This window comes from Bartonella sp. B10, assembly GCF_053794435.1.
Window position 1 is genome coordinate 922743 of record NZ_CP200030.1, and the last position, 57671, is coordinate 980413.

The window sequence follows — 57671 nt, forward strand, 5'->3', positions numbered from 1 at the left end:
ATCTTTTTATGAGTGTGGCGCATCGTTCAAATGTTTGCAAAGCATTGTTTGCATGTGTTGTTGTAATTGATCCAGGGTGGCCAGTGTTAAGCGAGTTGAGATATTCCCATGCTTCATTACCACGCAACTCAGCAAGAAAGATACGATCAGGTGATTGACGCATACATGCATCTAAACATTCATCGGCTGAAACACGACCTGCACCGTCACCATAAAGCATGTGTACATGGTTAGGATGATTTGGTAAAAAGAGTTCATGAACATCTTCAATTGTGATAATGCGCTCGTCTACAGGCACTTTTTCGATTAAAGAGCGAGCAAATGTAGTTTTACCTGATCCTGTTTTACCTGCTATAATAATGTTGCGCTTATAAAGAACGCACTTTTCCAAAAATTCAGTAATTGACCCATCCCGTTTCAATTGTAGTAGCTGAACTTCGAAAGGCTCCAATCGTGTAAAATCTTGCTTTGATAACAGTTCGTTTGCTTCCTTTTCTGAAGGTTTATTAAAACTAACATCAGTAAAATTATCAAAGGAACCTTCATCGTCGAGTTCTTCTAGCGTTTTAACCATAAGGGAATGTTTACGAATCATAAAAGATAATGCACCATCGATGATAGCTGGTGCTTGCACAATAGTGCCACGCTGTCCTCCTGGTAACAGTACATAATTTATACTTTTAGGAGCCATACCGTTATAAACAATAATAGCTGTAATCAGTGTCTGCAAAAAAGGGGATGTTAACTCTGGAACACTGTGCATTTGCCAACCCTCAAAGCTTTTTGTCCACACTTCATAGGGGCGGCATATTGATAATTCAGTAATTTTTGGGTCTTCTAAGAAACGATCAAGTGGTTGCAGAAGTTGTGCAACTGCTTGATCTTTCTGCACCCGATTAGCGTGTAACGAGGCTGTAGACATTACTAAAATCCAGATCGCGAGCAATAAAAATGTTTATTCTCTCACCTTGGTGTTTATAAAGTGTTGGCATAATGTTAACTGAATTTTGAAGGGTTTCCATAATGATAGATTCAGCATTTTGTGCATTTGGAGATTGTGTTTTATCTTTGGTTGTATAGCCTACCTTGTTTTTTAACCATTCTCCAAAATCACTGACTATGCTGACCATAATGGCACCGCTAAAGCGCTCCCAAAAATGTTTATCAACCCAACCACCGACACCAGATTCTCCCAATGGACCAGTGCTAGGTGAATCAAGGTTGATAATAACACCAGAAGGTGTTTCAACACGCGACCACTGCACAAAAACACGTGCTTGTCCTTGTTGTAAACCACTTTGGTAAAAACCAACAACTTTAGATCCACGATCTAACAAAACAACTCGGCCGCTTGTAGAATAGACATTCCGTGTTAAATAACATGTCGTCATTCCTGGTTGTGTTGTGATAATCTTTGTTTCTAGTGTACAATCTATTTGCGTTCCTTGCGTGATTAATAGGTCACGATTACGGAGCTGAGTTGCGTATGACTGACCTAACCTCACAGGTTGTAGTTTATCAAACAATACGCCACTACTGACATCGTCACTAGATGTGTTATTTTTGGCATAATCTTCAGAACTATCGCTGCTGCCACTGTTATTAAAACCTGAATTTAACATACGCTTACGTGCTAACTCTTCCGAATCTCTAATCAAGTGGGGAGGAATTGTTGTTTGAAGAAGTTCAGTCCAAGACGGTGAAGCGTCTTGTGTTTGCTCCTCTGTTTGAGTTGGTTGTTTTAGTTCTTCCACGACCTTTGGTTCTTCTTGGATTCGTGGAGTATAACTTGGTATAATCTGTTGCACTATTTGCTGAGGTTTTTCTTCTTTTACGTCCACAGCATTACGCATTTTCAAAGCTTTCCAAGAAAGTATAACCGGTACCGCTACAACTATAACAAGTCCTACAATTAATAACGCACGTGCACCAGGAATAGTTGGTCGGTGTTCTAGCCCTAATTCAGAGCTGCCATAAGCACCTTCAATATGCTTTTCTTCGACACAGTCTAGTTTTGCACCTGTGTTGACTTCGTCTCCTTTCTTATTGTCAAACATCATTTGCCTCCTTTATTGATACGATGAACCACTGAGGATACGGTTTTGGTTGTGTTGGGTATACCATTAGGATCATAAGCTTCGTTGAAGATAGCCAAAGCACGTTTACCTAATCGTACGAGCCATTTAGGGTTTACCTTATGAACAGCAATAATATCATTAGAGTCGCCTAAGACAGTACGAGGTATTAAGCTCTCATTACCCTCAGCATCTACTACGTAAATTGACGGCATATCTACGTTGGCAGAAAATTTAAAGTAGGTAATACGTCCATTATCCCAAGCATTTATTGGAGCAATGTCTTGGTTTCCGCTCATGGTATAATTTAAGTTATAACCGCTCACTCCTTGATGAAAACCTTGTTCAATCCGACCAACAAGTTGATTCTCTTCTAATTTTTGGGACTCTGTATCAGGATAGTGGAAAGCTAATTCATAAGTAGCTCCAGCGCGATCATTGCGAAACTGTAGTCGAAATTTATAACTACGTTTATCAGTAATGACAATAAGGTTGGTATTGGCAAGTTCTGCTTTAGGTTTAATAAAGATATGCCGTCCCTTATGGGCGAAAGCATAGGCATCAGAATCACCAAAAGCATGGGTAATATATCGCTCGCCTTCCTCAAGGATGATATGTGTTGCTACACCAAGAACGGTCTCAATCTGAACAACATCAGCTACATTGTAGGTTACGTAACGAATACGATGATCATACTGTGAACTTGATGGGGTTCTGAGTGCTTGTACAGGCATTGTATAAAATGAGGAAAGTGAGGAGAGTAGGGCAACAAGTGCAAGTTTCTTCATAATAATCAATTCCTCAATTATTCAATAGTATTTCTGGGTCGGATCGATAACTGGTAACTTGGAATCCAAGGGGATTAAGTAATCGATCGGATGATTTCATTGGTGCACCAACATAAGTATATCCAATCGTTGCAATATGGTGTTGTTTTTGTTCAATCGCGCCGTTGCTATTATGTTGTTGTGTCGTAAAGCGTACAGTTGCTTGACCAAGACCATTTGGTTGAATTGAGCGCACTTTGACTACAATACGTGCCTTGTCGGAAAGTACTTGATCACGAGCATTTTCACCTTCATAAATTTTGTAAAATTCCTGTTGAACTGTTGGTGCACTTAAAAGAGCTGCTGTGTCATAGCTCAATTGAATAGTGTCATAATCATAGGTTTCACGGTTGAGTACATATTGATTAAGCCAGTATTTATCTACAACTTCGCCATAGCTAGTTTCATGCTCGCGCATAACAGAAATAACATCGACTGCCCCAGTTGCATTATCAACACGAAGTACTAAAGGAGTTGGGGCTGGCTGGGAAAAACCAACTACTCCACACATCATGCCAAGCAGCCCTAAAATGCCAACGGCACCTGCTACCCACCATGCTGTCTTGCGTGATTTTATAAATTCGTTAATTAATTCACGTTCTAAGCCTCGGCTTTCTTCATAATAACTATTGAGTCGTTCGGCTTTCACTGGTTTAGCTTCTTTTTTTCTCATATTGCTCCTCGCTGAATTTCGGCAGGGATTGTTTTGTTAACAGGCACTCGATTCCAATTATTTGGTTGTTTTAATTTTGGAGCCGCTACGCAAGCTGATAAAAGACCTGTAATCAAAATTATAAAAATAATTGATTTCACTTTATTACTCCTCTTTATTCTATTATTAAATAGAATCCTATCACTTTTTTATCATTATTTCAATTTTGATTAGAAAATATATCGCTTACAATTGTTTTTATTTTCTTGATTTTATCTTAAATTTACAAAAATCTTCAATAAAAGTATAAATATACCCTATCATGCTACCGATTTTGCTATTTAATCATTTACGGGAAGAGTGACTTCTTCCTGTACTTATTCCCCATATATGCCCAAATGTAATACCTTTTGACAAAGCATTCGCGATGCTTGATAGTTTTAGCAACAGTATAATGGAGATAATGGATAAGATGAGTGCACCACCAAGCACATAACCAACATTATGATTACCATCAAAAATCTGCATCATATCATCCATGTAATTTGCAAAGATATTCATCATCAAACTACACACGATAGAGATGAGCAAAATGAGAATTATATAATTTACTAATTGAGCCACCCATTGCTCAAAAAAGCGATAGGTAGGTTGCCAAAGCAAGGCAACGATGAAGAATGGTCCGAGTCCTACGAGAAGCACAAGTGCGATTTTTGCTATTAAAATGAACGCTCCACCGATGGCGACTAGAAAACTTGTTGCAAGCAAGATCAGGATACCAAATAATCCATAAAGAAGCCCCTCAGAATTCAAGAAAGCAGCTTCTTCAAAAGCTAAGCTTGCACATCCGAATCCCTTCTCAGCCACTTTATCAATTAAGGAATGTAATTGAGTTCCTGTTAGTGTTTGTGATGTTTGTGATTTTCCTGTCAGTGCACTTAGTAACTCATTAGGCATTGATATTATGAAATCGGTAATTTCTGCTTGATAAAGACCCGTAGTCATCGCTATTGAAGTGATAATGCTCATGCGCAGGCATCGGTTAATGAACTCTGCGATTGGCATGTCGATTGCACCACGAATGATGAGCCACCCATAGGCGATAAATGCGATGGTTAAACAGACAGATACGATGGGCGTAATTGTCGTTATCAAATTTGATGAAATATCCGTGACATATGTCTTCGTTAGATCGTCAATTTTCTTGAAAAGTTGTGTGAACATTTCGAAGTTCATGGCATTCCTCTCTAACGAATTCTAATCTTGCCACCATCTGGGATGATGTTGATGCATGTCGTGCATTCCATTGTATTATTTGCATTTACACAGTTTTCTACTGTGTTTTTATCTTGGGTGTTCTCAGCTATTCTCATCAAGATTGCTTGGAAATATATCAAACCATCTGTGCGTCCCTTTAAATCTTCAGGACGCCATCGAATATTGTGTATCTCTTTTCATTTTTATGAGAAGAAAGAAAAATAGCCTCATTGAAAATATCAATTAAGAGACATTTTATTATGATTTTGTATACCGTATAGTTGGCATTTTCATATCTAATCCTCCAGGTAAACTGTCATTGTTAAGTCTGAGAATAAGCTTATTACGTTGACGCTGTAACCGGTCGATAAGGGCTTGTTCTGCATTGCGTAAATGAGCAATCGTTTGCAATTTTATTGTTTCATTTTGAATTATTGCTAATTGAGCTTGAATACGTGTTTGCACTGCAATAATATCCTTCAGTTCTGTTGCCTTATGGATTTCGTTTAATAATTCTGAAATTTGATTAAAATGATTTTCTGTTTCTTGGAAAATAGATAGGCTCACAGCTTTATCTATGGTTGCCGCATATTGGCGGCGTTGATCAATAGCTTTGCGTGAGGAACTCGTAGAACGTCGGCGAAACTTCTGTTCGTCAGATAAAGCTTTTCTAAAAAAATCAGGAACTGAATCTGCAACCTTTGCTTGCTTTTCTCGATAATTTGTAGGCTCACCGTCATCATCAATATCGTAATCATAAATGGATTGCGGAGCTTTAAGCAAAAGATTATTTTTATCTTTTTGTACTATTTTACTTGTTGGACTGTTTGTTACAGATTTATGTATCTCTGCAACTTGTCTTTGCATTCTTAAAATAGAAGGATCAGGTTGTGTAGATTTTGATCTGTTCCATGCCGATCCTCTCTGATTTATCGATCCGCTTGGCAGTATATCATTTGGATCTAGACTGTTCGAGAGTGTATATCCTATATTTTGATATCTTATGCTTTGATTACTTGTACTATATTCGTACGGTTTCAGATTCTTTTCTCCCACTTGTTTTTGAAACATGAGATTAATTACCCCAGCATTTGCATTTGCACATACCAGCACTACATTTAACATTCCTAAAATTACAGTCATTGTTATTGTAGTAATCAGCTTTCTCATTATTTTTCTCCTTTTAGTTTTCACATATTGTGGAAGGATTGGTAATTATATTGCTGAATTAGCGCTGACTTTATCAGCTCGCCGATGAATTCACGTATCAAATTTTAGCTTTCACTGGTTTAGCTTCTTTTTTTCTCATATTGCTCCTCGCTGAATTTCGGCAGGGATTGTTTTGTTAACAGGCACTCGATTCCAATTATTTGGTTGTTTTAATTTTGGAGCCGCTACGCAAGCTGATAAAAGACCTGTAATCAAAATTATAAAAATAATTGATTTCACTTTATTACTCCTCTTTATTCTATTATTAAATAGAATCCTATCACTTTTTTATCATTATTTCAATTTTGATTAGAAAATATATCGCTTACAATTGTTTTTATTTTCTTGATTTTATCTTAAATTTACAAAAATCTTCAATAAAAGTATAAATATACCCCATCATGCTACCGATTTTGCTATTTAATCATTTACGGGAAGAGTGACTTCTTCCTGTACTTATTCCCCATATATGCCCAAATGTAATACCTTTTGACAAAGCATTCGCGATGCTTGATAGTTTTAGCAACAGTATAATGGAGATAATGGATAAGATGAGTGCACCACCAAGCACATAACCAACATTATGATTACCATCAAAAATCTGCATCATATCATCCATGTAATTTGCAAAGATATTCATCATCAAACTACACACGATAGAGATGAGCAAAATGAGAATTATATAATTTACTAATTGAGCCACCCATTGCTCAAAAAAGCGATAGGTAGGTTGCCAAAGCAAGGCAACGATGAAGAATGGTCCGAGTCCTACGAGAAGCACAAGTGCGATTTTTGCTATTAAAATGAACGCTCCACCGATGGCGACTAGAAAACTTGTTGCAAGCAAGATCAGGATACCAAATAATCCATAAAGAAGCCCCTCAGAATTCAAGAAAGCAGCTTCTTCAAAAGCTAAGCTTGCACATCCGAATCCCTTCTCAGCCACTTTATCAATTAAGGAATGTAATTGAGTTCCTGTTAGTGTTTGTGATGTTTGTGATTTTCCTGTCAGTGCACTTAGTAACTCATTAGGCATTGATATTATGAAATCGGTAATTTCTGCTTGATAAAGACCCGTAGTCATCGCTATTGAAGTGATAATGCTCATGCGCAGGCATCGGTTAATGAACTCTGCGATTGGCATGTCGATTGCACCACGAATGATGAGCCACCCATAGGCGATAAATGCGATGGTTAAACAGACAGATACGATGGGCGTAATTGTCGTTATCAAATTTGATGAAATATCCGTGACATATGTCTTCGTTAGATCGTCAATTTTCTTGAAAAGTTGTGTGAACATTTCGAAGTTCATGGCATTCCTCTCTAACGAATTCTAATCTTGCCACCATCTGGGATGATGTTGATGCATGTCGTGCATTCCATTGTATTATTTGCATTTACACAGTTTTCTACTGTGTTTTTATCTTGGGTGTTCTCAGCTATTCTCATCAAGATTGCTTGGAAATATATCAAACCATCTGTGCGTCCCTTTAAATCTTCAGGACGCCATCGAATATTGTGTATCTCTTTTCATTTTTATGAGAAGAAAGAATAAGAAAAATCAGTGAAATCATCAGTCAGGAAATGTTTCATCGTATAGATCGTATAGTTGGCATTTTCGTATTTTTATTATTAAGAATTTTCATATTACGTTTATGTTTTTGTTGACTTATGAGCGTATGTTCCGCATTACGTAGATGCCCAATCATTTGCAATTTTGTGGCTTCGTTCTGTATCAGAGCTAATTCGCCTTTGATACGCGCCTGCAATTCAGCAATACTTTTTAGATCTTTTGTTTTATCGATTTCTTCTAGTAGTTCTGCAAGTTGTTTAAAACGATTTTCTGTTTCTTGGAGAGTTTGCAAACTGATTGCTTTATCGACGATAGCTGCATGTTGGCTGCGTTGACTGATGGAATCACGCGTTCCTTTAGCAGAATCAGAAATTTCTTCTTCACGTCGAACACTTCCTAACAATGTTGATATATCAGAATTATTAGCTTGGTTATAAATCTCTTGTGGATTTTTGAGAAAAAAACTACCGTGATTTGTCCGCAGGGCACCAAATTTTCTGTTTTCTGTTATAGATTTATATATTTTTTCATCTTGTTCAAATTGTTTCTTCTTTATTTCAAGCTGTTGTTTCATTAAATTAAGAATTTGCTCATAATCCTGCGATGGAGTAGATTTTTTTGGAGTATGTGATTTTGGTTGTGATCTTTTATTGAAGTTCCCAAAAAGCCAATTGGAAGACATAACTGATTTGTCCAAATCTGTCGCACCAGCTCCAAACCAAGACCCTGCTGTTACTAGGCTTGATGTTCCAAGAACCACTGCTATCGCTACTGAAACAATTTGCTTTTTCATATTGTTCTCCTTTCAGTTTTTACGTGTTGTAAAAAAATTGGTAACCATACGGCTGGATCGTCACCGACTTCAGCGATAATAGTTTCTACCAACTCCGCATTATCGGGCGTGCCCGATAACACCAAGAGTTCATCACTAAAGTCGCGCTCGATAATTTTTCCATCAACTTTTACTTGAAATTTGCCTAAATTTAATTCTGCAAGCGCAGACTGATCCCCCTGTTTTATGAGGAATTGGCGGCTAAATTCCCCAAGTCCCTTGACAAGTTCGAATTCAGCATCTGTTAATTTGAATCCTTCTGTATAGTCTTCATAATTTGCCTTGGGATTGGCCAGAAAAATATAAGTTGCACATTGCTGAATAAGTGTTTTGGCAATATTACTCTCCAATGCGTCACCAGGTTCTTGTGTAGCAAAAACAAAAATACCATTTTGTTTCCGAATAGTCTTTTGTTTGTTTTTTGCTAAATCTTCAAAATACGGATCTTGCAAAGATTTCCAAAATTCATCGAAAATGTACATGAATCTTTGCCCACTAATCATCCCTTCAGTGCGATAAAGCAAATACATCATTACTGGAGTACGGGTTTCTGGATTATCCAAAAATTCAGTAATATCAAAGCCATAAATTTGATGTGTTGATAAATCAAGCGCATCAGTTAAATTATCAAATAACCACCCATAATCACCACCTTCACACCATTTTACTAAACGAGCGTGAACAGTCGGATGCGCATCATAATCACTTAACCGTGGATTTGGTAAAAATTGCACCAGAAAAGACAAACGACGGAGCGACCTATCAATGTTATCGCTCATAATCGCTGTAACGGCTTGGTTAATTTCCTCTTCATCACGGTGTGTAACTTCACCACCTGCTTCCGCCAATTTTTTAACAAATTGTTTAAGAAAAATTAGATTATCTTGTGTAGGTGGAAGCTGAAATGGATTAAAACCACTTGGTCGTCCTGTTTTAAACGGTAAATACCGCCCACCCATTGCTCTAATAGCAATTTCCATACCGCGATCTTTATCAAAAACAACAGTTGTCGGTTTAAATTTTTGCGCTTGTGCCAACAAAAAACCAAGCAAGACAGTTTTACCAGAACCAGATTGTCCGATAAGTGCGGTATTACCGAGTAGTCTTTTATCAGTTGCATCTTCTTCAAGCTTAGAGGCATGAAAATTAAAATAAAGTGGCGTTTTACTTGTTGTTTTAAGAATTGTAACCGCTGGTCCCCACGGATTACCGGTTGGTTTTCCTGACATAAAATTATGAAAAGATGAAAATGACAAAAAATTGAGTGACGTAATTGGAGCAGGGCGTGGACGCCATTTCCAATTTCCTGGCAGCTGTGCCCAATAACCAGCTTCTATAGCGAGATCTACAGGTCTTGGTAATACTGCGGCATCTAACATAGCTGCACTTGCCTTTGCCATATAATCACGAACCTGTTGGATTGTATCGCCGTAAACAGTTAATGTGCAATGATGCTCACCCATGACAAAATGGCCACTTATAAGTTGATTTAGAGCTTCATCAATCTGTGCAATTTGGCTTGTTGCCACATCGCGGGCATCAATAAGATTACGTTGATGCCGTTGTAAATAATCTTTAGCAGCATGTCGTGAAAGTATAGAGAAACTCTGTGTTAGCACAAATTCAAAATCGCTTTCTAACAAAGCATTTAATTGGCCTGGTCTGGTTGTAGCATCATACTCTTTAATTTCCATCATACCAAACCGGCGGATTCCGGTAGTTGTGCGTAACTCACCAAGGGCTCCCCATTTTGAAAAGAAAGGACGATTGATGGACATATAGTCAGCAAAACGATCTTGACAGATCGGCATAGGCCGATATTCACCATTGACAAGCATTCCAAGAAATTCAAGGGCAGAAGAATAAGCATGACCATTTTTTTCATAAGCACCGAGTAATTCAGCACCATAATGTCTCAACGATTGACCTAAAGTACGGTTGATATCATTAAGAGTCTTTATACACGACTCTTGCCGCATCTTTTTTTGATCGAGTGTTTCGCGCTCATGTTGAGAAAAAAATGACATAATTTTGTCAGCTATCGGTTGAAAAATGATCGTCAAATATAGATCATTAACCATTAAATTATAACCAGCAAAACTTTGTCGATATTTTTCATCGAGCTGGTAACAAAACATTTTATCAAATGTTGAATCGGGATATTCATAAACGCGACGGCGCACAATATGTGTCCATAATGACAAATTAGCTGATGCAACACCACGTAAGGCATTATTTAGTTCTTTGATCCACTGAAAAATATCTTCTTCTGAAGCGCTTTGATGTGAACGTCCATCAAGCTTCCAAACTGACAAATACTCTGCATTTTTGGTAGAGATAATTGTGTCTGTCACGTGATGCGAATAAGGTAGAAACAGACTCACCGGCGTTTCTGATGCGAGCAGTTTGCTGCTTTCAACAGCCTTCATGCTTATCTCCTTTTGCGATAATTAGAGGGACTATAACTTGATGCACCCCAAAAGCTTTTGTTGCGGTTACGAAATTTGGTATCAATCCATAACCCCCAGATACGAAACGCTTTATCATCATTTTTGGTAATTTGTACCATGATAAACCATAATGGTGGGGCGATAAGCCACAAGAAGATATTTATTGTCATGGCCACAATGGCTACACCTATAACCATAACCATGAGCGCCATCATCGGTACACCAAAAATTGTTGGTACGCGAGTGGCTCCCTTGAATAAAGGAAATTCTTCATGTTTTTGTGATTTCATAAATTGATCCGATTAGCTAATGTGGAATAATATATGACTAATATAGAATGCTACACCAGCGATAATAATGCTGAGTGCCCATCGTGCGAATGTAGCTTTTGCAATAAGACGAAATATATAGATAATTAATAGAAATACAAAAATGACAGCAGCAGCTAGAGGAACAATCGTACTGAGTCCATATTGCATACAGATTAAAATATCCATGTCTTTTGTTTTTGTTTGCGCATACACAGATTGAGTTACTAAGAATATAATTGCAGTTGCAAAAGCAGTACCAATCTTACTATCAGCTCTTGCTTGCAAAGCACTTGATTGTTTCATGTTTTTCATCCTCATTATAATTGAAGTTGTCATAAACGATATTTCCTTTTGCAGTATAAGTTTTGCAGCATAAGTTAAAACATCGCTAATGGATCAAAAACTGTCGAACAAGAGTATCTTTTTTGAATAGCGAAAAATACTTCGTGCTATCATTTTCATTATTTTCTCAAGCCTTAAACAATAGCTCACTGAGTGCTGTTGCTGATCCAGCTACTATAACACCAATTGACCACCGTACGAATGTACCTTTTTCGATAAAACGACCTGCATAACCTATCGCTAGACCCAGCAGTATGACAGCAGCAGCGATAGGGAAAATTTCTTTCAGGTCGCTTTGCACCGTTTTCAAAGCTGTTTCAGCATTTTTCAATTTTGTAACTTGAGCACATACAGGATGAGACATAAAAAACACAACAACCGTTACAATAGCTGTAATAAACTTGTCACTAATCTTTGATTGGAAAGTGTTAAATTTGTTCATTTTCATTATCCTAATTAAGATTCAAACTGTTTTTGGCAGTATTTATATTCATAAAATTGCTAAAATAGATTTTTTGAATAACAAGAATACTTTGTATTATGCAGCTTATTGATGTATCTAAGCAGCCTTAAACAACAGTTCACTGAGTGCGGTTGCTGATCCAGCTACTATAACACCAACTGACCACCGTATGAATGTACCTTTTTCGATAAAACGACCTGCATAACCTATTGCTAGACCCAGCAGTATGACAGCAGCAGCGATAGGGAAAATTTCTTTCAGGTCGCTTTGCACTGTGTCCAAAGCTGTTTTAGCATTAGTTAATTTTTGAACTTGAGCATATACAGGACGAGCCATAAAAAACATAGCAACCGTTACAGCAGCTGCAATAACTCCGTTGTTGACCTTTGATTTGAGAGTATTAAATTTCTTCATTTTAATTATCCCGATTAAAATTAAAATTGTTTTAATAGTATTTTTATACCCGTGAAGTTACCAAAATAGATTTTTGAAATAATAGAATACTTTGGTATTACATAGCTTTATTATGTCTTTAAGTAGCCTTAAACAACAGTTCACTGAGTGCGGTTGCTGATCCAGCCACTATAACACCAATTGACCACCGTACGAATGTACCTTTTTCGATAAAACGACCTGCATAACCTATTGCTAGACCCAGCAGTATGACAGCAGCAGCGATAGGGAAAATTTCTTTCAGGTCGCTTTGCACTGTGTCCAAAGCTGTTTTAGCATTAGTTAATTTTTGAACTTGAGCATATACAGGACGAGCCATAAAAAACATAGCAACCGTTACAGCAGCTGCAATAACTCCGTTGTTGACCTTTGATTTGAGAGTATTAAATTTCTTCATTTTAATTATCCCGATTAAAATTAAAATTGTTTTAATAGTATTTTTATACCCGTGAAGTTACCAAAATAGATTTTTGAAATAATAGAATACTTTGGTATTACGTAGCTTTATTATGTATTTAAGTAGCCTTAAACAATAAATCACTGAGTGCGGTTGCTGATCCAGCCACTATGACACCAATTGACCACCGTACGAATGTACCTTTTTCGATAAAACGACCTGCATAACCTATTGCTAGACCCAGCAGTATGACAGCAGCAGCGATAGGGAAAATTTCTTTCAGGTCGCTTTGCACCGTTTTCAAAGCTGTTTCAGCATTTTTCAATTTTTGAATTTGAGCATACACAGGATGAGTCATAAAAAACGCAGCTGCTGTTGCGGTAACCCCAATAATTTTCCCATTAATATTTTGAAAGATATTTGATTTTTTCATGTTGTTCGTCCTGATTAAGATTAAAATTGCCACAAATAACCCCCCGCTCACGAAGAAATTTAAAAAGATATTTAGGATCAGCCCAAGTCCTCAATTTTCCTCTCTGCGTAAGAAGCGTGTATTTGTTTGTTTGGCCAGTCACTGGATTATCTGCAATAAACGTAAAGTACCATTCTCTTTCTGAGCGCATTACAATTGTAACTTCACGTGCTACTTTTTGACTAAATGCCATATCAACACTGCTTTGTTCTATCATTTTCATTATTTTTGACCCTCAATTTAAAATAGATTTCGTTCAATCTATCAATTAGAGCCTTAATATTCTCTTATCTACCTTGCATTATGATATCCTATCAAAATTATAGATCTAATTTATAAAGTAGTAACCGTTATTCTTGCGATTTTTCAGATGAAGAACGATATTTTGCTGTAAAAGCATCATGCACACCACTTGCTTCATTGGTAAATGCATCTTCTAGCTCTTCTCGAGAAGTGACAGAACCAGATTTCATTTTAACAAGTTTTTTGGGTTCTCCAGTGTTAAGTTTTACAAACTCCTGTTCTTCATCTCCTATAGACGCGAGAGCAGGAACTTCAACCCCAACATATGAAGCAATTTTTTGCATAGCAAAGCCACGCTCACCATTTCCTACGCTGTAACAGTTCAACGCATCTTTCAAGGCAGATTGTTCAGAGTCGTACTCCAATTTTGCGCGTTCATAGCAGTGAGTTAAAATAATTTGGATAGCCTCGAGATTTTTGCAGGGGTTAAACAAATCCGAAAGAGACATACCAAGCCACTCAAGATTTTTGACACTTATTTGTCCCAAACCTATGTTTAAATTATGACCATCATGCCTAAGTTGCTCAGCTGTTGTTATTGCCTCTTCAAACGAGGATGGTTGAGGCGATATCTTCTGATGATTGTTGATACTCACTGCATACACATCACCCCGCGACTCTTTCATAACAACAGCTGAAAGTGTTATCGGGTGAATGGCTGGAGCACATGCAGTAGCAAGCATCATAAAATCTGAAATAATCATTGACAACGCACTCCATGATAGAAAATGCGACTCACGTGAGAAAAGGTTTCTTGCAGATCTTCCGATAACCGCCATATTATAGAATGAGAGATTCGTAGAGTGAGATTTTTTAATCCAAAATATTGCCTGCTATTACAATCGATTCCACTGTTTTGAAAAAGATGCATAATACGCGCTAATAAACATCTAACTTCGCAGATAGAGAGCATAAAGCCAAGTACACCACGGTTACAACCACCGCTGATATTACGCATATTCATTTCCAAAAAAGATGATGCACATCCAAGCAAAGGTTTCTTTTCTTCACCAATCGAAGCCGATCGCGTAAAGTGACTCTTCGCCAATTTCTCTTGTTCCGCATATGGTTGATATAAAATAGGAATCGATCGTTGAACAGCATACCCGTTCTTGCTAAAACGAATCGCTACATTGTTATGCACATAGGGCTTGTTCTTTGCTGAGTATTGCCATAGTTTATAAATTAGCAATTTATAACCACTTTCAGCCGCTTGTTCACGATAATTAGAAAGGCGTAATGGAGATCCAACAACCCTATTTTCAATTTCAGCAATTAAGCTGAAAAAGAATATGGCAGTCATATCCGAGACACAAATAAGGAATTTTTTGTAGTCCAAAACATATCTCCATGAAAGCAATATATTTATCGTATTTCTAATTTCGATAACAAATAGGCAGAAATTGTCTATAATTGTGTTTAAAATATGACAAAACATAATTCTTTTTTGCAAGGGGAGTAATTAAGGTGAATGATCTCAAAAATATGAATTTCGATGAGCTACAAGAAATGCGTGCTCAAATTGATATCGAATTAAAGAAACGGCAAGCAAAGGAAAAGCAAAATGCGCGGCGAAAAATCCTTGAAATCGCTAATATGCACGGAATTGATATTGCTGATCTTGTGAGAAAAGAGCGCCATTATAGAAATCCTAATAACCAATGGGAATTATGGAATGGTCGTGGGCGCAAACCTAAATGGATTAAAGAATGGTTGGAGAGTGGTTATTCACTTGAAGAACTAGAAATAACATAGCATGTATGCGCTATTCACAATAATGTTAGGACATTAATCCTACATCAGCAATATGCATTTGCAACATATAGTTATGTATTAAAATGCTGAGCCTATATGTTAAGATGCTTGGGTAGGTAAATTTTACAGCGTACAGCGCAAGCCAATCCGTTTCTACAGCTCCTTATAACAGGTCAGTCAAAAATGAAAGGTCGTTTCAAACAAAAGAAAAATTAGGCAATTTTATGTCTTTTATTTGTCCTCATTTATCATTTGTTAGATACAGAAACTCATTAAGTTCTGCGGTAATGACCGTAGCATGGGCAACTTTACATCTATATCATAACAGATTTTACTAAAATCTTATAATGAATTAATGAGATTGTTTCTTATTCTTTCTCTATCATGTCGTTGAAGAATACGACACTATATCTGGGCATTTGTTGAGTATGCTCTTGGGTGATATGCAATTAAACAATGAAATTTTTTTATTTATTTCAAGTTATGAAAAAAATCTTATGAGAAAGATATAAAATCGGGTAGTTGATTTTTATGGCTTCATTTTAAGCAGGAGCGTTGGTTTACTGCTGTTTTGCTTAAAGCGGCAGTCCGTGTAAAAGGCGTGGAGCATTAGGGGTAAGCCCAGCAGCTTCTTGGATGAAATATTGTTTCATTTTTGGCATGTGGTTAACGATTCCAAGTCCGACATCACGAAGCATTCGCAACAAGAGGTTATCATTAGAAAATAGTTGATTAAGCCAATCATTACTCAGAGCCATTCGTACCATTTCAAAACGTCTCCAGCTTTGGTAGCGTTCTAGGGCAATAAGAGATCCAATATCAAGACCGAGCCGTGCTGTTTCTACAATAACTTCGGCGAGAGCGGCGCTATCTCGTAAACCTAAATTAAGTCCTTGTCCTGCAATGGGATGAATTGTGTGTGCGGAATCGCCAATAAGAGCAAAACGGGGTTTAATGAATTGGCGTGTTAAAGAAAGAGTTAAAGGAAAAGCTTGACGTTCGCCATTCCACGATATTTTTCCAAATCTATGACCTATACGTTTTTCGATTTCTGTTTCAAAAATAAATGCATCAGCTTTTAGATAATATTGAGCAGTTTTATGGTGCTCATTCCATACAATAGCTGATCGATTTCCTTTAAGCGGAAGAAAAGCGAAGGGGCCAGCGGGTAAAAAATGTTGTATTGCTTGACCTTGATGGGGTTTTTCATGCTCAATTGTGCAGATTATTGCTGTTTGTTTATAGGAATGAGAAAAGTTTTTAAGACCCGCTTTTTCACGCAATTTGGAATGTACTCCGTCTGCTGCAATCAACAATCTAGTTTTCCAGATTTCTTCATTACTTAAGGTAACAGTTGTATGCTGATCTTTTTGGTAAAAATCAAAGGCACGTGTATTTTCAATGAAAGTAATGCCTAGATCTTTTACACGTTTTTTTAAGGCACCTATAAGATTTTTATATTCAACCATAGCAGCGAAAGGCTCATTAGGAGTAACATCTCCTTCAAAGGTTAAAAAAACTGGTTTAACAGGATCATTTGCACAGGCATCAGTGATTATCATAGAATGAATGGGTTGGGCATGAGGTTCTATATGTTCCCAACATTGCAATTGCTTAAACATACGAATAGAAGCAGCAGCAAGGGCGATTGCTCGTATATTGGGGACAAAGGTATTTTCTTGAGGGGCTGCATCAACGATATTAATTTTTATATAAGGAGCAGCTTGCTTAACCGCTATTGCAAGTGTTAGACCAATAGCTGCACCACCTACGATGAGAATATCACAGTGTTTTGTATCTTGATGGAGCTTTATGTCTTCATTTGGATCAGTATACACAATCCTTCTTTCTACTTTTACACAGTTTATGAGCTATTAAATAAAATGGATACTTTCCTTTAATATCATTTTTTGCATAACATTAAAGGAAATTGTTATAGTTATGATGGTTAAAACTGTATTAATATTTCTGAGTTATGATTTTTCAGCTCTTTTGTGCAAAATGCATAAGGTTTTTTGTTTGTGGTTGATGGATGAACTAAAGTTTTACTCCGTATGATTTATTAAAAATGCCAAATTCTCAAAGTTTTCGACTTATTGAAATGTTTTTACGTCAGATTGGTGTCTTCATCGGTCTTGGGCTTTTTGGCTTTATGATTTTTTGTGTTTTTGCTTTGGCAACTTGGAATGTTTCCGATCCATCGTTAACTCAGGCAAATATGAATGAAATTACAAATTTTATGGGGTGGTCAGGCGCAGTTTTTTCAGATTTTGCCATGCAGTTTTTTGGTTTGGCAAGTATTGGTGTTTTACTACCACCATTATTTTGGTCATTCCTTTTGCTAGCACAGAAGGATATTCACAATTTGATTTTTCGCCTTTTTTTATGGGCGGTGTCGACAATTTGTTTTTTAGTGTCTTTTGCTCTTATGACACCTATTAGCTCTTTTACATACTGGCCCCTGCCAATTGGTCTTGGAGGTGTTTTAGGTGACAAAATTTTAAACGCTGCTCATTTAATTTTTCCTGTCCTTCACTCTTCTTTTCAGAAAGTGTTGTTAGGAGTTGCTTCCACATTTTTAGGTCTTTTACTGGCTGTTTTTGCCGGTAATGTGGTGTGGAGACGTCAGAGATATGAAAGAAAGGTTAAAAACACTAGGAAGGTCGAAATTGTAGACTCAGATTTTGATATGTCAGAAGATGCGGAAGATTCTGAGGATAAAGTGCGGCATGGTTTTTTTGTCACAGCTATAGGTGCAGTTTTGCATTTTCTTTATTTTTTACAAGCACGGATTTTTCGTTTTTTTTCGTTCAATAATCATCTTAAGAAATCAGGCTGGTCGTTTGACCGAATTGAACCAGTTTTTTTTGATGAAGAAATACAATGTGATAGGCATAAAAATAAAGCTCCCGTTTCTCTCGTTAAAAACAGTGTTTTTAAACCTTTAATGGTTTCTTCAAAAGATGGTTTCCTTCTTCCCCTTTTAGACTATCTTTCGATTGCTCCGCCGGTAACAAGGGATGCTAAACTTTCTCCTTCGGCTCTAAAAGCAAATTCTCATGAACTTGAAAATGTTTTGTTGGATTTTGGGGTTAAAGGAAAAATTATTGATGCACGCCCTGGTCCAGTAGTGACTTTGTATGAATTTGAGCCAGCTGCTGGTATTAAATCGTCCCGCATCATTGGTTTATCAGATGATATTGCCCGTTCTATGCGTGCGATTTCAGCACGGGTTGCTGTAGTTCCAGGACGGAATGTTATTGGAATAGAATTGCCCAATGCAACACGTGAGATGGTTTATTTACGTGAAATTTTGCAAGCACAAGAGTTTGCGAATAGCAAAGCAAAATTGGGGCTTGCTTTAGGGAAGACAATAGGTGGTGAAACGGTTATTGCGGATTTAGCAAAAATGCCGCATCTTTTAGTGGCAGGTACAACAGGATCTGGTAAATCTGTCGCTATTAATACCATGATTTTGTCGCTTCTTTATCGGATGACACCTGAGCAATGTCGTTTAATCATGGTTGATCCGAAAATGCTTGAACTCTCAGTTTATGATGGTATTCCACATTTGTTAACACCAGTTGTAACAGATCCTAAAAAAGCAGTGATTGTTCTGAAGTGGGCTGTGCGTGAAATGGAAGATCGTTACAGCAAAATGTCAAAGGTTGGTGTTCGTAACGTAGATGGGTTTAATGCACGTCTAAAAGAGGCTGAAAGTAAGGGTGAAACTATGACGCGTACAGTTCAAGTTGGATTTGATCACGAGACTGGTAAACCCCTTTACGAAACCGAGATACTCAATTTAAGCCCAATGCCGTATATTGTTGTTATTATTGATGAAATGGCGGATTTGATGATGGTTGCTGGTAAAGATATTGAGGGAGCTGTTCAACGCTTAGCACAAATGGCACGTGCTGCTGGTATTCATGTTATTATGGCCACGCAACGTCCTTCAGTGGATGTAATTACGGGGACTATTAAAGCCAATTTTCCCACACGTATTTCTTTTTCTGTTAGTTCAAAAATTGATAGTAGAACAATTCTTGGCGAGCAGGGAGCTGAGCAATTGTTAGGACAGGGAGATATGCTCTTCATGATGGGAGGAAGTCGTATACAGCGTGTCCATGGGCCTTTTGTTGCGGATGATGAAGTGGAGCAGGTTGTAGCGCATCTCAAATCTCAGGCACGTCCTGAATATTTGGAAACTATTACGCAAGAAACTGCAGAAAATAGTATTGATGTTTCCTTGAATTCTTCTTCTGCAGATGATCCCTATAGTCAAGCTGTTGCTGTTGTTCTTCGTGATCGTAAGGTTTCAACCTCTTATATTCAACGCCGTTTAGGCATCGGCTATAACCGCGCCGCCTCATTGATTGAGCGAATGGAAGAAGAAGGTATTATTAGCTCAGCCAATCACGTAGGTAAACGAGAAATTTTAATACCTTCTGAAGAAGAACCTTTTAAAGGTTAAAGTATTTTTATGGCTTTTTCAAACATTATTCTTAATTAAATGGTATTGAGCTATTATTTACTTCCTATGTTTAGTGTTAATCGTACTGCTTTGGAGCATTTTTATGAAAACGTCTCTTTTACCACAAAAAAGCATACTAGGGTTTTCTGTATTCATTATCTTTTGGTGCTTAGCTTTTCCTGCTTTTTCACAATCAGCTAATCAAGTGGCAAAAGCGCAGAATGTAGCTAACCATTTTGCAGCGATTAAAACGATGACAGGCGATTTTATTCAGTTTAGTCCAAAGGGAGCCATGACTGAGGGAACATTTTATTTGGAACGTCCAGGAAAGATTCGTTTTATTTACAAAAAAATACCTTTACAAATTATAGCAGATGGTAAATTTGTTGGAGTTAATAATCGTGCTTTAAATACTTGGAGTTATTCACAGCTCTTGTATACGCCGATGAAATTTTTGTTAGACGATAGAGTTGACTTATCATCAGGACGTTTATTATCATTCCGCGAAGATCCAGGAGCGGTTACTATAGTTCTGCAGGATCAAAGTCTTGGTAAGGGGCAAATAAAGATGATATTTGATTCCAGAAATTATGCTTTGCGACAGTGGACGATTATTGATCAACAAAATTTGGAAACCACTGTTCAAATCCTAAATGTACGGACAGGTGTTAGATTTGCTGATGGAGTGTTTACACTGCCAAGTAAGAATATTTCTTCCTCACGTCACCGTACTTAAAACAAATGTTTTTTCGCATTGCTACTTGGAATATCAATTCTGTTCGTTTGCGTCTTTCGCAGGTTTTTCAGTATCTGAATATATTTGCGGTGGATGTTTTATGTTTACAAGAGACAAAATGTCCAGATGATTTATTCCCACGAGAGGCTTTTGAAGCCGCTGGCTATCAATATATCGCACTGAGTGGGCAAAAATCTTACAATGGGGTGGCGATTATTTCTCGTTTGCCTTTTAAGAGTGTTGAAAAACGTTTCTTTTGTCAAAAAGAAGATTGTCGTTACATTTCTGTTGTTATTGAAGTTTATGGCAGAGGAATACGGATTCATAATTTTTATGTTCCCGCTGGAGGTGATGTACCTGATGCTGACGTAAATGAAAAATTTCGTCATAAACTTGATTTTTTAGAAGAAATGTCTTCTATTAAAGCTGATCAGGGAGACGGTCTATCTTCTCTTTTGGTTGGTGATTTGAATATTGCTCCTTTAGCCGATGATGTGTGGTCTCATCATCAATTGTTGAAGGTCGTAAGTCATACGCCAATTGAAACAGAAAGTTTACAATCTATATGCCGTCAAAGTGGGTGGGTGGATTTGATGCGTATACATTTTCCTATTCCTGCCAAGCTTTATACATGGTGGAGCTATCGTGCACGCGATTGGGCGCTTTCTAATCGCGGTCGTCGGCTTGATCATATCTGGGCCTCGCCAGATCTTCTTCCTTTTATCTCAGATCTTTCCATTTTTCGTGATTCACGGGGGTGGGATCAACCTTCAGATCATGTTCCTGTAAAAACAGTATTTGATTTTTCAAGATAAGTTTGAAATATTTACTCTGAAAGTAAAATATTAATAGAATTTACTCTGAAAGTAAAATATTAATAAATTGATTCTGAAAACATGCGGGAAGTTTAATGCAAATCAGAAATTTTAAGTGGGTAACTTCGAGGGTTTTATTTAGTAGTGCTTTTTTCTGTTGTTTTGTGTTGTCAGGATGTATGGTTGGTCCTGATTATCGCAAAACATCTTTTAATGTTCCGCAAGTTTGGGGGCAACAGTCTAAGCAGATGTCGAAGCATCCGGTTGTTCTTGCTGGATGGTGGCGAAGTCTCAATGATCCAATTTTAAATATGTTAATTGATCATGCGATTGCTGGAAATAATAATGTTGCTGTTGCAAAAGCACGTGTTCGTGAAGCGCGTGCTAGTTTGGGTCAAACTATTGGATCTCTTTTACCGAGTATGTCCAGTTCAATTTCGAAAATCCGCAGTTCTGGACAATCTGATACGTCATTAAGTCAATATCGTAGTGGTTTTGATGCTAGCTGGGAGCTTGATTTTTTTGGTGGGCATAAACGTGCTGTTGAGGCAGCTCGTTACGGTCTTGATGCTGCTGTTGAAGATATGTATGCCACAATGGTCACATTGCTAGGAGATGTGGCAACAAATTATGTTCAAATGCGCGGTTGGCAACAAAAATTGTTGCTTGTGCAGAAAGTTGCTTCCTTACAGCGTAAGACATTTGAGTTGGTACGTGCTAAATTAATAGCTGGAGATGCTTCAGAGCTTGATGTTTCAAACGCACAAGCGCAAATGGCAAATACAGAGGCAGATATATCACAGACAGAAGCTAATGTGGCAATGAGCATCCATCGCCTTTCTGTTTTAACTGGTTATGTGCCTACCGCTTTGAAGGATCTTTTGCAACAGAATGCTAAGCAAGTGCAGATTCCGCAACCGAAATGGCCGATATCGGCAGGAATTCCGGCCGATATTTTGTTAACACGCCCAGATTTACGACGTGCGGAACGCCAATATGCACGAGCTACGGCACTTATTGGTCAACGTGAAGCAGAGCTTTATCCATCACTTACTTTAACAGGTAATATTTCAACAACAGCAATGTCGATCGGCCAATTATGGAAAAATTCAACGATTGGATGGTCTTTTGGACCCAGCATTCGTTTACCGTTTTTTAATGGAGGACAAGGTGTAGCATCAGTTGCTGTTGCTCGTGCACAGCGTGATCAAGCTTTTATCAGTTATCGGGCTGCCGTATTGGAAGCTCTTGAAGATGTAGAAAATGCGCTTGTTAGATTAATCAAGGAACATCAGCACCTAGAAAAGCTTATAGTTGCTGACGCAGCTTATCTACGTTCATTAGAAATTTCACGACGTCTTTTTAACAATGGAAATACTAGTTTTTTTGAATTATTAAATGCTGATCGTTCTTATTATTCTTCACAATTAGCGCTTCAAGACAGTCGTGTTTCTTTGGTTACTAGATATATTGCGTTGATGAAAGCGTTGGGCGGTGGCTGGGATGGTTCGATTGATGTATCACGTTCAGAAGTGGTTGATGGTGTTACCCATTCACGTATAAAGGTAGGGAAATGAAAAGAAGTTTAATTAAAAATGCTATTATGAAACGCAAAAAACTTTTCCTATTTTTAACTGGTATGCTCGTTGTCGTTTTATTTTTGTGGCTCCGTTCTCTTATTTTTGGAACGTCTATGCCAACTTACATGACAGCAGTTGTGAAGCGTGGTGATATTGAGGAAAGCGTTTTAGCGTATGGTCTTTTGCGTCCCTATCGGTTGGTTGCGGTAGGTGCACGTACGACAGGTCGCGTAGTGTCGATGCCTGTTTTTCCAGGAAGTGTTGTGAAAGAAGGAGATCTCTTAGCAGAAATTGACTCTACAGATCAGGAAAATGATCTGAAAAGAAAAAAAGCAGCATTATCTCATTATCATGCAAGCTTGAAGGAACAAGAGGCTTATCTTGCACTTGCACAGAAAAATTTAGAACGTCAAAAAAAAATGATTGAAGTACATGCTGTTTCACGAGCTAATCTTGATGAATCTATAGCACAAGTAAAAATACGTGAAGCGCAGATTATTCAGCTTCGAGAGCAAATTTCTCAAGCACAAATTGACGTGGATAGTGCAGAAGTCAATTTAAGTTATACGCGAATAACTGCTCCTTCAGCGGGAACAGTTTTAGCAACAGTTGTTGAAGAAGGACAGAATGTGAATGCAGTTCAATCTGTACCAACAATTGTTATTTTAGGCGATTTATCGAAAATGACTATAAAAGCACAAATTTCAGAAGCAGATATTCTTAAAGTTCATTCTGGACAACCTATTTATTTAACGGTTTTAGGAAATTCACAGCGTCGATATGAAGGAACTTTGGAAAGGATAGAGCCGGCACCTGAATCGATACGTACTGATGTGAGCATTAATCCTGGTATGATAGGCAATTCTAATTCTTTAACGTCGTCAGCAGTTTATTATAATGGAATTGTACATATTGATAATAAGGATAATTTTTTGCGGACTTATATGACTGCCCAAGTTCATATTATACTTGGTCGTGCTCAGAATGTTTTATTGGTGCCAAGTGATGCTTTACGCGATGAGACAAAAGAGCGTAAAGCGTGGGTTTCTATTTTGGATAAGCGCAATAATGTTGTTGCGAAAGAGGTAACTGTTGGTCTTAATAATAAGGTAATGGCAGAGATTGTGTCAGGCTTAAATGAGGGTGATGTGGTGATTACTGGTGTGCATGATGGGACGATGCCAGAGTCTTCTGATATATATAGTGAAGACGAGATCTAATCCATGAAAACAGAGCAAGCAGATGATGTCCTCATTTTGGAGAATATTGTACGAAAATTTCCTGCAGGTGACATATTCGTTACTGTCTTGAAAAACATCAATCTCACCATTAAACGTGGTGAAATGGTGGCTATTGTAGGAACTTCCGGTTCAGGAAAATCCACATTGATGAATATTTTAGGATGCCTTGATAAACCAAATTCTGGTCGTTATCTGGTTTCAGGTAAAGAAACAGCCACTCTTTCTGCTGATGAATTGTCAGCTTTACGGCGCAATCATTTTGGATTTATTTTCCAACGTTATCATTTATTAAATGAATTGACAGCTCTTGGCAATGTTGAAATTCCAGCTATTTATGCAGGGTGTGACGTAGCAACAAGAAAAAAACGTGCACAGGATCTTCTAATACGCTTAGGTCTGAGAGATCGGATGAATTATCGTCCAAACCAGCTTTCAGGTGGTCAGCAGCAGCGTGTGTCTATTGCTCGTGCTTTAATGAATAATGCTGAAATCATTCTTGCGGATGAACCAACTGGTGCATTAGACACACAGAGTGGTCAAGAAGTATTATGTATTTTGGATGAGCTTCATCAAGAAGGGCACACCATTATTATTGTAACCCACGATATGCAAGTTGCTAAAAGAGCTGATCGTATTATTGAAATCAGAGATGGAGAAATTATTGCCGATACTGTATCGAAGGTTGCAAAAATAAAGGATGAAAGTCTTTCTCCTTATAAGAAGCAGAATCTAAAAGATCAGAAAGCAGTAGGTTTTTTTCGTTCTTTTATTGAACGTTTTCGTGAAGCGTTTATGATGGCTTTGTTAGCAATGAATGCGCATCGGATGCGGACTTTTTTAACAATGCTTGGCGTGATTATCGGTATTGGAGCTATTATTTCTATGGTTGCTCTAGGTAATGGTACACGGGAAACAATCTTAGAAAATTTTAAGAGCTTGGGGTCTAATACATTGACAATTTTGCCTGGGAAAAGCTTTTCTGATCCACAATCAGAGAAGATTACCAGTTTAGTTGAAGCAGATGCAGAAGCCCTCTCTAAGTTGTCTTATGTTTCTGGCGTAACACCTCAGATTTCAGCAAATTCGATGATACGTTCTGGCTCAGTTGAGGCTAATTCTGTGATTATAGGAGTAGGAGAACAATATTTTCAGACACAGGGGCTGAGTGTTATTGAAGGACGGTTATTTGATAAAAAAAGTGTACAAGATCGGGAAGTGGATTTAGTGATTGAAAAAGAAGCAATTGCTGTTCTTTTTCCTCATAGTCGTGAAAGTCCTATTGGTAAAATCGTACATGTTGGTAAAGTGCCAGCGCGCATTGTTGGTGTTGTAGCTTCCCAAAATAGTGGAGGTGTATCCAGTACGTTACAGGTTTATTTGCCCTACACAGCACTGCAAACGCGTTTTCTTGGAACAACACAGGTTCGTGCCATTACGGTTAAGATTGCTGATGATGTTGATTCACAGTTAGCAGAAACTATGGTTAAGCGTTTTTTAATTATGCGGCATGGTGAAAAAGATTTCTTCATTAGAAATTCAGAATTTTTTCGTGATCGGATCATGGAAAGTACAAATGTTTTAACACTTTTAGTATCTTCAATTGCAGCTATTTCGTTAATTGTTGGAGGTATTGGGGTAATGAACATTATGCTGGTTACTGTTTCTGAACGGATTAATGAAATCGGTGTGCGTATGGCGGTTGGCGCGCGCCAGAGTGATATTTTGCAACAATTTTTAATTGAAGCGATTTTAGTTTGTGTAATTGGTGGTGGTTTTGGAATCCTGTTTGGATTTTCTGTTGGTGGTTTGTTTTTGCTGTTTCAGGCACCTATCCACTTGTCTTATACAATTGAGTCGATCATCATAGCTCTTACTTTTTCTACTATAATCGGTGTTTGTTTTGGTTTTTCACCAGCACGGCAAGCTTCACGTCTTGATCCTGTTGTTGCTCTTTCGCGCGATTAAGCATCGTGATGTGCAAGAAGAATTGTGACTGTAACGATTGTAACACTTACTAGTGCGTTAATGAGAAAGTTTACTCATTAAGAAGATGATACTATTTTGATTGGTTTGTTGTATCTTTTTTATAGATAGGCAATGCAATTTATATCAGGTACTTAGTATCTTAGTTTATGTATACAGTGCTAATGGGATGTTTGCAGTAACAAAACAATCAGTTCGTGAAGTGGGGTAAATAGATATTTTTCTGTTTGCTTGATAAATGGTTCATGCCAAAATTTGTATTAAAAACAGTAGTTCTTATTTTGAGTAGTGGCTTTATTTTTAATAAAACAAATTTTATGGGAGCAATTTATTGCAAAGAAAAGAGAGCAAAATCACAATCAATCTGTGCTATAACGTGCAAGATATTAGGTGATTATTATTGTGCAAGATTTCATGTTTCTGTAGCTTAAAACAAACCGTGATTGTAGTCTACGCATTCAAATCTTGTTAAAAAAGGTACACAATTTAATACAATAATCAAAAGGCAGTTCTGACGTGTACCCCAATAGTTTTGATATATTCAAGTGCAAGAATGCGTATTTGGTTCATTTGTTGTATCGTGCTTTCTTTGCCAGTTTTTTTTACGGGATAAGCAATAAAATTTACATCAGGCATTAAGTGCTTAAGTTCGCGCAAGGAGCGCCACATGTGATAATCATGGGTGACAACATAAATGTTTTGATAATTATGTTTTTTGATCCAAGCAGCACTTTCTTCGGCATTTCCTTTTGTGTTGGTTGCTTTATGTCCAATGTCAACGCAACAAGCGAAGAGATTGGGGTTAATATAGGTGATACGTGTGAATCTATCGATATTAGTTGTTGTATTTACTCCGCTGATTAATAGCCGTGAACCAAGCTTTTGTTGCAATAGCTTTAGTCCTGTCTCTACTCGATTTTCTCCACCTGTTAGAACAATAATCGCATCTGCTTTTTGTAAAGGATTTGGTGGTTTGAGTTGCTCAGTTTTTTCAGAAAAAATAATGAAACTAATGCAAAAAAAGATAGCTATCATTAAAAGAGAAAGTACTGTTGGAGGTAAATAACGAAACAAGTACTGAAAATACTGTATATTGCATGTAGTACTCTTTGGAACGGAACGCTTTAGATTATCATGTATTGATGATTTTGAGTTGCGTGAGTTATTGATCATAAAATTAAAATAAGCCGTTTTCGCTTTGATCCATTTTTTTTAGTTGCGCCAAAATAGTGATTCTGTTTGTAAACATAGTAAGAAAAGAAACAAAAATAATCAGGCTGATGATTTTGCCATATGGAATAGAATAAAATGAAAAATGCCCAAACAAAGCGGTTATTTGGCTAGCTTCTATTTTACCTAGGTTATAGTCTGTCCAGAAAGAAAAAGCACCAAACAGGAATATGCTTGTAGCACTACCATATAATGCACCACGTAGTGCAGTTTTAAAGAAATGCCAGTCAAATTGTCTAGCAATGAACATGGTTTCCGTTCCAAGGAAATATAATACGTTAATAATATGAGCATTCTCTACCAGAGCATTGCGTGTGGCAAAGATAATTGTGAGGATGAGAGAACCTAAAACTAGTACTAAAATTGAAATACCAATAAAAACAGTTGTCTGTGCCATTGTTGCAAAACGGTTTACCCAATTACGGTGATCATCAAACTGTCCTCCTGGGATTTGTGTTTTGATGGCTTGGTTGATTGCACGAAAGTTAATCTTTTCATTCTCTTTCAGAGTTACGATTATGAGTCGGGGAAGTGGTAATTCATTTAAGGTTAGGCCTGTTCCTAGCCATGGTTCGAGTAATTTTTCAGTGGCTTTTTGGTCAACAATTTTAGCGTCTTGTACTCCTTGAAATGTTTTAACCAATTTCACTGCATCGCGGAGAGATTTTTCGATATCAATATTTTCAACAGGACGTATTTGAATCGTTGCTTCATAGCTAATTTGATTGCTCCAATTATTGGCAGCATGCTTTACTAAATCAACACTGATTAGTGCTAGGCTTGAGAGAAATGTCATAATAGCAATTACTGCAACTAATGCTCGTCCAGAAATATTATCACTGGGAATAATCGCAGTTATGTTTTTGTTATCACGTGTAAAAATCGGGAAAGATTTATTCATGAATTGTCATCCGTCCATTATGGAGAATCATGCGCCGTGCTGCGACTTGTTCCATCAATGCGATGTCATGGGTAGCAATAATAACAGCTGTTCCAAAACGGTTTAATTCAATAAACAAACGCAGCAGGCGTTTTGCCAAAGGTGGATCAACATTTCCTGTTGGTTCATCAGCCAGTAGGATTTCAGGTTGATCAATGAGTGCTCGTGCAATCGCTACTCTTTGTTTTTCACCACCGGAAAGGACTGGTGGCAAAACATGAATATGATTTCCAAGGCCAACCCAACGTAAAAGATCTTCTACTTCACTTCGATAGGTCGCTTCTTCTTGTCCCTTAATACGTAAAGGTAAAGAGACATTTTCATAAATTGTCATATGATCAAGTAAACGAAAATCTTGAAAGACAACACCAATACGCTGACGTAGTGCAGGGAGCTCTTGTCGTCTCAGTAATGCTGTATCAGTTCCAAATAAGTCAATGTGTCCACGGGTTGGTTTGAGCGCTAAAAACATAAGACGCATTAACGATGTTTTACCTGCTCCAGAGGCACCAGTGAGAAATTGAAATGATCCAGCAGGAATATGAAAGCTAATATCACGTAAAATTTCAGAGCCCATACCATAACGTAGCCCAACATTTTCAAAATGAATCATCTTCGATTACCACTTCTGCTTCTATATTGAATCGTTATATGGCATTTCATTTTCATTGCTGCAGGCTTTTTTCAGTTTTCACACTTAGCAAATTTGTAGACTTTTCTTCGATCATTTCTCATTTGCATTAAGAAATATATTGATAATATCATTAATCGTTATGGCTTTCCTTATTTATTTTATCAGGAATATTAGCGTAGCTTTAGCGAGTGTGCTAAAGCTATCGCAAATATTTTGCATTAAATTGTGGTTTATCTATTTTGGCGGTTGGCAATAAGATCATCAACGACTTGTGGTTCAGCAAGAGTTGAAATATCTCCTAGGTTATCGAAGTTATTTTCGGCAATTTTTCGCAAAATTCGTCTCATAATTTTTCCCGATCGTGTTTTTGGTAGCTGAGAAGAAAACTGAATTTTATCTAATATGGCAATAGATCCGATTTCCTTTCTGATATGATTTATAAGATCTTTATGCAATTCTTCACTGGAAGTTATGCCTTCCATCAGGGTTATAAAGCTGTATATGCCCTGTCCTTTAATAGTATGGGGATATCCTACTACAGCTGCTTCTGAGACAGCGGGATGTGAAACGAGTGCTGATTCAATTTCAGCAGTTCCAAATCTGTGTCCAGAAACATTGATGATATCATCAACCCGTCCTGTGATCCAATAATATCCATCATTATCGCGTTTACAACCATCGCCTGTAAAATACTTTCCCTTGTAAGTAGAAAAATATGTTTGGATAAAATGCTCATGATCATTATACAGAGTACGCATTTGACCAGGCCATGAATCGATAATGCAGAGATTGCCTTCTGCTTCGCCATCAAGAATATTTCCTTCAGAATCAATAATTTGTGGTTGAATGCCAAAAAAAGGGTGTGTTGCTGATCCCGCTTTGAGTTCTGTGGCACCGGGCAAAGGAGTGATCATATGTCCCCCTGTTTCTGTTTGCCACCATGTATCAAGAATGGGGCAACGACTCTCTCCTACGGTTTGATAAAACCATTTCCATGCTTCTGGATTAAGAGGTTCACCTACTGTTCCTAAAAGGCGTAAGGATGTTCTTTTAGAGCGTTTAACAAAAGAATCTCCTGCACCCATTAAGGTACGGATAGCTGTAGGTGCGGTATAGAGTGTATTGACTTTGTGCTTATCAATAATTTCCCAGAATCGGCCTTGATCTGGAAAGGTTGGAATGCCTTCAAATATTAAAGTAGTGGCACCATTGCACAAAGGGCCATAAACAAGATAAGAGTGGCCGGTGATCCAGCCAATATCGGCAGTACACCAGTAAATTTCATTAGGATGATAATCAAAAACATATTGATGTGTTATTGATGCATAAATAAGATAACCAGCTGTAGTATGTAAAACGCCTTTTGGTTTGCCTGTTGAACCCGAGGTATAAAGGATAAAAAGTGGGTCTTCAGCATTCATTTTTTCTGGTGGACAATCAGTCGTGGTATGGCAGATCTCTTCATGATACCAAAAATCACGTCCTTCTACCCAATTAATTGCACCGCTGGTACGTCGTACGACCATTACTTGGTTTACATGTACGTTATGGTGGGATGCGATCTTAATGGCTTGGTCAATGTTTTCTTTTAAGTTGATTAATTTTTCTCCACGAAAGCTTTGGTCGGCAGTAATGATAAAAGTTGATTGACAATCAACAATTCGTTTTGCAATTGCTTCTGCAGAAAAGCCTGCAAAAATTACTGAATGAATAGCGCCAATACGAGCGCAAGCTAGCATAGCGTAGATCGCTTCAGGAATCATCGGCAGATAGATGGTCACTCTGTCACCTTTCTTTATACCGTGATTTTTTAAAAGATTAGCAAAGCGACATACATGTTCGTAGAGCTCATTGTAGGTTATTTTTTTATCATGATAAGGATTATTTCCTTCCCAAATCAGTGCGATGTTGTCTCCATGATTTTTTAAATGGCGATCAATGCAATTGTAGGCAACATTTGTTATTCCATCTTCGTACCATCGAATTGATACATTGCCACTAAATGATGTGTTTTTTACTTTTGTATAAGGTTTAAACCATTCAATACGTCGCCCATGTTTGCCCCAGAAGGTTTCTGGATCATTGATGCTTTCTTGGTACCATTGTTGATAAGTGTCGTTATCAATGAAAGCATTTTTTTTGATATCATTTGGTACTGGATAGATTTTTTCAGACATGGTTCCCTCTCATAATTATTGTTTGGAAAAATCAGCCACTCTATTTGCGTTTGCGCATCTTTGGCAAAATCCCCCTTTAGGCTTTTCATTCACGTAAGAATGTCATTTTGGTAGATTAGATTAAATGACAAAAATCCGTACAGTCAATTTTAAAATTTTACATGATTGTATTTAAGGGGGTATTTTTATGTTTTTGTACCAAAATGTAACACTTTTGATAGAATATGGAATCATGTAGGATATTTTTTAAATAAAGCTGAACCAATGCGAAGAACATTAGAGCCAAATTGAAGAGCAATTTTGAAATCATTAGACATTCCCATAGAAAGTTTTGAGAGGCCAGCATTTTTTGCGAGCTTTTTTAAGAGTGCAAAATAGGGTCCAGGGTTTTCTTGTACTGGTGGGATTGCCATAAGCCCAATAATATCAAGTCCATAATGATTTTTGCACTGAGCAACAAAAGGTACTACTTCTTGCGGAGTAATACCACTTTTTTGGGGTTCTAATCCAATATTTACTTGAATATAGCAAGGGAGGTATCTTTTTTGTTTTTGCATCTCTTTAGCTAAGCTTTTAGCTATTTTTTCCCTATCGACAGTTTGAATGACATCAAAAATTTTGACAGCTTCTGCTGTTTTGTTAGACTGCAAAGGACCGATGAGATGCAGTTCAATAGTATCAAATTTTTTTCGCAAAAGAGGCCATTTTTCAGCAGCTTCTTGCACGCGATTTTCTGCGAAAATAGACTGTCCTGCTTGTAAAAGGGGGATAATCTTATCTGCAGAAACAGTTTTTGAAACAGCAACCAGTTGAACCTCTTCTAAGGGGCGCTGTATGTCTTGACATGTTTCCGCAATGTCTTTTTTTATCTTTTCCCATGATTCAATGGAAGAAACATTGGGTGTAGTGTAGAGTGTGCTCATATTTTCGTGCTTTCCGTTTTTATTCAGAGATTGGGTAGTTGTTTATAAGAGCTTTGTAAGGTACTTATAGCATACTTATTAAAAATGTTGGCGATGGAGTTAATCCATGGTGAAGCATGAATGAGTTATTGGGTTCAATTTTATCAAGAGTATAATGGGAATGACAATCGAACGCTATAATCCACGTGTCCAAGAACAAAAATGGCAAGCTATTTGGGATGAAAAGAAAATTTTTCAGACCGCTCAGGGGGATCAGCGTCAAAAATATTATGTTTTGGAAATGTTTCCTTATCCATCTGGTCGCATTCATATGGGGCATGTGCGTAATTATACGATGGGGGATGTTGTTGCTCGCTACAAACGCGCAAAGGGGTTTAATGTCATGCACCCCATGGGGTGGGATGCTTTCGGGATGCCAGCTGAAAATGCTGCTATGCAAAATAAAGTGCATCCCAAAGCTTGGACCTATAAAAATATTGAAGTAATGCGTGGGCAATTAAAGAAATTAGGATTTTCTTTAGATTGGTCGCGTGAATTTGCAACCTGTGATGTGGATTATTATCACCGTCAACAGATGCTATTTCTTGATTTATATCATAAGGGGTTGGTTGTACGTAAAGCTGCTAAGGTGAATTGGGATCCAGTTGATCATACTGTTTTGGCGAATGAGCAGGTTATTGATGGTCGGGGGTGGCGTTCTGGCGCCCTAGTAGAACAGCGTGAATTAACCCAATGGTTTTTTAAGATCAGCAATTTTAGCGAAGACTTATTGGAAGGTCTTGAAAAGCTTGATGAATGGCCCAAAAAAGTCCGTACTATGCAAAAAAATTGGATTGGAAAGTCGCAAGGTATTTGCATTCGTTGGGTTTTGAATAAAACAAATGTTGCTGATAATTTTTCCAATGAATTTGATGAAATTGTCTGTTACTCTACTCGTCCTGATACCCTTTTTGGAGCTTCTTTTTTAGCACTTTCTGTAGATCATCCAATTGCACAAACTTTAGCCCAAAAAGACAAAGAGCTTGCTGCATTTATCGAAAGTTGTCGGTTTGGTGGTACGACAACTGCAGCTCTTGAAACGATTGAAAAACAAGGATTTTGTCTTCCATTTATGGCTGTTCATCCTTTTGATCCAACAGTTCATATTCCCATTTATGTTGCTAATTTCGTACTCATGGACTATGGAACAGGAGCTATTTTTGGCTGTCCTGCTCATGATCAACGAGATTTGGATTTTGCACGTAAATACAGCCTTCCTGTGCGGCCAGTGGTTTTACCAAAAGGAATAGATGCTAAAGATTTTGTTATTGCTGAAACAGCTTATACCGGCGATGGAGTGATGATTAATTCAGGCTTTTTGAATGGTATGACATCACAAGAAGCTTTTGAAGCAGCAGCTAAACAACTCGAAGAGCAGTTGTTGGATGGTAAACCTCAGGGACAAAGAACAGTGCAATTTCGATTACGAGATTGGGGTATTTCGCGTCAGCGTTATTGGGGTTGTCCTATCCCCATAGTTCATTGTGAAGTTTGTGGGGTCGTTCCTGTACCGCGTGCTGATTTGCCAGTTGTATTGCCTGATGATGTGACGTTTGATAAGCCTGGTAATCCTCTTGTTCGTCATGAAACATGGAAAAGAGTCATTTGTCCTTCTTGTGGTCAGGAAGCTAAGCGCGAAACTGATACAATGGATACATTTGTTGATTCTTCTTGGTATTATGCACGCTTTATCGCACCTTGGGCACAAGAGCCAGTAGATCAGAATACAATAGATGAATGGTTGCCTGTTCAACAGTATATTGGTGGAATTGAACATGCGATTTTACATCTTCTTTATGCACGTTTTTTTATGCGAGCTATGAAGCTGATTGGATATGTCACTATTGATGAGCCTTTTAAGGGGCTTTTTACTCAAGGTATGGTTGTGCATGAAACTTATCGAGATGATAAGGGTTGGGTTTCACCAGCGGATATCTCAATTGTTGAAAAAGATGGAAAACGTCAGGCTTATAAGTTGATCGATAACAGTGAAGTTACGATTGGTTCTATTGAAAAAATGTCCAAATCAAAAAAGAATGTTGTTGATCCTGACGATATTATTGCGTCTTATGGAGCAGATACAGTTCGTTGGTTTGTATTATCAGATTCCCCCCCGATAGAGAAGTTATCTGGACAGAATCTGGTGTTGAAGGAGCACATCGCTTTGTACAACGTGTTTGGCGCTGTGTGTCTTTGAGTGCCCCGATTTTAAAGGAAGTTGTTCCATATGCAGGGCAGCAAGGTGCAGCGTTGGAGCTTTCAAAAGCAGCACATCGCACACTGTGTGATGTAGAAGATGATTTGGAAAAATTTGCATTTAACCGAGCGATTGCACGTCTTTATGAATTCTTAAATATGATAGCACCATTGTTAAATAAAGTAGAAAGTCTTGAAAATGAAATGAAATCTGCTTTACGTCAGGCTATGGATTTTTTTCTTGCAATGATTGCCCCTATGATGCCCCATTTAGCTGAAGAATGTCATGCTGCTTTTGGTGGAAAAATTCTCATGTCTGAAGTGGGTTGGCCTGTGTATGATTCCGCATTAATTGTTCAAGAATGTGTCACATTGCCAGTGCAGATTAATGGTAAAAAGCGTGGCGATGTAACGATTGCTGCTATGGCTGATAAAGAGGAAATTGAAAAAGCAGTGTTAGCTCTTGATTTTGTAAAAACATACTTGGCAGGAAAGCCTGTCAAGAAAATGATTATTGTTCCACAGAGGATTGTCAATGTTGTTATTTAAAAGGTTCTTTCTTTCGTTTTTTTCTTGTTTGCTTGTATTTCTTTATGGTTGCATGGTTGAACCACTTTATTATAATCAGCCACAGTTATCGACTATGGATGAAAATGTCCGTGAAGAGTATGTAGAGAAAGTTTCTTTCAAGCGTTCAGAAATATTTTCTAAGATTTTTGTTGAAGAACCTTCAGATCATTTTGGTCAAAAAGTACGTAATCATTTACTTTTTCTTATGTATGGGCATGGAGGGAAGCCTAAAGCTCCTATTTATAAATTATCTTTGCATGCATCCATCGTTAAACAGATATTAGGGCGGCCACTTGAGGAGAAGCCTAATCATCCCTCTGGATTGCAAGAATTTGAGAAGTGGTCAAAGAATCCCCAGAGTTTTTTTCCTAAGGCACCAACACGTTTGGGTTCATACGGAACAGTTACGGGTGTAGGTTCTTATATTTTAAAAGATATAAAGAGTGGTGTTGCTGTGAAAGATAAGAATGGCCTTATTGTGCAAGGTAAAGGGTCTATTAGTGCATCTTTTAATCAACCTAATCAATTATATGCTGGATTAGAAGCTGAAAAAGATGCAGAAAAGCGAGCTGCTGAAGAATTAGCAGAAAAAATATTTCTCTTGCTTTCGGTTGATCTTAAAGATTTTTAAGTTATCGATGATACCATCATAAGCTATAATAAATATGGAGCTATTTTTTACACGATATTTTGTCCAGTTTTTTCCCAATCAGCGGAGAATATTTGTAAACCTTGGTCGGTTAAAGAGTGTTTGACTAAAGCTTTTAAGATTGTTGGCGGAATGGTTGCAATATCTGCACCACTTAACGCTGCTTCTTTGACATGATTAACATTGCGGATAGAAGCAGCCAAAATTTGTGTTGTAAAATGATATTGATCATAAATAGTACGAATTTCACTGAGCAGTTCACTGCCGTTCATTCCATAATCTTCTATCCTTCCGATAAAGGGGGAAACAAAAGTTGCTCCGGCTTTTGCTGCTAATAAGGCTTGATTAGCAGAAAAACATAGGGTTAGATTTGTTTTTAATCCTTGAGTGGTAAGTGCTTTACATGCTTTGAGTCCATCAAGAGTTAATGGAAGTTTAATACAAATATTGTCAGCAATTTTTGCTAAAACATCTGCTTCTTTCATGATTTTTTCAAATTCTGTTGCAGTGACTTCAACAGAGACAGAACCTTTGATAAGGGCGCAAATTTCTTTTGTAACCTCAAGAATACTGCGCCCTGATTTTAGGATGAGTGAAGGGTTTGTTGTGACACCATCGATCAAGCCTAAACTTTGTAATTCTTGGATATCTTCAATGTTAGCGCTATCTACAAAAAATTTCATGCTAAACTTCCTTATTTTTTAAAGATCTTTAATTGAAAGTCTCTGATGTTTCATCTTGTTTCTTTTATGCTCTTGCTTATTGTAAAAGCAAGATTACGCTTAATGTTTGTATAATAATAGAAGATATAATGAGCCACGAGTTGGGAAAAGGAAAGAATGAGGTACTTATAAACAGGATAAAAATAGCACTTGCAGTTTAAATTGAAAGTGGTTGTTGTTTGCAAGGTGTTGTGTATAGGATCTTGATGATAAGTCATGCAAAAAAGATTCTTTGATAACGGGTACTTTATCAAAATATAAGTTGCAAAAACGGTATGAGTATAAAAGTGTCCCTGTACAAATAAAGTTGGTACAAAAGGTAAAATTGAACGTGACAGAGAGAAATATTGTTTCAGTTTTGGTGCCTCTTCCTGTTACTCATGCCTATAGTTATGTTGTTCCTTCTTCTATGAAGATTGAAGTTGGTTCTTTCGTTCGTGTTCCAGTGATGGGGCGTGAAGTTTGTGGTTTTGTGGTGGATGTGGGAGAGCAGACCACCAAGATGGAGAAGAAAGCTGCATCTGTAGCACATAGAAAATTGCATTTTGTTCTTCATGTTTTTGATTGTCCACCGTTAAAAGCTGAGATGATAACCTTTTTACGTTTTGTCAGTCGGTATACGATGGCTCCTTTTGGTCTTATCGCTCGATTGGTTTTATGTGTTCCAGCTGCATTAGAGCCGGAAGCGCAGGTTTCAGGATTACGATATTGTGGTGGACATGTGGCGCGTTTGACACCAGCCCGATTACGGGTTTTGGAGTTGGCACGCGATGGTATGATTTGGACTCGTTCTGGTCTTGCTCATGCAGCTGGAGCTTCTGTTTCTGTTGTTGAAGGTTTAAAATCTTTCGGGATTTTTGAAAATGTTATGGTACCTGCACCTGCCATTGTAGCTTTGCCTGATCCTGATTTTTGTTCTCCCGTATTAGAGGGAGCACAGAGAGAAGCAGCAGCACTGCTGCGGGAAGGAGTTTTGGCTTCTCAGTTTCAAGTTTTTCTGCTTGATGGCGTTACGGGATCAGGAAAGACAGAAGTTTATTTTGAAGCAGTTGCTCAAGCTTTAATATGCGGTAAGCAGGTTTTGATTCTGTTGCCAGAAATTGCTTTAACACAGCAGTTTTTGGATCGTTTTTCTGCTCGCTTTGGGGCATCGGCGGCTGAATGGCATTCAGATTTGGCGCCACGTCGTAGAGAACGTATATGGCGGCAAGTTGCAGAAGGGCGAGTGCGGGTTGTTGCTGGAGCACGCTCAGCGCTTTTTTTACCCTTTCAAGATCTTGGGTTGATTGTTGTCGATGAAGAACATGATAGCGCTTATAAACAAGAAGAGCGCATTTTTTATCATGCCCGTGATATGGCAGTTGCACGAGGTTCTTTCGAACATTTTCCTGTTATTTTATCGTCAGCTACCCCATCAATTGAGAGTCAGGCTAATGTTTTGTGGAATCGTTATCAGCGGGTAAATTTACCATCGCGTTTTAATGCAGCATCTTTGCCACATTTGCAGGTTGTTGATATGCGTAAAGGAGTAGCGCAAAGAGGACGTTTTATTTCTTCTACTCTTGAACGTGCTTTAATACAAACCATTGAAAAGGGAGAACAGGCGCTCCTTTTTCTTAACCGGCGTGGTTATGCACCTTTAACTTTGTGTCGAGTGTGTGGCTACCGTTTTCATTGTACGGATTGTTCAAGTTGGTTAGTTGAGCATCGTTCACAAGGTCAGCTTAAATGTCATCATTGTGGTTATCATCAACCACTTCCAGAAGCTTGTCCTGAATGTGGAACTTTAGATCATCTTGTAGCTTGTGGACCAGGTGTAGAAAGAATCGCTGAAGAAATACGAGGACTTTTTCCACAAGCACGATTGTTGATTCTATCAACCGATTTACAAGGTGGGATTGGTCAGTTGCGACGTGAGTTGGAAGCCGTTACAAATGGGGATGTCGATATTATTATTGGAACGCAGTTAGTTGCTAAGGGACACCATTTTCCTAGGTTGTCTTTGGTTGGGGTTATTGATGCTGATCTTGGCCTTGCTAATGGCGATTTACGTGCTGCTGAACGTACCTTTCAGCTTTTGTCTCAGGTTACAGGGAGGGCAGGGCGTACGGGCTTAGAAAGTTTAGGATTATTGCAAACTTATCAACCTGATCATCCAGTGATTCAAGCTTTGCTTTCACGGCAACGTGATGAATTTTATACACACGAAATCGCAATGCGTCAGCGTTATCATCTACCTCCTTATGGACGGCTAGCTTCTTTGATTGTATCCTCAGAAAAGCGCCAAGCAGCAGAACATTATGCACGTGCGTTACGCCAAGCTGCCCCATGTGAGAAAGATATTTCTCTCATGGGGCCTGCAGAAGCGCAATTAGCTCTTGTACGAGGACGTTATCGTTTTCGTCTTTTACTTCAAGGACAGCGTTCTGTTGATATGCAAGGATTTATTCGTGCGATGCTTTCAAATGCACCCAAAATGCCTAGTTCAGTTCGAATTCAAATTGATATTGACCCACAGAGTTTTCTCTAAAAAATAATCGATATGATATGGAGATTCACTTTTTTAAGATAGGATTTGCAAAAGGCAATATATCCTACAAAGGGAACAATTTTACGTAAGCAGACAGTTGCCTATTTTTCAAAGGCTATAGCATTACATAATTTGTGTGTAATCATTTATTTGTTATGTTTGTGTATAAAATGAAGCCATCTTTTGGTCTCTATGATAGAGATTTCTTTTATGGATAAGTATGTTAAGTTGAACGATTTAATTTCACGACAAAGAAGAAAGAATCCTATTTCTCATTTTAGATTGTTTGTATACAGAAAGAAGATACTTGAAAAATTTATCTAAAGATGCCAAGAAGGAAAGTGGAAAAAATAGAGGTTTTCATTAAGATTCTTAAAAGAATATATTTCAGAAATATTTTGTTTAAAATTTTTTGAAAGCATCGATTTGTTATGTTGCGAGTCGGTGGTGTCTGTGCTAGGAAATCGAAAGTTATTTATTCTAAGTTTTAAGGAAAAGATTCTTAAGATTTGGGGTGTTTGATTTTGTTTCATCTGATGGTCATCAGATGGGTTGTTCAAGAGAAAGAGGCGGTATTTCGTGTCAGATTCATTTTCTCTTATGCCGCTGCCGTTGGTAGATCAGCGTTATGCGCAAGCCCTTTTTGATTTCGTTCAAGAAGCAGGGTTTATAGAGGATGTTGAAAAAGCAGTGGCATCTTTTTTACTTATCTTGGATCAAAATGAAGATTTGAAGCGCGTTTTGCAAAATCCATTCTTTTCGGTAAAAGAACAAGTAAGAGTGATACGTTCTGTTTGCGAAAATATTGGGTTTGCTGATGAAGGTGCTGGTCAGATTATTTGTAATTTTTTGCGTGTTATCGCAGTAAACCGTCGGCTTCGTGCCTTATCTGGTATTTTACACGCTTTTCAACGTCGTGTCGCTTTATCTCGTGGAGAAATTTCGGCGCAGATTGTTTCTGCGCTTCCTTTAAGTTCTCATCAGGAGAAAGAGTTGCGTGTGGCTTTGGAAAGTGTCGTTGGCGGAAAAGTTTTGCTACGCATCTCTGTTGATCCAACAATTCTTGGTGGACTGATTGTTCGCTTAGGATCATCTCAGATTGATACGTCTCTTATGACGAAATTGTCTTCACTTAAGCTTGCATTGAAAAAAGAGGTCAGCTGATGGATATTAGACCATCTGAAATTTCAAAAATTCTGAAAGAGCAAATCAAGAACTTTGAGCAAAAGGCTGAAGTTTCTGAAATTGGTTGGGTTTTATCTGTGGGTGATGGTATTGCCCGCGTTTATGGTTTGGATAATGTCCAAGCAGGTGAAATGGTTTCTTTTTCAAATGGTGTGCGCGGTATGGCACTCAATTTGGAAATTGACAATGTCGGGGTTGTTATTTTTGGGTCAGATCGTGACATTCGCGAAGGTGATTGGGTTAAGCGATTAGGTACTATTGTTGATGTTCCTGTTGGTCCAGCTTTGCTTGGGCGTGTTGTTGATGCTTTGGGCAATCCTATAGATGGTAAGGGTCCTATTAAAGCAACGGAACGTCGTCGTGTTGATGTTAAAGCTCCTGGAATTATTCCACGTCAGTCAGTCCATGAGCCAATGTCGACAGGGCTAAAAGCCATTGATGCTCTCATTCCTATTGGTCGTGGACAGCGTGAGTTGGTTATCGGCGATCGTCAGACGGGAAAGACAGCGATTTTGCTTGATACATTTTTAAATCAGAAATCTTTTCATGAAGAAGGTTCTGGTAGAGACCAAGATAAAGTATATTGTATTTATGTTGCGATTGGTCAGAAGCGCTCGACGGTTGCTCAGTTTGTTAAAGTTTTGGAAGAGCGTGGAGCTCTTGATTATTCAATTATCGTAGCTGCTACAGCGTCTGATCCTGCTCCATTACAGTTTATTGCACCTCTTGCTGGTTGCGCTATGGGTGAGTATTTCCGAGATAATGGTCAGCATGCGTTGATTGGTTATGACGACCTTTCGAAACAGGCTGTTGCTTATCGTCAGATGTCTCTTTTGCTACGTCGTCCGCCTGGTCGTGAAGCTTATCCTGGGGATGTTTTTTATCTGCATTCTCGTCTTTTGGAGCGTGCTGCGAAGCTAAATGCAGAGAATGGTTCTGGATCATTGACAGCTTTGCCAGTTATTGAAACGCAGGCAAATGATGTTTCTGCTTATATACCGACTAACGTTATTTCGATCACTGATGGGCAGATTTTTCTAGAAACCAATTTATTTTATCAAGGGATTCGTCCTGCTGTGAATGTTGGTCTTTCTGTTTCTCGTGTTGGTTCTGCAGCACAAATTAAAGCGATGAAGCAGGTTGCTGGCTCGATCAAAGGTGAATTGGCTCAATATCGTGAGATGGCAGCTTTTGCACAATTTGGTTCGGATTTGGATGCGTCGACTCAGCGTCTTTTGAATCGTGGTGCGCGTTTGACAGAACTATTAAAGCAGCCACAATTTTCTCCCCTTAAGACAGAAGAGCAGGTTGTTGTCATTTTTGCTGGTGTTAATGGTTATCTTGATGCCTTGTCTGTTTCTGATGTTGGTCGGTTTGAGCAAGGTCTTTTGACACTTTTGCGCACTGATCATCAAGATCTTTTGAAGGCGATTGCTGATCAGAAGCAGATAACAGATGATATCAGGGGTAGGTTGATTACTATCCTTAATAGTTATGCGAAGAATTTTTCGTAGTGAATTGATGGAATGTGTATATGGCGTCGCTGAAAGATCTTAGAGACCGTATTACTTCGGTTAAGGCAACACAAAAGATTACTAAGGCTATGCAGATGGTTGCAGCGGCAAGGCTGCATCGTGCGCAAGAGGCAGCTGAATCTGCTCGCCCTTATGCGCATCGTATGGCTGCTATTTTGGCTAATGTTGCTGCTGATGTTGATGCGGTTGATGCTCCTCCTCTGATGCGTGGTACTGGTAGAGATGATGTTCATCTTTTAGTAGTATGTACTGCTGAACGTGGTTTATGTGGTGCTTTTAATATCCAGATTGTACGCCGTGTTCGTGAACAGATTGAGTCTCTGATTTCTTCTGGTAAAATAGTTAAGATTTTAACTGTTGGCAAAAAAGGTGCGGATATTTTGCTGCGCGATTATAGAGCCTTTATGATTGATCATATTGATTTGCGTTCTGTAAAGCGTATTGGTTTTACAGAAGCAGCAATGATCAGTCAAAAGATCATTGAGTTGTTCAATGATGGTGCATTCGATGTTTGTACGCTATTTTACTCAGAGTTTGTTTCGGTTATTAATCAGCGTCCAACGTCTTTTGGTTTGATTCCGACGTTATCACAAGCTTCTGTTGAGCGAGCAGACATTGCTGAAAAAACAGAAAAAAATAAAGCTATGCAGTCGACTGTTTATGATTATGAGCCAGATGCAGTTTCTCTTTTGGATGAGCTTGTGCCACGTAATATTTCTGTGCAAATTTTTTTGGCTCTGCTTGAAAATGTTGCTGGTGAAATGGGTGCCAAGATGAGTGCTATGGACAATGCATCGCGAAATGCTGGTGAAATGATTAATAAATTGACAGTGACGTATAATCGTCAGCGTCAAGCACAGATCACTACGGAATTGATCGAAATTATTGCGGGCGCTGAAGCGCTTTAAATTGAAGAGGTAAGTATTGATGGTAAAAGCAGTAACGGCAAGCAAAGAGGCATCAAAAATTGAGGGCAAAAAATCAGCTGCTCGTTCGGGCGTAAAAAAAACTGCCTCGAACTCTCCAGATGGCGTGAAAGATTCTTCAGATTCTGTTTCTACTTCTTCTAAGGATATGAATGCAAAAGGTTCAGTTGGTGAAGTTAAGCAGGTTATTGGTGCTGTTGTTGATGTGCAATTTGAAGGTGAATTACCAAATATTCTGAATGCATTAGAAACAGAAAATTTGGGCAATCGACTTGTTTTAGAAGTTGCACAACATTTAGGTGAAAATACGGTTCGTACTATAGCCATGGATACGACGGATGGTTTGGTGCGTGGTCAAAAGGTTTTTGATACCGGAACACAGATTAGTGTGCCTGTTGGTGAAGCAACACTTGGTCGTATTATGAATGTGATTGGAGAGCCAGTTGATAATGTTGGTCCGATTGCTGCGAGCAAAATGCGTTCTATTCATCAAGAAGCTCCTGAGTATATTGAGCAGTCAACAGTATCTGAGATTCTTGTCACTGGCATTAAAGTTGTTGATTTATTAGCACCTTATTCTAAAGGTGGTAAAGTTGGTTTATTCGGAGGAGCTGGGGTTGGTAAGACTGTTTTGATTATGGAGCTTATCAATAATATTGCAAAGGCTCATGGTGGGTATTCAGTATTTGCTGGTGTAGGAGAACGTACACGTGAGGGTAATGATCTTTATTATGAAATGATCGAAAGTCGTGTGAATGTAGATCCAAAAGATAATAATGGTTCAACAAAAGGTTCAAAGTGTGCACTTGTTTATGGGCAGATGAATGAACCACCAGGGGCACGTGCACGCGTTGCTCTTTCAGGATTGACCATTGCTGAAAGTTTTCGTGATGAAGGTCAAGATGTTCTTTTCTTTGTGGATAATATTTTCCGTTTTACACAAGCTGGTGCTGAGGTTTCAGCTCTTTTAGGGCGTATTCCTTCCGCTGTAGGATATCAGCCTACTTTGGCAACAGATATGGGAGCTTTACAAGAGCGTATTACCAGTACTAAAACGGGGTCCATCACTTCTGTTCAAGCTATTTATGTTCCGGCTGATGACTTAACTGATCCGGCGCCTGCAACATCCTTTGCGCATTTGGATGCCACAACAGTTCTTTCTCGTTCAATTGCTGAAAAGGGTATTTATCCAGCTGTTGATCCGCTTGATTCTTTTTCGCGTGTGTTAGATCCATTAATTGTAGGTGAAGAGCATTATACTGTTGCTTGTCAAGTTCAAACCATTTTGCAGCGTTATAGATCGTTGCAAGATATTATTGCTATTCTTGGAATGGATGAACTTTCTGAAGATGATAAGTTGCTTGTAGGGCGAGCACGTAAAATTGAGCGTTTTCTTTCACAACCTTTTCATGTAGCTGAAACTTTTACTGGTTCTCCTGGAAAGTTTGTTTCTTTGGAAGATACAATTAAAGGCTTTAAAGGTCTTTGCGCTGGCGATTATGATCATTTACCAGAAGCAGCTTTTTATATGGTTGGTTCTATTGATGAGGCAATTGAAAAAGGAAAGCGTTTGATAGCAGAAGCTTCTTCATAATATGAACTCTGTTATGAGTATTGGTCATAGAGATATAAGAGGTCTCTGTATCTTGGTTTGTGGAGGTCACTGTGGAAAACAGTAAAGTAGAGCATTTTTTGTTTGAGTTGGTGTCACCTGAAAAGCTTGTTTTTTCAGAAAATGTTATATCCGTTGTTCTTCCTTCAGATTCAGGCTCTCTAACAGTAATGGCTCATCATGCGCCATTACTTGCTAGCATTACGTTTGGAAGTGTTCGCGTTTTATCTTCTTCTAGTGAAAAATTATTTGCTGTTTGCGGAGGTGTTGCTGATATTACCTCTGCAGGTTGTTCTCTTTTAGCAGAGCGAGTTGTAGCTGTTGATCATCTTTCCTTTGATGTATTAGAACAGCAAATTTTGCAATTTCGGGCAACATTAACAGGAGATTTAAGTGATGAGACAGGTCATAAAATAGAAGAATTTTTTCGTAAACTGACAACTTTTAATGATACCTTGATGGAGGAGGTATAACAAGTTATGCAGGAAAAGGTGACATGAGCGGTAAAAATAATACAGCTATGTCTTCTGAAGAAGTTGGGTCATTTCTTAATCCTAATGCTGTTTTTGCAGGCCCTTTGCCAAAGTGTTTTGTTTATATTTTTGCCTCCTTTATTTTGCAGTGGGCTTATGGTTTAGGGGCGAATGTTGTTCAATCTAACATTATTCAGCTTACTGGCGATTTTCATGCGACTCTGACTGAAACTACATGGTTGATTGCTGCTTATATGGCACCAAATGTGAGTGTTGCAATCATGTTGATCAAGATTCGCTATCAGTTTGGGCTTCGGGCTTTCGCTGAATTATCGATCCTTGGGTTTGTTTTAGTCTGTGTTTTACAGTTATTTGTTACGGATTTACATTCTGCGCTGATTATTCGTTTTTTTGCTGGTATTGCTGCGGCGCCATTGGCTTCCTTAGCGCTTCTTTATATGATGGAGGCTTTTGCACCAGCAAAGAAATTTACCATTGGTCTTAGTCTGAATTATATGAATGCTACTTTGGCAGTTCCTTTATCACGTTTAATTTCGCCTGATTTACTAGAGAATCGTGGATTTTCTGGTCTTTCAGCGATGGAGATGGGATTGGTTCTTATTAGTCTTGTATGTATTTTTTCTCTTCCGCTTACCCCAGTAGCACGGAACAAGGTCATTAGGAATTTGGATTGGGTTAGCTACAGTTTGATTGCACTTGGTCTTGGATTAAATGCAGTGATTATTTCTGTTGGTAAGTTATATTGGTGGTTTGAAACTCCGTGGATTGGCTGGGGGCTCGCACTGACTGTTATGTTTTTATCCACTGCCACGATCATTGAGTTGAATAGAGAAAAACCATTAATTGATTTACGCTGGCTTTTCAGTAAAGAAATGGCACAATCCGTTCTTATTTTATTGCTTTTTCGTGTTTTGTTATTGGAGCAATCAACTTTAGCTGCGGGTTTTTTTAATCTTTTTGGTTTGTTAAATCGTGAGATGTTTCCCATGTATCTTGCTGTGACAATTGGTACCCTTTTAGGAGGGGGGATTTGTGTCTTTTTTTTGCGGTCTGGTCGTGAAGATTACTTTTATCTTTTGTCTTTGGGTTGTTTAGCATTGGGATCTTATTTGGATAGTCATGTGAGTCAATTGACACGTCCGGAAGATATGATGTTGAGTCAAGGATTGATCAGCTTTGGTTATGCACTTTTTTTGCCGCCTGCTCTTTTCAAGGGGTTTGTTATAGCTAACGATCGAGGGCCTAGTTATGTTTTAAGTTTTATTGCAGTTTTTCTTCTGACACAAGTTACAGGAGGATTAGTGAGCGCGGCCTTTTTTGGTAGTTTACAGTTTTTTTTCGCTTATAAGCACTTTGAGCGTTTAACACAAAATATTGTTGTTACCGATCCACTTGTTTCTCATGAAATGAATGCCTTATTATCGCCTTTTTACGATGCTTCTATTCCCCCTATTTTTAGGGATGGGCGAGGCATTGCTGAGCTGATTGATAAGTTTAAATTAACAGCAAATATTTTTGCTTATGATGATGTTTTTCGGCTTTATTTTTATATTGCAATGGTTGTATTTATTATTTTTCTTATCAAAATATTTTTTAAATTACACTCTTTCGCTGCATTCAAAAAGCAGGATTATGTTCATAAAGGGGGGTGAACAAAGTGATAGCGGCATTGCGATCAAAAGCAACGATCATTGTATTTCTGTCCGGTATTATCGGTGTTTTGCTGATTTTATGGGCTTGGAATCTTCCTCCGTTTGTTAGCGCAATTCAAAAAACAGATAATGCTTCAATTAAAGGTGATGTTACTCTTGTAAGTCCGCAGATATCTGGTGTAGTTGCACGGATTTATGTTCAAGATTATCAAAAAGTTGAGCAAGGGATGCTGTTATTTGAACTCGATGATTCTCTTTTTCAGCAACAGCTTGCACAGGCGCAAGCAGTTCTTGATTCAAAAAGTGCAAAGCTTGCAGGTATTGTATTGCAGGCTCAGCTTTTGCAAGGAGAAATTAGTATAGCAGAAGCTGAATTAGCACGGGCTCAAACATTCTCAAATGTTCTTTCCGGAAGTAAGAAATCAAATTTTGCTGAGACTGCAAGTTCAAGTTCTCGTCCTCTTTCGCAATTATTAGCAACACTTGAAATAAAACGTCAATTGCAGAAGCAATTAGATCTTGAACGACAAAGTTTGCAATCAGATGTTGCGGGAGCAAAGGTTGGTGTTGAATTAGCTAGGCTCAATTTGAAACATACTAAGATTTTATCTCCTAGAACAGGGTATGTTGGGTCAGTTGGTGCGCGGGTAGGACAATATGTTTCACCAGGTACAAAATTGGTGTCAGTTGTTTCTGATGATATTTGGATTATTGCTAATTATAAAGAAACACAACTTTCTCAAATGCGTGTTGGGCAACCTGTAATTTTTTCTGTTGATGCGTTAAATAATCAAAAATTGACGGGACGTGTAGTTCGTTTTGCACCTGCCACAGGTTCGGAATTTTCACTGTTAAAAACAGATACGGCAATTGGTAATTTTATCAAAATTGCGCAACGTGTTTCGGTTCGTATTGCTTTAGATCCTAGACAAGAAGGTGTCGAGAAGCTTATTCCTGGTATGTCTGTGGTTACATACGTGGATACTTCGCAACGTTCTTCTGACTAGTAACATTTATGGAGGTTAAGATTTTGGGGATTTTTAGTTTGATTTTTATACCTTTTGCTTACAGTAAGTGGGCGTTTACCTTGGAAGATTTTGTTTGGTTTGTTATGATACATGCCATCAAATTGCTGTTTCCAACTTAAAACAACTACAGTATTCTGTAACGCCCTCTTAATTAGGTATAAAATTTCACTTTTTAGGTGAGCGTTGAAACAGTTTATTTGTTACGCAAATTTAGCTTTTAGCGTGTTTTTTACGTATTAGTAAAAAACACGCTAAGGCTGTTCCTGCTACGGCTATTGTAAGGGCTGTTTTCGGGTTTTTTTTCACAATTTTTTTCAATTGTGTAGCATGCTCATTTAGATGGTAGAGTGCTTGATGACTTTTTTTCTTCCATGTAGTAAGCATACTAAAAATGTGGTCAAATATATTATCATTAGAGTACAAATGATTTATTGGGATGAGTTCATTTTTCAATTGTGCAATATGCTTTTTAATTTTAGCATTTTTAGAATAGATAGAAAATAAACACATTTTTGGCTCCTTTACGCTTTATACTGCCTAGCGGTGGCTGGAGTTATATTTGGGATTTTGATACAACGGTTTGAGAGCGGGTAAGGTTGCATTACTTTATGCTGTTTGTTGGGGTGCGGAGGCGTTTTGTATAAAGGTAGTGGTCTATTTTCAAATTGTACGGTGTTAGTTTTTGCCATCATAATGATTGAGAGTGCAGATTTTAGAAATTTGAGGGCGTGATGAGTACAGCGTATTATTTATCTAAACCTTTTGAACGTCGTCAATCAGTTGCAGTTATGGTTGGTGACGTAGTTGTTGGTGGTCATAGTCCAATTGTTGTTCAGTCAATGACAAATACGGATACTGCTGATGTTGATGCAACAGTTGAACAAGTTGCCGCTCTTTGGAAAGCAGGATCACAATTAGTTCGGATAACTGTTGATCGTGATGAATCAGCTGCTGCTGTGCCAAAAATACGACAAAAATTGGAACAGTTGAATATTTTTGTACCATTGGTAGGTGATTTTCATTATATTGGTCATAAGCTTTTAGCGGATCATCCTGCATGTGCTGAGGCACTCGCAAAATATCGAATTAATCCTGGAAATGTCGGTTTTGGTATAAAGAAAGATCGCCAGTTTGCAGAAATTATTGAAATTGCTTGTCGGTACCGTAAGCCTATTCGAATTGGTGTAAATTGGGGATCACTTGATAATGCATTGTTAACACAGCTTATGGATGAAAATGCTAAGCAGGAGAATCCCGTATCTGTTGCTGAAGTTATGCGAGAAGCCGTTGTTCAGTCAGCTTTACAGTCAGCTATTTTCGCTGAAGAGATAGGATTGGGGCGTGATAAAATTATTCTTTCTGCTAAGGTGAGTGATGTACAAGATCTTGTTGCTGTTTCTATCTCTTTGGCAGAGCGTTGCGACTATGCTATCCATTTAGGACTAACAGAAGCAGGTATGGGAACAAAGGGTATCGTTGCTTCTTCTGTAGCTTTAGGAATTTTGTTGCAGCAAGGGATTGGAGATACAATCCGTATTTCATTGACTCCTAAACCTGGTGGAGATCGGACAAGGGAAGTTAGGGTGGCTCAAGAGCTTTTGCAGGTTATGGGATTTAGGCAATTTTTACCTATTGTGACTGCCTGCCCTGGATGTGGTCGTACGACTTCAACAGTTTTTCAGCAATTAGCACAAAAAATTGAAGAAAATTTATATAGCAATATGCCATTGTGGCGTGAAAAGTACCCTGGTGTTGAAAGATTAAAGGTTGCTGTAATGGGTTGTATTGTTAATGGTCCCGGAGAATCAAAACATGCTGATATTGGGATTTCTTTGCCTGGAGTAGGTGAAAATCCAGCAGCGCCCGTTTTTATTGAGGGAAAAAAGGTTAAAATTTTGCGTGGAAACCATATCGCTGAGGAATTTGAAGAGATACTTGGTGACTATATTCATACCCGCTTTGGACAAGGCTAAATCTAATAAAGATAAGATAAAGAAAATATTTTGTTTTTCTGTTTTATAGAAAATAAGCTATCAGTTTTTGCGTGTTGCTATAAAGCGGGCTGCTTGCTGTAGGGGTTTTGCTTTCGCACCAAATGGGTGCAGAAGTTTTTCTGCTTTAGCAATAAGCTCGTCTCGTTTTTTTTGTGTTTCTTGTATACCATAAAGACGGACAAAAGTAGCCTTATGCGCTGCTTCATCTTTACCAGCTGTTTTTCCTAGAATTTCAGTGCTGGTAGTCATGTCAAGCAGGTCATCCGTTAATTGAAAGGCAAGGCCAATATATGTACCAAAATCGGCAAGTCTTTGTATTAATGTTTCAGAAGCATTGCCGATGATTGCTCCTGCTTTGCAAGCAAAGCTTATAAGAGCGGCTGTTTTCATGCGTTGTAGAGTGATAATACTGTCACTATCTTTTGGTTTTTTTTCAGCTTCAAGATCAAGCATTTGCCCTCCTATCATGCCACCAAATCCTGCTGATTGTGCTAAAGCTGTTATGAGGTTTATTCTAGTTTCAAAGGAGAGAGTGGAGGACTTATCTGCAATAATTTCAAAAGCAAAAGTTAGAAGAGCATTACCCGCTAAGATTGCTGTAGCTTCATTGAATGCTTTATGAACAGTGGGTTGTCCGCGTCGTAGTATGTCGTTATCCATAGCAGGAAGATCATCGTGAATAAGCGAGTAACAGTGAACACATTCTAATGCACTGCCGACATTAAGAGAGTGTTCAATAGGTATATCAAAAAGTGCTGCACTTTGTATAACAAGAAAAGGGCGTAGACGTTTACCACCATTTAGCACCCCGTAGCGCATAGCTTTTATCAGGATTTCAGGACGAGCAATTTCACCATTTTGGATTTTATTACTCAACAGCATATTAAGTCGCTTTTCAACAGCGTTGCCATGTTCCGCAAGAAAGATGGTAAATTCGTGCATTCTCGCTTCCTTGTGTTTTATAAATAACGTTCTGGAATTAGAGGATAAAACTGTGGTTTTGTTTTATTTGAACTAACTGAAACAGGCTGTAATCCCCATTTATTTAAAAAACAAATTCTATTTTTATATTTATATATATTATTGTATGTGAGAGCTGTATTAAAGCTAAATAAAAAATTAAATGAACGTCTAGTCAAAAGGCTTTAATCAGTGTATAAGAAAATCAAATTTGCTAATATTATTATAAGGGCTGTGTTATTTCGATGCTGCCTGTTCTTTTTTAATGGATTTGGAGTATCTCTTTATGGCTGTACCTAAACGGAAAACCTCTCCATCAAAGCGGGGTATGCGTCGTTCTGCTGACGCTCTTAAGACGCCGACTTATATCGAAGATAAAGATTCTGGTGAATTGCGTCGCCCTCATCATATTGATTTGAAGACTGGGATGTATCGTGGGCGTTTAGTTTTGCCTGTAAAGGATTAGTCTCTTCATTTTTCGGCTATTTTAGGCAGTGGCTTAGTCGCGTACGCAGGTAAATCAAAAGATGATCTGTAGGAAGTGTTCTTCTAAAGGGTTTGTGTTTTTGTAAATGTATGTGGGTGTTTTTAAAGCGTGCTGTGTTTCGTTGCTATCTGTAAGAGGCAATTTCTGGTATTGATTGTATCTTTTTGTAATAGAAATATTTATCCCTGATAAAGTTTTATAGTACTTTATAAAAAGATTGAAGTGCTGATGGTGGTATATTATTTTACAGAAAAATTAGCTAAGTTTTTATCAACATTGTTTTCTATATTAACATTTAGTAATATAAAAATAAAACCAGCTTAAAGCTGGTTTTTTTTAAAGCTGATTTTTTATTATTAAAAAAATCTTATTATTTCTTATGCAGCACAAACAGTATTGCTGCTTGCATCTGTTTCATCTACTTCAGTTTTAAATTTGTGCTTTGGTTTGCTAGAAAGATGCATCTCTATAAGATTGATAGCTTCTGTTTCAGACAGACTATTGATAACAGCAATTTCGCGAGCCATCCGGTCAAGTGCAGCGATATAGAGCTGGCGTTCAGAATAAGATTGTTCAGGTTGTAAATTGGAACGAAAAAGATCGCGTACTACTTCAGCTATACAAATAAGATCTCCTGAATTAATTTTAGTATCATATTCTTGAGCTCGCCGTGACCACATTGCCCTTTTAATTCGTGCTTTTCCTTGTAAAACTTTCAATGCACGTTCAACAGAGTCCATAGCAGATAATTTTCGCATCCCAACAGAGATAGCTTTTGCAATTGGCACTTTGATGTCCATTCTATCTTTAGCAAAATGAATGACAAAAAGCTTTAATTTGTGCCCTGCAACTTCTTGGTCTTCGATTGCTACAATCTGACCTACTCCGTGAGTAGGATATACTATATATTCAGATGTCGAGAATCCTTTAGCATTAGAAGAGGTGCTGTTTTGGGATGCCATATTTTAGTTTACTCCCTTTGTAACAAACAAATACGCCAAAAACAGGCCATAAGCCTGAACATTGAATGTTCTTTGACCAAGTATATTACACTAAGTTTAATGAGCATAAAAGCCTAGTACTTTTAAATTCAATAAAAAACACTTTGCTTTATAACAAAAAAGAAAAGAAAGAATACTTAGAAAGATATCTTTGTTAGGGGAACACTAACATCAAAAATCAAAAAAATCAATCATTTCACTTGTAATTTTTTGTATTCACATGGAATGATTTAAATTCCTTAATAATGGTAAGGAATGTTGCGTAGTTATTATTCACCACTTCCCGGATTTTCTGAAAAATACTTTTCTAATTTATCAGGAACACCATCCATTTCTTTTGCTTGGGGAAGAGGATCTTTTTTTGTTGTTAAATTAGGCCATTTAGTTGCATAATGCAGATTGAGCTCTAGCCATTTTTCTAGATCTGGTTCAGGCTCTGTATCGGATTTGATGGCCTCCGCTGGGCATTCTGGCACACAGACACCACAGTCGATACATTCATCGGGATGAATGACAAGCATATTTTCACCTTCATAAAAACAATCGACAGGGCAGACTTCAACACAATCGGTGTATTTGCAGTGAATACAGTTGTCGGTTACTACATGGGCCAAGATTGAACTCCGTTTTCGTCACAAAGTTCATAATTATTGCAAGGAAGTGTACGCGAGTCTTTGTCATTTGTCAGTTTATCGCGCAGTGCGGCTAATTTTGCAAAAGGCGAATCAGGATTGAGCTGTTTGTCTATTCGAGATACTTTATGATGCGAGTGTTTTGTATGGGTAGTTTTAGATTTACTAAAACGCTTATTATGTGTTGATGAATTTCTAAGGGTATTTTGATTGGTGCCATTCTCCGTTTTTGAAACTTCCTTATGCTTGTTTCGCCGTATTTGCCCAGACTTATTCCGATTTTTATGGGAGTAATGGTTATAACGCCAGAGTAAAACAATTTTGTCTCCTGCTATAATCTGTTTTTGTTTAAAAAGATTGCCAACAGGTTCAGCAGCGGGTAAGTGATTTATGTTACGGATCTGTTCTTCAGCACAAGAAGACAGCATTCTTTTTTCTTCCTGTTTTGTTTCTGATGTGTTTATTTTTTGCCATTGATCTCCAACACATTCTGCTTCAGGAATATTCTGTTCTATCGTACTCGCATGACACCCTACGTTATCTGTTGTATTTGCATGAGTGGAGATTTTGTCTTGAAGAAGGGTTTGCTCAATAACAGTGTTGCTACATGGGTATGATTGATAACCAAGTCCTTTAAGAATTTCCTCCATGTCAGTTCCATTGGCACCAAGGATAGACATCATTGCTGGAGTAACAAAAAAACTTTTACCATCATATGCCCCATCTGGTTTTGGTTCTATTCCTTGTTTCCAATGGAGTGCAGGACGAATCAGGTTAGCAAGACGCTCTAAAATATCAATTCGTACAGCACGCTGACCTAAAACTCGATAACCAGCTAACTGATAAAATTTGTGATTATAAGTAGGGTCAACAACCAAGGAAGTACGTCCGGCATCCAAAGCAGTAAAAATCTCATTTAAACCAGTTTTGTCATGATTCTCATTTTTAAGGTTCCACAATAGCATAATTGCTTTAACTGGAGTTGGCTTAAGTATTGCTGCAACATAGATATGAAAAGCACCAAAGCGAACACCTAGCCGCCGCAGCACTGACCGTGATTCTTGGTCAAGATTTTTGACGATTTCAGCTATTTCTCTACGGGGTAAAATTCCTAAAGAGTTAACGAGTCGTAGAGCAAGGTCTGTTGTTGAATTCGTTAAAGTATCAGCATTGCGTAAATCAAATAGTGGTTTTAAAGCTGTTTCAAAATGAAAGATTACAAAACGCTCTAATCGTTGTACTACTTGATCGCGGGCTTCTCCCGTTAATTGCGCATCTGCTAGAAGAATGGGTTTTGGGTTTAAAAAATTTTCTGTTGCGATAAGTTTTCCTACTGGTTGGCCAATCCAGCGCACAGTTCCATCAGAACTGAGTGTAAAGTCTCCATTGGCTGAAGAACAAAAACGTGTTGCACGTTTAGTGAATGCCATGATTAAATTTTCGTTATTTTCTAAGTTTTGCGTATCAGATATCTGGTCGGCACTGCTTTTGTTGCTGTAAAAACGAAAACCTTCAAACCTACCACTTCCATAGTTTTCAATAAAAATATCATTCTGTTGCACAATCTTGTTATCCATGATCGCTTTCTTTCTCAGTGCCGTATGTAGAAAAGTTATTCTCAACTATTCCATAATTATGCCACTCTTTTAGCATGTTTGCTTGCATTGCTTCAATCACCTTATTGTTTTTTGGTGCTTCTTTTTATTTTATTGTTTAGGTTTTGAGCCGTTCCCTAAGATATATATAACACCTATTGGTTGTATTAGAAAGCTGAAAGCATAAAATAAATTATTCACTTATAGATATTAAGTAAGTCGACGATCAAACAAGACAGAGACTGTTTTGTTAAGGATTTTTTGTTTTTCACTGTTTATGTCGTGAAGATGTAAAGAGCAGTTTTTCTAGATATTTCTTAGGTTTAGAGGCGTATCACATCACTATTTTATTAATAAATCTGTAGCTTAAGATAACAAGTTTTACGATTACAATAAAAAAACAATTGCGATTATAAAAATACACGTTAAAGTAGTATTTATGAATAAAACAACTTTTGCGTTCTTTTTGGAAGAAGAACGATGATGTCGTTGTCAAATCAATTTTGAAAATTTTAATCGCAAGGGGTGATTATGGGTAATCTTTCAAGTGCTGTTTATAAAAACAGTAGAAATTATGGCGATGTAGACAAGAGTTTGGGGCGCAATATGGTACGTTCTGCTATGCAAGCCCCTTATCTTGAACGGCAAAAAGAGTATGATTTGGCTCTGCGATGGAAAGATAAACACGATGACGCTGCTATGCATCAAATTGCAGCATCTCATATGCGTTTGGTGATTGCGATCGCCAATCGTTTTAAACGTTTTAAAATGCCACTAGGAGATCTGGTTCAAGAAGGTTATGTCGGGTTATTGGAAGCTGCAGCGCGTTTTGAGCCTGATAGGGAGGTGCGTTTTTCAACTTACGCAACATGGTGGATACGTGCTTCTATTCAAGATTATATTTTGCGAAATTGGTCAATTGTTCGAGGAGGAACAAGTTCTTCGCAAAAAGCGCTTTTCTTTAATCTTCGGCGTTTACGGGCAAAATTGGTGCAAGATGATAGGGCTCTTACAAAACAAGATATCTTTCGTACAATTGCAGAAAAACTTGGCGTTTCAGTTCGCGATGTTGAAACGATGGATTTCCGTTTTTCTAGTTCTGATAATTCATTAAGCGTTTCCGTTTCTGAGAATGGCGATAATGCTACTGCTAAAATGGATGTGCTCGTTGATGATAATCCTCTGCCTGATGCTTTAATTGAACAAACGATTGATGGTCAGCGGCGGACACAATGGCTTTATGATGCACTACAAATTCTCAATGAGCGCGAACTTGAAATTATTCGCTTCCGTCGCTTAAATGAAGAAGGAGCTACTTTAGAAGTTTTGGGTGAAAAGCTAGGAATTTCAAAAGAGAGGGTGCGTCAAATTGAAGCGCGAGCTTTGCAAAAGTTACGCTCTGCTTTGCTTACTGCTAATCCAGCAGAAGCTTATGATGTGTAAGAGCTTTAAGATAAGAGTTTTAAGATAAGAGCTTTAAGATTTGAGCAGTTTATGTATTAATTCCTAGAATTATACTTGATAGTTTTCTGTGTTGTTGGTAGGTCAAATGGGAGTTGTTTCTGGTAATGGAGCGGGATAGCACTGGTGTTGTGGTTGCTCTAAACTAGTGTCTGATAATTGTGCTTGATAGGATATTCTCAACATGCAACTTAGAATTTATACACATTTACTGCTCAAATATTATAGCAAATTTATAGAATCATTGCTTAGTGATTTTGCTTTTTTTAAGTAAAAAATATTGCCATGGCATGTAATTGTATGAGCTAAGTTTATATAAATTGCTCATGTGATTATTGGTGCGCGATTGAAATTTTGTTTCAACATTATAGGCATATGAATATAACTGTTCAGTTAAGTGAATCCATTGATATTCTTTGATTTGAAAATTATTGCATGAGTCAATAGATGTTCGTGATATGCAATCTTTGCTAAGCTTTGTTCAAGTTTTTAGCAATTATATGGGTCATGATATGTGATATTGTGTAGTTTTCATGTGGTCTAAACGTCACTATTGATGATATATTTAATCTTTTTCAGAAAATCCAAAGCAAAAAGCATATTTATTTAGATTATTATCTCCAATTATATGGATAAACTTGTTTATTAACAACTAGTTAAACTATATTAATTGCTTATAATGTGTTGATTTGTGGAGAAATGTGTGTGATAAATTAATTGTGTGCTGAATGTAGTTTTTGATAAATTATACATATATCTTGGTGTGTATTTTATAATTAAGAATCTTTTGGAAAATAATCTTCTTAGTTGTGATCCGATTACTTATTGTGTCATGTTTTTTGTTTGTGACAAAGATATTCTTACAGAGAAGTATTATGAAAGGCACAATATGTTATGACAGCATTTACAATATTATTAAATGGGGATGTTAGTATAACGGATCGTTTGCGTCGCCAAATTTACAATAGTCGGGTGATTGCTGCAGACAGTGGAATACGTCATGCTGAGGCATTGAGTGTTGTTCCAGAGTTGTGGTTGGGTGATTTTGATTCATCTGATCAGGATTTAATGCACAAATATAACGATATTCCCCGTGAAGTATTTCCTTCTGATAAAGATAAGACTGATGGCGCATTGGCGTGTGAGAAGGCTTTGCAAAACGGCGCTAAACAGCTTATTTTGTGCGGTGCTTTTGGAAACGAGAGAAGCGACCATAGCTTTTCTCATATGACTCAAGCATTGGCGATGGCCGAAAAAGGTATTTCAGTGTTGTTAACAAGTGGTCGCGAAGAGGGGTGGCCAATTTTGCCAAGGATTTTTTCGTGTGATTTACCTGATGATTGTCTTTTTAGTATCATAGGTTTTTCCGATTTGCAGGGATTAACTTTATCAGGTGTAAAGTGGCCTCTTGATGGCGAAAATGTCCCTTTTGGGTCTTCTTTGACACTTTCTAACCGTATTTGTGGAACTTTTTCTTGCTCTTTAGGTTTTGGCAAAGCTATGTTGTTGGCAGCTATACCTTTATAAAGCTTTTCTAGTTTATTTGAACAAAGTAGAAGAGGGAAATGGTGATCAGAGCTGGCATAAACAATGTACCTTGTATTTTTGTCTTTGAAAGGAAAGGTTTTTATATGTTGCAATCAATTTTAAGAGTGGCAGTTGTCTCAGCCATCGGTATAAGTACAGTAGCTTGCTCTGTTAGTGAACAAAGAGTTGCAGGTTATGGTGTTGGGGGAGCTGCATTAGGCGCTTTGGCTGGAACAGCACTTGTTGGAGGAGCCGCTCAGGCAGCTCTTGCTGGTGCAACAATTGGTGCTATCGCAGGTACAGTAACGGGTGTTGCTGCAAACCAGAAAGAACAGAATAAAGTTATGATTCAACAGCCATCACTGTGTACATATCGTGGTCATGGAGGTAAGATTTATAAAGCGCCTTGCCCTCAAAATAACCAGATGCCGCAATTGTGTACTTACCGTGATGTAAGAGGTGCACTGTATCAGGCACCTTGTCGTAAATAATCAAGTCGATGGTGGTTCCTCTCCTACGACTTGATCGTATTTTCCTAACTTTTGGAACAACTCCCTTGCTCAACCAAGCTTGTTTATCGGTAGAGCAAGGGGCGCGTATTGCGCTGGTTGGTCGTAATGGGTGCGGAAAATCGACACTGTTAAAAATCGCTGCTGGGATAATAGAACCGAGCGAAGGGGAGGTTTTTCGTCATCCTCGGGTGACAATTCGTTATGTATCACAAAGTTATGATTATTCGAATACTGAAGATGTTGATACTTTTGTGAGA

Annotated in this window: 54 protein-coding genes and 1 pseudogene (2 of these 55 cut by a window edge); 23 read left to right on the forward strand and 32 right to left on the reverse strand. The window is 37.9% G+C overall.

The window, feature by feature from the left end; genetic code table 11:
• The 20 genes from virB11 to V3565_RS03925 form a co-directional block, all read right to left on the reverse strand.
• Nucleotides 1-922: the 5' portion of a P-type DNA transfer ATPase VirB11 gene (gene virB11, locus V3565_RS03830; RefSeq protein ID WP_455477894.1), read on the reverse strand. It extends 140 nt beyond the left edge of the window; only the first 922 of its 1062 coding nucleotides appear in the window; the start codon lies at nucleotides 920-922; its stop codon lies off the left edge, out of view.
• Nucleotides 897-2057 (reverse strand): type IV secretion system protein VirB10, encoded by a 1161-nt coding sequence (gene virB10 / locus V3565_RS03835; RefSeq protein WP_455478864.1) that lies wholly within the window; start codon nucleotides 2055-2057, stop codon nucleotides 897-899. Before virB10 ends, virB11 begins: the two co-directional genes overlap by 26 nt.
• On the reverse strand, nucleotides 2057-2863 hold the full coding sequence (gene virB9, locus V3565_RS03840; protein ID WP_455477895.1) for a P-type conjugative transfer protein VirB9: 807 nt from the start codon (nucleotides 2861-2863) through the stop codon (nucleotides 2057-2059). Before virB9 ends, virB10 begins: the two co-directional genes overlap by 1 nt.
• A gap of 13 nt (nucleotides 2864-2876) precedes the next feature.
• The gene (locus V3565_RS03845; protein ID WP_455477896.1) at nucleotides 2877-3575 is read right to left on the reverse strand and encodes a virB8 family protein; all 699 of its coding nucleotides are present in this window, start codon (nucleotides 3573-3575) and stop codon (nucleotides 2877-2879) included.
• The gene (locus tag V3565_RS03850; RefSeq protein WP_455477897.1) at nucleotides 3572-3715 is read right to left on the reverse strand and encodes a TrwH protein; all 144 of its coding nucleotides are present in this window, start codon (nucleotides 3713-3715) and stop codon (nucleotides 3572-3574) included. Before V3565_RS03850 ends, V3565_RS03845 begins: the two co-directional genes overlap by 4 nt.
• 184 nt (nucleotides 3716-3899) lie before the next feature.
• Nucleotides 3900-4790: a type IV secretion system protein gene (locus V3565_RS03855; RefSeq protein WP_455477898.1), complete on the reverse strand. Its 891-nt coding sequence runs from the start codon at nucleotides 4788-4790 to the stop codon at nucleotides 3900-3902.
• Nucleotides 4791-5069: 279 nt separating this feature from the next.
• On the reverse strand, nucleotides 5070-5981 hold the full coding sequence (locus V3565_RS03860; RefSeq protein WP_455477899.1) for a type IV secretion system protein: 912 nt from the start codon (nucleotides 5979-5981) through the stop codon (nucleotides 5070-5072).
• A gap of 135 nt (nucleotides 5982-6116) precedes the next feature.
• Entirely contained in the window at nucleotides 6117-6260 is a 144-nt protein-coding gene (locus tag V3565_RS03865) for a TrwH protein (RefSeq protein WP_455477897.1), read from the reverse strand.
• 184 nt (nucleotides 6261-6444) lie between these two features.
• Nucleotides 6445-7335 (reverse strand): type IV secretion system protein, encoded by an 891-nt coding sequence (locus V3565_RS03870; RefSeq protein WP_455477898.1) that lies wholly within the window; start codon nucleotides 7333-7335, stop codon nucleotides 6445-6447.
• Nucleotides 7336-7612: 277 nt separating this feature from the next.
• Nucleotides 7613-8389: a type IV secretion system protein gene (locus V3565_RS03875; RefSeq protein ID WP_455477900.1), complete on the reverse strand. Its 777-nt coding sequence runs from the start codon at nucleotides 8387-8389 to the stop codon at nucleotides 7613-7615.
• Nucleotides 8386-10857: a VirB4 family type IV secretion/conjugal transfer ATPase gene (locus tag V3565_RS03880; protein ID WP_455477901.1), complete on the reverse strand. Its 2472-nt coding sequence runs from the start codon at nucleotides 10855-10857 to the stop codon at nucleotides 8386-8388. Before V3565_RS03880 ends, V3565_RS03875 begins: the two co-directional genes overlap by 4 nt.
• A gap of 2 nt (nucleotides 10858-10859) precedes the next feature.
• Entirely contained in the window at nucleotides 10860-11168 is a 309-nt protein-coding gene (locus V3565_RS03885; RefSeq protein ID WP_455477902.1) for a type IV secretion system protein VirB3, read from the reverse strand.
• Nucleotides 11169-11180: 12 nt separating this feature from the next.
• Nucleotides 11181-11492, reverse strand: coding sequence for a conjugal transfer protein (locus V3565_RS03890; RefSeq protein ID WP_455477903.1), 312 nt, complete (start codon nucleotides 11490-11492; stop codon nucleotides 11181-11183).
• Between the two features lie 166 nt (nucleotides 11493-11658).
• Complete coding sequence (gene trwL / locus V3565_RS03895) at nucleotides 11659-11973, reverse strand: VirB2 family type IV secretion system major pilin TrwL (RefSeq protein WP_455477904.1); 315 nt, start codon at nucleotides 11971-11973, stop codon at nucleotides 11659-11661.
• 117 nt (nucleotides 11974-12090) lie between these two features.
• Nucleotides 12091-12408 carry a VirB2 family type IV secretion system major pilin TrwL gene (gene trwL, locus V3565_RS03900; protein ID WP_455477905.1) on the reverse strand — a complete coding sequence of 106 codons (318 nt, stop codon included), beginning with the start codon at nucleotides 12406-12408 and terminating at the stop codon, nucleotides 12091-12093.
• 118 nt (nucleotides 12409-12526) lie between these two features.
• On the reverse strand, nucleotides 12527-12844 hold the full coding sequence (gene trwL / locus V3565_RS03905) for a VirB2 family type IV secretion system major pilin TrwL (protein ID WP_455477906.1): 318 nt from the start codon (nucleotides 12842-12844) through the stop codon (nucleotides 12527-12529).
• Nucleotides 12845-12962: 118 nt separating this feature from the next.
• Nucleotides 12963-13277, reverse strand: coding sequence for a VirB2 family type IV secretion system major pilin TrwL (gene trwL, locus V3565_RS03910; protein WP_455477907.1), 315 nt, complete (start codon nucleotides 13275-13277; stop codon nucleotides 12963-12965).
• Complete coding sequence (gene korA / locus V3565_RS03915) at nucleotides 13246-13539, reverse strand: KorA family transcriptional regulator (RefSeq protein ID WP_455477908.1); 294 nt, start codon at nucleotides 13537-13539, stop codon at nucleotides 13246-13248. Before korA ends, trwL (V3565_RS03910) begins: the two co-directional genes overlap by 32 nt.
• A 127-nt stretch (nucleotides 13540-13666) precedes the next feature.
• Nucleotides 13667-14323 (reverse strand): lytic transglycosylase domain-containing protein, encoded by a 657-nt coding sequence (locus V3565_RS03920; protein WP_455477909.1) that lies wholly within the window; start codon nucleotides 14321-14323, stop codon nucleotides 13667-13669.
• Complete coding sequence (locus V3565_RS03925) at nucleotides 14320-14922, reverse strand: hypothetical protein (RefSeq protein WP_455477910.1); 603 nt, start codon at nucleotides 14920-14922, stop codon at nucleotides 14320-14322. Before V3565_RS03925 ends, V3565_RS03920 begins: the two co-directional genes overlap by 4 nt.
• Nucleotides 14923-15086: 164 nt before the next feature.
• Between V3565_RS03925 and V3565_RS03930 the strand changes: the two genes are divergently transcribed.
• On the forward strand, nucleotides 15087-15374 hold the full coding sequence (locus tag V3565_RS03930; RefSeq protein WP_455477911.1) for an H-NS histone family protein: 288 nt from the start codon (nucleotides 15087-15089) through the stop codon (nucleotides 15372-15374).
• Nucleotides 15375-15949: 575 nt separating this feature from the next.
• Here V3565_RS03930 and V3565_RS03935 read toward each other — a convergent pair.
• Nucleotides 15950-17212 (reverse strand): ubiquinone biosynthesis hydroxylase, encoded by a 1263-nt coding sequence (locus V3565_RS03935; protein ID WP_455477912.1) that lies wholly within the window; start codon nucleotides 17210-17212, stop codon nucleotides 15950-15952.
• 230 nt (nucleotides 17213-17442) lie between these two features.
• Between V3565_RS03935 and V3565_RS03940 the strand changes: the two genes are divergently transcribed.
• From V3565_RS03940 to V3565_RS03965, 6 genes are all read left to right on the forward strand, one after another.
• Nucleotides 17443-19848, forward strand: coding sequence for a DNA translocase FtsK 4TM domain-containing protein (locus V3565_RS03940; RefSeq protein WP_455477913.1), 2406 nt, complete (start codon nucleotides 17443-17445; stop codon nucleotides 19846-19848).
• 103 nt (nucleotides 19849-19951) lie between these two features.
• On the forward strand, nucleotides 19952-20584 hold the full coding sequence (locus tag V3565_RS03945; RefSeq protein ID WP_455477914.1) for a LolA family protein: 633 nt from the start codon (nucleotides 19952-19954) through the stop codon (nucleotides 20582-20584).
• Nucleotides 20585-20589: 5 nt separating this feature from the next.
• On the forward strand, nucleotides 20590-21399 hold the full coding sequence (locus V3565_RS03950) for an exodeoxyribonuclease III (protein ID WP_455477915.1): 810 nt from the start codon (nucleotides 20590-20592) through the stop codon (nucleotides 21397-21399).
• Nucleotides 21400-21494: 95 nt separating this feature from the next.
• A complete protein-coding gene (locus V3565_RS03955; protein ID WP_455477916.1) occupies nucleotides 21495-22976 on the forward strand; it encodes an efflux transporter outer membrane subunit in 1482 nt (493 codons plus the stop codon).
• Nucleotides 22973-24199, forward strand: a complete 1227-nt coding sequence (locus V3565_RS03960; protein WP_455477917.1) for an efflux RND transporter periplasmic adaptor subunit — start codon at nucleotides 22973-22975, stop codon at nucleotides 24197-24199. The genes V3565_RS03955 and V3565_RS03960 overlap by 4 nt, the downstream gene beginning before the upstream one ends.
• A 3-nt stretch (nucleotides 24200-24202) precedes the next feature.
• Entirely contained in the window at nucleotides 24203-26185 is a 1983-nt protein-coding gene (locus V3565_RS03965) for a MacB family efflux pump subunit (RefSeq protein ID WP_455477918.1), read from the forward strand.
• A 516-nt stretch (nucleotides 26186-26701) separates the two neighbouring features.
• On the opposite strand, the gene V3565_RS03970 is transcribed toward V3565_RS03965, so the two are convergent.
• The 5 genes from V3565_RS03970 to V3565_RS03990 form a co-directional block, all read right to left on the reverse strand.
• The gene (locus tag V3565_RS03970; RefSeq protein ID WP_455477919.1) at nucleotides 26702-27376 is read right to left on the reverse strand and encodes a YdcF family protein; all 675 of its coding nucleotides are present in this window, start codon (nucleotides 27374-27376) and stop codon (nucleotides 26702-26704) included.
• A 4-nt stretch (nucleotides 27377-27380) separates the two neighbouring features.
• The gene (locus V3565_RS03975; protein WP_455477920.1) at nucleotides 27381-28334 is read right to left on the reverse strand and encodes a cell division protein FtsX; all 954 of its coding nucleotides are present in this window, start codon (nucleotides 28332-28334) and stop codon (nucleotides 27381-27383) included.
• On the reverse strand, nucleotides 28327-28986 hold the full coding sequence (gene ftsE / locus V3565_RS03980) for a cell division ATP-binding protein FtsE (RefSeq protein WP_455477921.1): 660 nt from the start codon (nucleotides 28984-28986) through the stop codon (nucleotides 28327-28329). Before ftsE ends, V3565_RS03975 begins: the two co-directional genes overlap by 8 nt.
• A 251-nt stretch (nucleotides 28987-29237) precedes the next feature.
• Nucleotides 29238-31184, reverse strand: a complete 1947-nt coding sequence (acs, locus tag V3565_RS03985; RefSeq protein ID WP_455477922.1) for an acetate--CoA ligase — start codon at nucleotides 31182-31184, stop codon at nucleotides 29238-29240.
• A gap of 230 nt (nucleotides 31185-31414) precedes the next feature.
• Nucleotides 31415-32107: a YggS family pyridoxal phosphate-dependent enzyme gene (locus V3565_RS03990; RefSeq protein WP_455477923.1), complete on the reverse strand. Its 693-nt coding sequence runs from the start codon at nucleotides 32105-32107 to the stop codon at nucleotides 31415-31417.
• Nucleotides 32108-32267: 160 nt separating this feature from the next.
• Between V3565_RS03990 and leuS the strand changes: the two are divergent.
• Together leuS and V3565_RS04000 are read left to right on the forward strand one after the other, a co-directional pair.
• A pseudogene (gene leuS / locus V3565_RS03995) lies at nucleotides 32268-34891 on the forward strand (leucine--tRNA ligase).
• 52 nt (nucleotides 34892-34943) lie between these two features.
• Entirely contained in the window at nucleotides 34944-35543 is a 600-nt protein-coding gene (locus V3565_RS04000; protein ID WP_455477924.1) for a hypothetical protein, read from the forward strand.
• 47 nt (nucleotides 35544-35590) lie between these two features.
• Here V3565_RS04000 and fsa read toward each other — a convergent pair whose 3' ends face one another.
• Nucleotides 35591-36244 carry a fructose-6-phosphate aldolase gene (fsa, locus tag V3565_RS04005; protein ID WP_455477925.1) on the reverse strand — a complete coding sequence of 218 codons (654 nt, stop codon included), beginning with the start codon at nucleotides 36242-36244 and terminating at the stop codon, nucleotides 35591-35593.
• 370 nt (nucleotides 36245-36614) lie between these two features.
• Here fsa and V3565_RS04010 point away from each other — a divergent pair, with 370 nt between their 5' ends.
• The 8 genes from V3565_RS04010 to V3565_RS04045 all read left to right on the forward strand — a co-directional run bounded on the left by V3565_RS04010 (nucleotide 36615) and on the right by V3565_RS04045 (nucleotide 47224).
• Nucleotides 36615-38813 (forward strand): primosomal protein N', encoded by a 2199-nt coding sequence (locus tag V3565_RS04010; RefSeq protein ID WP_455477926.1) that lies wholly within the window; start codon nucleotides 36615-36617, stop codon nucleotides 38811-38813.
• Between the two features lie 579 nt (nucleotides 38814-39392).
• Nucleotides 39393-39977: a F0F1 ATP synthase subunit delta gene (locus V3565_RS04015; protein ID WP_455477927.1), complete on the forward strand. Its 585-nt coding sequence runs from the start codon at nucleotides 39393-39395 to the stop codon at nucleotides 39975-39977.
• Entirely contained in the window at nucleotides 39977-41512 is a 1536-nt protein-coding gene (gene atpA, locus V3565_RS04020; RefSeq protein ID WP_455477928.1) for a F0F1 ATP synthase subunit alpha, read from the forward strand. The genes V3565_RS04015 and atpA overlap by 1 nt, the downstream gene beginning before the upstream one ends.
• Nucleotides 41513-41532: 20 nt before the next feature.
• The gene (locus tag V3565_RS04025; RefSeq protein ID WP_455477929.1) at nucleotides 41533-42441 is read left to right on the forward strand and encodes a F0F1 ATP synthase subunit gamma; all 909 of its coding nucleotides are present in this window, start codon (nucleotides 41533-41535) and stop codon (nucleotides 42439-42441) included.
• Between the two features lie 19 nt (nucleotides 42442-42460).
• A complete protein-coding gene (atpD, locus tag V3565_RS04030) occupies nucleotides 42461-44053 on the forward strand; it encodes a F0F1 ATP synthase subunit beta (protein ID WP_455477930.1) in 1593 nt (530 codons plus the stop codon).
• 71 nt (nucleotides 44054-44124) lie between these two features.
• The gene (locus V3565_RS04035) at nucleotides 44125-44544 is read left to right on the forward strand and encodes a F0F1 ATP synthase subunit epsilon (RefSeq protein WP_455477931.1); all 420 of its coding nucleotides are present in this window, start codon (nucleotides 44125-44127) and stop codon (nucleotides 44542-44544) included.
• A 23-nt stretch (nucleotides 44545-44567) separates the two neighbouring features.
• Nucleotides 44568-46217, forward strand: a complete 1650-nt coding sequence (locus V3565_RS04040; RefSeq protein ID WP_455477932.1) for an MFS transporter — start codon at nucleotides 44568-44570, stop codon at nucleotides 46215-46217.
• A 5-nt stretch (nucleotides 46218-46222) separates the two neighbouring features.
• Nucleotides 46223-47224, forward strand: a complete 1002-nt coding sequence (locus tag V3565_RS04045; protein ID WP_455477933.1) for an HlyD family secretion protein — start codon at nucleotides 46223-46225, stop codon at nucleotides 47222-47224.
• Between the two features lie 231 nt (nucleotides 47225-47455).
• Here V3565_RS04045 and V3565_RS04050 read toward each other — a convergent pair whose 3' ends face one another.
• Nucleotides 47456-47755, reverse strand: a complete 300-nt coding sequence (locus tag V3565_RS04050; protein WP_455477934.1) for a hypothetical protein — start codon at nucleotides 47753-47755, stop codon at nucleotides 47456-47458.
• A gap of 221 nt (nucleotides 47756-47976) precedes the next feature.
• Between V3565_RS04050 and ispG the strand changes: the two genes are divergently transcribed.
• Nucleotides 47977-49218 (forward strand): flavodoxin-dependent (E)-4-hydroxy-3-methylbut-2-enyl-diphosphate synthase, encoded by a 1242-nt coding sequence (ispG, locus tag V3565_RS04055; protein WP_455477935.1) that lies wholly within the window; start codon nucleotides 47977-47979, stop codon nucleotides 49216-49218.
• A 60-nt stretch (nucleotides 49219-49278) separates the two neighbouring features.
• Here the strand turns inward: ispG and V3565_RS04060 are convergent, their stop codons facing one another.
• Entirely contained in the window at nucleotides 49279-50181 is a 903-nt protein-coding gene (locus V3565_RS04060; protein WP_455477936.1) for a polyprenyl synthetase family protein, read from the reverse strand.
• A gap of 304 nt (nucleotides 50182-50485) precedes the next feature.
• Between V3565_RS04060 and rpmF the strand changes: the two genes are divergently transcribed.
• Nucleotides 50486-50665 (forward strand): 50S ribosomal protein L32, encoded by a 180-nt coding sequence (rpmF, locus tag V3565_RS04065; RefSeq protein WP_455477937.1) that lies wholly within the window; start codon nucleotides 50486-50488, stop codon nucleotides 50663-50665.
• Nucleotides 50666-51063: 398 nt separating this feature from the next.
• Here rpmF and V3565_RS04070 read toward each other — a convergent pair whose 3' ends face one another.
• The 3 genes from V3565_RS04070 to V3565_RS04080 form a co-directional block, all read right to left on the reverse strand.
• Nucleotides 51064-51648 (reverse strand): CarD family transcriptional regulator, encoded by a 585-nt coding sequence (locus tag V3565_RS04070; RefSeq protein ID WP_455477938.1) that lies wholly within the window; start codon nucleotides 51646-51648, stop codon nucleotides 51064-51066.
• Nucleotides 51649-51956: 308 nt separating this feature from the next.
• Nucleotides 51957-52301, reverse strand: coding sequence for a ferredoxin FdxA (gene fdxA / locus V3565_RS04075; protein WP_455477939.1), 345 nt, complete (start codon nucleotides 52299-52301; stop codon nucleotides 51957-51959).
• Nucleotides 52289-53896 carry a hypothetical protein gene (locus V3565_RS04080; RefSeq protein WP_455477940.1) on the reverse strand — a complete coding sequence of 536 codons (1608 nt, stop codon included), beginning with the start codon at nucleotides 53894-53896 and terminating at the stop codon, nucleotides 52289-52291. Before V3565_RS04080 ends, fdxA begins: the two co-directional genes overlap by 13 nt.
• A gap of 549 nt (nucleotides 53897-54445) precedes the next feature.
• Between V3565_RS04080 and V3565_RS04085 the strand changes: the two genes are divergently transcribed.
• From V3565_RS04085 to V3565_RS04100, 4 genes are all read left to right on the forward strand, one after another.
• On the forward strand, nucleotides 54446-55357 hold the full coding sequence (locus V3565_RS04085) for an RNA polymerase factor sigma-32 (RefSeq protein ID WP_455477941.1): 912 nt from the start codon (nucleotides 54446-54448) through the stop codon (nucleotides 55355-55357).
• A gap of 912 nt (nucleotides 55358-56269) precedes the next feature.
• Nucleotides 56270-56902, forward strand: coding sequence for a thiamine diphosphokinase (locus tag V3565_RS04090; RefSeq protein ID WP_455477942.1), 633 nt, complete (start codon nucleotides 56270-56272; stop codon nucleotides 56900-56902).
• Nucleotides 56903-57006: 104 nt separating this feature from the next.
• Nucleotides 57007-57393 carry a hypothetical protein gene (locus V3565_RS04095; protein ID WP_455477943.1) on the forward strand — a complete coding sequence of 129 codons (387 nt, stop codon included), beginning with the start codon at nucleotides 57007-57009 and terminating at the stop codon, nucleotides 57391-57393.
• A gap of 8 nt (nucleotides 57394-57401) precedes the next feature.
• Nucleotides 57402-57671, forward strand: the start of a protein-coding gene (locus tag V3565_RS04100) for an ABC-F family ATP-binding cassette domain-containing protein (RefSeq protein WP_455477944.1). Its footprint extends 1548 nt past the window's final position; only the first 270 of its 1818 coding nucleotides appear in the window; its start codon is at nucleotides 57402-57404; its stop codon lies beyond the right edge, outside the window.

What these genes read in the sequence shown, in the direction of transcription:
- V3565_RS03855 (WP_455477898.1), bottom strand. Translation starts at nt 4,790, where the DNA reads ATGAACTTCGAAATGTTCACACAACTTTTCAAGAAAATTGACGATCTA.
- V3565_RS03845 (WP_455477896.1), bottom strand. Translation starts at nt 3,575, where the DNA reads ATGAGAAAAAAAGAAGCTAAACCAGTGAAAGCCGAACGACTCAATAGT.
- atpD (WP_455477930.1), top strand. Translation starts at nt 42,461, where the DNA reads ATGGTAAAAGCAGTAACGGCAAGCAAAGAGGCATCAAAAATTGAGGGC.
- V3565_RS03960 (WP_455477917.1), top strand. Translation starts at nt 22,973, where the DNA reads ATGAAAAGAAGTTTAATTAAAAATGCTATTATGAAACGCAAAAAACTT.
- V3565_RS03925 (WP_455477910.1), bottom strand. Translation starts at nt 14,922, where the DNA reads ATGACTGCCATATTCTTTTTCAGCTTAATTGCTGAAATTGAAAATAGG.
- V3565_RS03945 (WP_455477914.1), top strand. Translation starts at nt 19,952, where the DNA reads ATGAAAACGTCTCTTTTACCACAAAAAAGCATACTAGGGTTTTCTGTA.
- rpmF (WP_455477937.1), top strand. Translation starts at nt 50,486, where the DNA reads ATGGCTGTACCTAAACGGAAAACCTCTCCATCAAAGCGGGGTATGCGT.
- V3565_RS04095 (WP_455477943.1), top strand. Translation starts at nt 57,007, where the DNA reads ATGTTGCAATCAATTTTAAGAGTGGCAGTTGTCTCAGCCATCGGTATA.
- V3565_RS03870 (WP_455477898.1), bottom strand. Translation starts at nt 7,335, where the DNA reads ATGAACTTCGAAATGTTCACACAACTTTTCAAGAAAATTGACGATCTA.
- V3565_RS03890 (WP_455477903.1), bottom strand. Translation starts at nt 11,492, where the DNA reads ATGAAACAATCAAGTGCTTTGCAAGCAAGAGCTGATAGTAAGATTGGT.
- acs (WP_455477922.1), bottom strand. Translation starts at nt 31,184, where the DNA reads ATGTCTGAAAAAATCTATCCAGTACCAAATGATATCAAAAAAAATGCT.
- V3565_RS04050 (WP_455477934.1), bottom strand. Translation starts at nt 47,755, where the DNA reads ATGTGTTTATTTTCTATCTATTCTAAAAATGCTAAAATTAAAAAGCAT.
- V3565_RS03860 (WP_455477899.1), bottom strand. Translation starts at nt 5,981, where the DNA reads ATGAGAAAGCTGATTACTACAATAACAATGACTGTAATTTTAGGAATG.
- V3565_RS04080 (WP_455477940.1), bottom strand. Translation starts at nt 53,896, where the DNA reads ATGGATAACAAGATTGTGCAACAGAATGATATTTTTATTGAAAACTAT.
- korA (WP_455477908.1), bottom strand. Translation starts at nt 13,539, where the DNA reads ATGAAAATGATAGAACAAAGCAGTGTTGATATGGCATTTAGTCAAAAA.
- V3565_RS03875 (WP_455477900.1), bottom strand. Translation starts at nt 8,389, where the DNA reads ATGAAAAAGCAAATTGTTTCAGTAGCGATAGCAGTGGTTCTTGGAACA.
- V3565_RS04085 (WP_455477941.1), top strand. Translation starts at nt 54,446, where the DNA reads ATGGGTAATCTTTCAAGTGCTGTTTATAAAAACAGTAGAAATTATGGC.
- V3565_RS03950 (WP_455477915.1), top strand. Translation starts at nt 20,590, where the DNA reads ATGTTTTTTCGCATTGCTACTTGGAATATCAATTCTGTTCGTTTGCGT.
- V3565_RS03975 (WP_455477920.1), bottom strand. Translation starts at nt 28,334, where the DNA reads ATGAATAAATCTTTCCCGATTTTTACACGTGATAACAAAAACATAACT.
- virB10 (WP_455478864.1), bottom strand. Translation starts at nt 2,057, where the DNA reads ATGTTTGACAATAAGAAAGGAGACGAAGTCAACACAGGTGCAAAACTA.
- V3565_RS03940 (WP_455477913.1), top strand. Translation starts at nt 17,443, where the DNA reads ATGCCAAATTCTCAAAGTTTTCGACTTATTGAAATGTTTTTACGTCAG.
- trwL (WP_455477905.1), bottom strand. Translation starts at nt 12,408, where the DNA reads ATGAAGAAATTTAATACTCTCAAATCAAAGGTCAACAACGGAGTTATT.
- trwL (WP_455477904.1), bottom strand. Translation starts at nt 11,973, where the DNA reads ATGAACAAATTTAACACTTTCCAATCAAAGATTAGTGACAAGTTTATT.
- ftsE (WP_455477921.1), bottom strand. Translation starts at nt 28,986, where the DNA reads ATGATTCATTTTGAAAATGTTGGGCTACGTTATGGTATGGGCTCTGAA.
- V3565_RS03965 (WP_455477918.1), top strand. Translation starts at nt 24,203, where the DNA reads ATGAAAACAGAGCAAGCAGATGATGTCCTCATTTTGGAGAATATTGTA.
- V3565_RS03880 (WP_455477901.1), bottom strand. Translation starts at nt 10,857, where the DNA reads ATGAAGGCTGTTGAAAGCAGCAAACTGCTCGCATCAGAAACGCCGGTG.
- V3565_RS03920 (WP_455477909.1), bottom strand. Translation starts at nt 14,323, where the DNA reads ATGATTATTTCAGATTTTATGATGCTTGCTACTGCATGTGCTCCAGCC.
- V3565_RS04000 (WP_455477924.1), top strand. Translation starts at nt 34,944, where the DNA reads ATGGTTGAACCACTTTATTATAATCAGCCACAGTTATCGACTATGGAT.
- virB9 (WP_455477895.1), bottom strand. Translation starts at nt 2,863, where the DNA reads ATGAAGAAACTTGCACTTGTTGCCCTACTCTCCTCACTTTCCTCATTT.
- V3565_RS03990 (WP_455477923.1), bottom strand. Translation starts at nt 32,107, where the DNA reads ATGAGCACACTCTACACTACACCCAATGTTTCTTCCATTGAATCATGG.
- V3565_RS03970 (WP_455477919.1), bottom strand. Translation starts at nt 27,376, where the DNA reads ATGATCAATAACTCACGCAACTCAAAATCATCAATACATGATAATCTA.
- V3565_RS04040 (WP_455477932.1), top strand. Translation starts at nt 44,568, where the DNA reads ATGAGCGGTAAAAATAATACAGCTATGTCTTCTGAAGAAGTTGGGTCA.
- atpA (WP_455477928.1), top strand. Translation starts at nt 39,977, where the DNA reads ATGGATATTAGACCATCTGAAATTTCAAAAATTCTGAAAGAGCAAATC.
- V3565_RS04090 (WP_455477942.1), top strand. Translation starts at nt 56,270, where the DNA reads ATGACAGCATTTACAATATTATTAAATGGGGATGTTAGTATAACGGAT.
- V3565_RS03955 (WP_455477916.1), top strand. Translation starts at nt 21,495, where the DNA reads ATGCAAATCAGAAATTTTAAGTGGGTAACTTCGAGGGTTTTATTTAGT.
- fsa (WP_455477925.1), bottom strand. Translation starts at nt 36,244, where the DNA reads ATGAAATTTTTTGTAGATAGCGCTAACATTGAAGATATCCAAGAATTA.
- ispG (WP_455477935.1), top strand. Translation starts at nt 47,977, where the DNA reads ATGAGTACAGCGTATTATTTATCTAAACCTTTTGAACGTCGTCAATCA.
- V3565_RS04060 (WP_455477936.1), bottom strand. Translation starts at nt 50,181, where the DNA reads ATGCACGAATTTACCATCTTTCTTGCGGAACATGGCAACGCTGTTGAA.
- V3565_RS04070 (WP_455477938.1), bottom strand. Translation starts at nt 51,648, where the DNA reads ATGGCATCCCAAAACAGCACCTCTTCTAATGCTAAAGGATTCTCGACA.
- trwL (WP_455477906.1), bottom strand. Translation starts at nt 12,844, where the DNA reads ATGAAGAAATTTAATACTCTCAAATCAAAGGTCAACAACGGAGTTATT.
- V3565_RS03885 (WP_455477902.1), bottom strand. Translation starts at nt 11,168, where the DNA reads ATGAAATCACAAAAACATGAAGAATTTCCTTTATTCAAGGGAGCCACT.
- trwL (WP_455477907.1), bottom strand. Translation starts at nt 13,277, where the DNA reads ATGAAAAAATCAAATATCTTTCAAAATATTAATGGGAAAATTATTGGG.
- V3565_RS04025 (WP_455477929.1), top strand. Translation starts at nt 41,533, where the DNA reads ATGGCGTCGCTGAAAGATCTTAGAGACCGTATTACTTCGGTTAAGGCA.